The organism is Micrococcus sp. KT16 (assembly GCF_003315015.1).
GTDB classification, from domain to species: domain Bacteria; phylum Actinomycetota; class Actinomycetes; order Actinomycetales; family Micrococcaceae; genus Micrococcus; species Micrococcus luteus.
In genome coordinates, this window is the sequence record NZ_QNRG01000011.1 from 1 (window position 1) to 56710 (window position 56710).

The window sequence follows — 56710 nt, forward strand, 5'->3', positions numbered from 1 at the left end:
CCGGGCAGTTCCCGTGGCCATCACTGGGCAGTCCTCATGGCCGTCAGCGGGTCATTCCCTGGCCACCTATGGGCAGCTTTTCATGGCCGCTTACAGGTCAGCTCGTGCAGGCCCTCGCCGGCCTCGACCTCACATGGACCCGGCCGAGGAACGACGCGATCACGCGGCCCTGGTCGGCACGGTGGCGGCCGCGAGGTACTGGCAGAGGAGCCCGACGGAGAGGACGTGCTGGCAGCGCACCCGAGCATCCGAGCGGTCCTGGAGACGGAGGCGGAGTACGTGCTGGGCTCAGGGCCGGCCCGCCAGGGGGCTCGTCCGCGGGCAGACTCCCGGTGGGTGATCGACGGCTGGGAGCGAGAAGGCCGGAGTTCGCTGCCCGGGGACTCCCGAGGCGTCCTCGAGGCCGGGGCGCGGGTGGAGCGGCGGGAGGAAGCCCGCGCAGCGGCAGGAATCCCGCAGACCCCACGGCGAACCGGTACGGGATCTGGTGGTCGATCCCGGTGGCCATCGTCGCAAGCGTCTCGCAGGTGCCTGCGGGGTTGGATCTCATCGGAGACGACTCCGGGGCGGGGACGGCCGCCGTGACCCCGTGGAACGATGTCGGACGTACGTACAAGGTGACCAGCCCGGGTGACCGGGCCCGGCTGTGGCGTAGCGTCCCTCTGGACGTGAGCGCCTCCAGGCGGCACGACTGGCACCGGGTGACCGGGGACCGAGTGGCAGGGGACCGGGAGGGCGGGTCGATGGTTGCACCCGGATCGGAAACGTGGAGCCCAGGAGTGGGATGCGCTCCACCTGACGGCACTCGGCTGCCTCGCCTCCGCCGCGCGCTGCCTGCCCGTCGCCTCGGGCGTCGCGACCGTGCTCGCCGGGTGGAACCCGGGCACGACGCTGTGGCTGACCGACGTCGTCCGACCCGCGCATGCACCCGTGCAGGGGTGGCGCCGGGACCCCGACGACGGCGCGTGGGTCTGGCGTCCAGATGCGCCGGACGACGCTTCCAGGGGAGGAGAACGGCCGGTTCGGCGTGGCCCGGTCGCAGGCTGAGAACCCGCAGCCTCCCGTATCCCGAACGAAAGCACCGCCGGAGGCTCCCGTTTCCCGGACGAAAGTGTCCAGACGACAGAGGACGCGAAGGGGCGGGAGTCCGGACAGCGGAAGGCCCCGCACACCGAGCGGTGTGCGGGGCCTTCTGCGTCCGAGAGGATCCGCGGTCAGCCGTCGATCTTCGGGTTGTGCGCGCTCGGGTCGGCGCCCAGCTCGTGGTGGCCGCCGTCCTCGTGGCCGTGCTGGCCGTGGGTGCGGGCCTCCACCAGCTCCTCGCGGGAGACCGGGGCGACGCGATCCTGGTAGAACATGCGGTTCAGGCCGGCACGGGCCTTCTCCAGCGCGCCCACCTTGCCGTTGCGGCCGGGGATGGCCGGCACCGGGCGACGGTCCTCGAAGGACACCAGGCGGTACAGCTCGTAGTCGGTGAGCTGGCGGTGACGCTCGTGGAAGCCGCCCTCGGGGGACATCTCGATGACGCCGGCCTCGTGGCCGTGGAGCACCAGCTCACGGTCCTTGCGCTGCAGGGACAGGCAGATGCGGCGGGTCACGATGAAGGCGATCACCGGGCCGAGGAAGAACAGCGCGCGCAGCACGTACAGCACGTCGTTCAGGGAGAGGTGGAAGTGGGTGGCGATGAGGTCCGAGGACGCGGCCGCCCACATGACGCAGTACCAGACGACGGCGGCCACGCCGATGCCCGTGCGGGCCGGGGCGTTGCGCGGACGGTCGAGCAGGTGGTGCTCAGTGTTGTCCTTGGTGATCCACCGCTCGATCCAGGGCCAGGTGCACATGCCGACGAGCAGGGCGCCGACCGGGATCAGCGGCACGAGCACGCCCATGGGCAGGGACACCGAGGAGCCCCACGGCATCGGGATGTTCCAGAGGAAGGAGTAGTCGCCGATCATGCCCGGCATGAGGCGCAGGGCGCCGTCGAACACGCCGATGTACCAGTCGGGCTGGGTGCCGGCCTGCACCGGGGACGGATCGTACGGGCCGTAGTTCCAGTTGGCGTTGATCGTCACCGTGGAGGCGATGAGCGCGAGCACACCGAACACGATGAAGAAGAAGCCGCCGGCCTTGGCCGCGTACACGGGGCCGACCGGGTAGCCGACCACGTTGTCCTCGGTGCGGCCCGGGCCCGGGTACTGGGTGTGCTTGTGCACGACGACCATGAACAGGTGGATGCCGATGAGCAGCAGGATGGCGGCCGGCACGATCATGATGTGCAGGGCGTACAGGCGGCCGATGACCGAGTGGCCGGGGAACTCGCCGCCGAAGAAGAAGGCGGAGAGGTACGTGCCGACCAGCGGCAGGGACTTCAGGATGCCGTCGATGATGCGCAGGCCGTTGCCGGAGAGCACCTCATCGGGCAGGGAGTAGCCGGTGAAGCCGGCGGCCCAGCCGGCCATCAGCAGGAAGCAGCCGACCAGCCAGTTCAGCTCACGGGGGCGACGGAACGCGCCGGTGAAGAACACGCGCAGCATGTGGACCGACATGGCCGCCACGAACAGCAGCGCCGCCCAGTGGTGCAGCTGCCGCATGAACAGACCGCCGCGCACGTCGAACGAGATGTCGAGGGTCGAAGCGTAGGCCGCGGACATCTCGATGCCGCGCAGCGGGGCATAGGCCCCGTTGTAGACGACCTCCGACATGGAGGGGTCGAAGAAGAACGTGAGGAACGCGCCGGACAGCAGCAGGATGACGAAGCTGTACAGGGCGACCTCGCCGAACATGAACGTCCAGTGGTCCGGGAAGATCTTGCGGGCGAAGAACTTCACGATCGGCGACATCCCCGTGCGGGTGTCGACGAAGTTCGCGATGCGGCCGGTCGAGGTCGCCGGCTGGAACTCATTCACGGTGGTGCTCATAGGTGTCAGCCACGCTCCCAGTAGACAGGCCCGACGGGCTCATGGAAATCGCTCTGGGCCACGAGGAAGCCCTCGTCGTCCACGGTGATCGGCAGCTGCGGCAGCGCGTGGCTGGCCGGGCCGAAGATGACCTTGCACTCCTGCGTCAGGTCGAAGGTCGACTGGTGGCAGGGGCAGAGCAGGTGGTGGGTGTGCTGCTCGTACAGGGCGATCGGGCAGCCCACGTGCGTGCAGACCTTGGAGTAGGCGAAGATGCCGTCCACGTTCCAGTCCTCGCGACCCGGGGTGATCTTCACCTTGGCGGGGTCCAGGCGCATGAGCAGGACGACGGCCTTGGCCTTCTGGTTGAGCTTGTCGGGGCCCAGATCGTTCAGGCCGTCGGGGATGACGTGCACGGCCGAGCCGAGCGTGACGTCCGAGGCCTTGATGGGGGAGCCGGTGGGGTCACGCACGAGGCGCACGCCCTCGGCCCACATGGTGTGGCGCAGACGCTCCGGTCCGAAGTTGTGGGTCTCCTCGTCCGAGAAGTTGTCCGAGTCGTCCAGGTCGCGGAACACGGCGATGAACGGCAGGGGGGCCAGCAGGGCGGCACCGATCAGGGTGTTGCGCAGCAGGGGGCGACGCTTGATCTGCGACTCGTCCAGGATCTCGGAGATCATCCCGGTGGCGGCCACGCGGTCGGCCTCCGAGCGGATCTCGTGACGGTCCTCGACGGTCTCGTGGTCCGGCATCAGGGTCTTGGCCCAGTGCACCACGCCGATGCCGATGCCGAACATGGCGAGGGCGGTGCCCAGGCCGAGCAGCAGGTTCTGCAGGTAGATCTTGCTGAACGCCTCACCGTTGCCGATCTGCCCCACGCCGAAGTAGCCGATGAAGAAGAGCACCGTGCCCACGATGGAGATGAGGAACATGACCGAGACCTGACGCTCGGCGCGCTTCGCGGCCTTCGGATCCTCATCGGCCAGACGCGGACGGTGCGGAGGCAGGCCCGGGTTGTCGATCGCGTAGCGGGGCGCGTCCTCGCCGGCGTGCTCGAGGGAACCCGAGCGGTGCTCGGTCCCTTCAAAGCCTTTCTCGCCCATATGTCCTGTTTCCTTTACTCGAGTGATGAATGTCGATGACGGGTGGTCGGCGCGCCTGCGCCGACGGGATCAGGAGGACCGGCTGGTGAGCCAGACCATGAAGCCGATGATCAGCGCCAGGCCCGCGGTCCAGATGAACAGGCCCTCGGAGACGGGGCCGAGCGAGCCGAGGGCGAGGCCGCCGGGGGAGCCCTGGTTCTCGATGGTCTTGAGGTACGCGATGATGTCGCGCTTGTCCTCGGGCTTGATGTTCGAGTCGGAGAACACCGGCATGTTTTGCGGGCCGGTCTCCATGGCCTCGTAGATGTGCTTCTCCTCCACGCCCTGCAGAGAGGGGGCGTACTTGCCGCGGGTGAGCGCACCGCCGGCCGCAGCCGCGTTGTGGCACATGGCGCAGTTGATGCGGAACAGGTCGCCGCCGCGGGTGATGTCTACGTCCTCGTGGTTCACGTCCAGGTACTCGTCCTCGGGGACGGCCGGGCCGGCGCCGAGCGAGGCGACGTAGGCGGCGAGCTGCGCCGTCTGCTCGTCGTTGAACTGGTTCGGTTTGACCTGGGCCTGCGGGCCGTTCATCTGCATCGGCATGCGGCCGGTGCCCACCTGGAAGTCGACGGAGGCGGCGCCGACACCGATCAGGGACGGGCCGGAGGGACCCCCCGCAGCTCCCGTGCCGTGGCACGAGGCGCAGTTCGCGTTGAAGAGCTTCTCGCCCTCGGAGATGTCATCAGCCGAGGCGGCCGCGGTGACCTGCGTGGCCGCCTGCGCCTGGTTCACGGTGCTCGCGACGGAGTACAGTCCGCCGGTCACCAGGAGTCCCAGCAGGAGGAGCGCCAGCCCCATCAGGGGATGGCGTCGGTTCTGCGAAAGTGCCTTCACGGGGGTTTCCTATCGTTCTCTTCCGGGTCGGGCCGCTCATGCTGCCGGCCCGGGCCTGAAGTCGGTGCGGTGAGTGAGGGGTCGTCTTACTTCAGGAAGTAGACGATGAAGAACAGGGCGATCCAGACGACGTCCACGAAGTGCCAGTAGTAGGACACGACGATCGCGGACGTGGCCTCGTGGTGGCCGAAGCGGCGGGCCATGTAGGCGCGGCCGATGATGAAGAGGAACGCGATCAGGCCGCCGGTCACGTGGATGGCGTGGAAGCCGGTGGTGATGTAGAACGCCGAGCCGTACGCGTTCGCCGCGACGGTCACACCCTCGGAGACGAGGACCGCGTACTCGTAGGACTGCACCGCCACGAAGATCGAGCCCATGATGAAGGTCAGGATGAACCACTCGACCATGCCCCACTTCCCGAACTGCAGGAAGCCGCCGGTGCGGCGGGGCTGAAGGCGCTCGGCGGCGAGGACGCCGAACTGGGCGGTGACGGAGGAGAGCACCAGGATCGTCGTGTTCACCGCGGCGAGCGGGACGTTGAGGATCGCGGTGTGCTCGGCCCAGAGCTCCGGAGACGTGGAGCGAAGGGTGAAGTACATGGCAAAGAGCCCACCGAAGAACATGAGCTCGCTGGCGAGCCACACCATGGTCCCGACCTGCACCATGTTCGGCCGGCTCGGGAGCCCCGTGGTGGGCTGATGGAGAGTGGGGTTAGCTGTGGTCACCCAGCCATTATGGCCCCAAACACCGCCCGGGCGGTAAATCGAACCTACCGTGTCGCAGGACAGGTCGTCAGCACCGTCGGGGGGTTACAGTGTCAGTTGGGGGCTGGCGTCCAGGTGATATCCAGATTCGCGGTGCGCGGCGCATGACATGGCGCCGTCCCGGGTGCGGCCGGGCCGCTAGGCTCAGTGCGTGAGCACCCCCGAGAACACCGCAGCAGTCCTGGGGACCTCCTGGCCGGAGGTCTTCCGCGCCCTCACCCTCGGTGAGGACCTCAGCGACGACGTCGCCGCGTGGGCCATGGGGGAGATGATGGCCGGCGATGCCACCGAGGGGCAGGTGGGCGGATTCCTCCTCGCCCTGGCCGCCAAGGGGGTGACGGTGCCGGAGCTGCGCGGCCTGACCGAGGCGATGGTGCAGGCGGCGAACCCGGTGCACGTGCCGGGGGAGACCCTCGACGTCGTGGGCACGGGCGGCGACCGCCTGGGCACCGTGAACCTCTCCACGATGTCCTCGCTCGTGGCCGCCGGTGCGGGCGCGCGGATCGTCAAGCACGGGAACCGCGGCGCCTCGTCCACCGCCGGCGCGGCCGACGTGATCGAGGCCCTCGGCGTGGACCTGTCCATGCCGGCCCGGAAGGCCGAGGAGTGCGCCGAGGCCGTGGGCATCACGTTCCTCTTCGCCCAGAACTACCACCCGTCCATGAAGTACGTGGCCCCGGTGCGCAAGCAGCTCGGCGTGCCCACCGTGTTCAACTTCCTCGGCCCCCTGAGCAATCCGGCCCAGGTCACCGCCCAGGCCCTGGGCTGCTCGAGCGAGGCCATGGTCCCGCTGCTCGCGCAGGTGCTCGCAGACCGGGGGGTGCGCGGCTTCGTCTTCCGCGGGGCGGACGGCCGGGACAAGATCACGACGTCGGGGCCGTCGACCGTCATGGAGGTCCGGGACGGTGTGCGCACCCACGAGCTCGATCCCCGGGAGCTGGGCATCGACCTGGCCCCCGTCCAGGCCCTGGCCGGGCGGGACGGCGCCTACAATGCGGCCCTCGTCCGCGCTCTGCTGGCGGGGGAGAAGGGCCCGATCCGCGACGCCGTCCTCCTCAACGCGGCCGCGGGCCTGACGGCCTGGGACCGCGACGCGGACGCGCCGCTGATGGAGCGGCTGGCGGCCAACATGGCGCGGGCCGCCGAGTCGATCGACTCCGGCGCCGCGCGTGACGTCCTGGACCGCTGGGTCGCCTTCTCCAGATCCTGATGGTGCGACGACGGGCCTTCCCCGGCGAGATGGGGCCCGTCGTGGAGAGGACGCTCAGGAGTCGAAGCCGAGCGCCCATCCCTCGCCGAGGTCCTCAGACGAGTAGGTCCGGAAGGCCAGCATGGTCTCGGTGTCCTGGATCCCGTCGACCTTGGAGAGGTGGTCGGCGATCACGTCGGCGAGGTCCTCATAGCGGCGCACCTTGACCATCGCCACCAGGTCCCACGCGCCGGTCACGGAGTAGACCGACCCGACCCCCTCGAGCGCAGCGAGGGCCTCGGCGGTCTCCGGGATGCTGGATTTGTCGGTCTTGATCAAGACGATGGCGGTGACCACGGGCGGTCCTCATTTCCTCGATGCTGCGGGTCCGGTGTCCGCGATGATCCTAGCTGCGCGCCGGGCCCTCACCTCCGGGTGCGGCGCACCAGCCAGGCGGTCACTGCCCGGCGGCCCAGGAGCAGGACGCCCAGCACCCCGAGCGCCACGAGCACGAAGGACACGGGTGCGCCACCGAGGCCGAAGGCCACGCGCAGGACCATCCCGACGGCGACGGTCCCCAGCCACACGATCACACCGTGGGGCCACACGCGGGCCCAGGTCCGGTGTCCGGAGGTCAGCCCGGTCATGAGCAGGAGACCCGCGAGGAACGGCGCCGCCGTGACCAGCAGGCCCACCGGCCCGCGCTCCGTGGAGTGCTGCCCCTGGCCCAGAGCCACGAAGAGGACGGTGAGCAGGAGGTCGACGGCAAGCGCAGGCAGGGCGCCGCGCGGGGCACGGTGCTCGGCGGGTACGACACGACGGGCGGTGGGGGAGGACGTCATGCATCCAGTCTGGCCCACCGCGAAGTCGAGGCGGATCGTACGGCCGGGGGCGGCTCGGCGAACGTGCCGTGCGACAAGACATTGCCTTTGTCAGAGATAGACTCTGGGCATGGTGTCCGTACATCTGGTGCTCATCCGACCGACCACCGCCACGGCTGAGGACGCGCGGCGTCTGGCAACCGCGCTGCGCGACGATCCCCGCCCGGACGCGGCTGTGACCGCGGCGATGTGGCTCGGCGACGAATCCGACCCGGTGGACGACGATGCGGCGCCGCACGACGGCGAGCTGGCCGTCGTCCTCGACGACGCGGCGGCTGCGGTGGGCCTGGCGTTGTGGGCCGTGCGGACCGGGTCCTGGGCGGTGATGCTGGATCCAGAGGGTGGCTCCGACAAGGACTCAGCGTTGTCGTATCTGACGCCAGCCGAGCGGCGGCGCGCCCGGCGGGCACCGGGCCGACTCGTGCTGCCGGCCGGAGGTCGCCCGGGCCGCGCCTCGGAGTCCGGCCGAGAGGCTGATCTGCGCTGTGCGGAGGCCACCCTGCAGCTGGTCGCCGCAGTGGAACGGCGCCGGTCCGCTGACCAGCACGCGGCGGGACGGCTGGTCGAAGCCGGCGCCAGTCAGCGAGAGGCGGCGGCGGAGCTCGGGATCAGTCAGCAGGCCGTCCATTCCCGGTTGCGGCACGGGCTCTGGCATGTGAGCCGGACGGCGGTGGCGGCTGTCCTGCCGTTGCTGGAGCGGCTCTCCACAGACCCGGGGGAGTGAACCCCGGCACGCGTTGTCGGTGCCGCCCGGCGCGGCCGCCTGGGCCAGCTCACGACGCAGCGCGTGCCACGCAGGGTGACCTTCCGCAGTTGACATGAGACACGTAACTAGGGGTCATCTCAGAATGACTGTGCAAGTCGGATTGCTTCTCTCGCACTCTAGATGAGACTTCCGTAGCGCATCGAACCCCCACGTGACGGGCCGCTACCGCTAGTCCAGCACCCACAGTACGCCGAGCACCAGCCCGACCGACTACGAACTCCTGTCGAATGTCGGTCCACCTGGCTACATTCCAGGCGCATGAGAGCGACCAATCAGCAGGCCCTGATCACCGCAGTCTTCGAGGCAGCCGAGCGCGCCACGGACAGCATCACCCACCTCGTGCCCGACCTCGACCGTGACCGCGCTGAGTACGCCCTCGTGAGCGTGCTCTTGGAAGAGGCGTGGGTCGCGCAGAGGTAGCGGCTCAAGAGCAGGCGCTCAGGCGCGAGGAGCCGCTCCACCGCTGGCGAAGCCGTCGAACGTCCGGATGTCCCGCTTCGGCTCGGGGAGACCCTCACGGCGGCGCTGAGCCTCGGCACGGCGGTCTTCTCGGTCCTCGGCCTCGAAGACCTCAGCAAGCGCCTCCCAGTCGGCCTGGAGGGGGTCCTTGGGGTGCTGTTGCGTCATGACGGTCCCTCCTGAGGTGTGCTTGCGCTTCGGGCTGCTATCGAGCGTAGACACACACGTGTTCGAGTAGGTTCTCACCGGCCCGTGAAGCGGTCATAAAGCCGACGCAGCGCGGACCGCTCCGCAGGCAAAGGGCCCGGCACTGTTGAACGAGGCTTTGTCCTGGGCCCGCGCTGGTCGAGGATGTCACGAACCTCGGAAGCAGGTTGGATGTAGGTCCCGGACCTATTCATCTTGGCGACTTCCTTCTTGATGTCACGAAGCGCGGAAGCGACATGGTGGATGTTGTACACGTCGGGCTGCATGGCCCCCGCCATCGCGTTGAGGTCCACTACTCCTGAGTCCCGGTGATCACGCTTGCCCTTCTTCGCGGCGACGGTGCCTTCGTCGTACTCAACCGAGTAATCGTGACTGGTCGGCAGGTCCGACCTCCCTGAGTTCAGGCGTTCCTCCATGGCGTCGTAGAACGTGCGCAACTCCTGACCTGGAGCAAGCATCGGAATGGGTTCTCTTAACCACTGCACTTCGCTGATGGGGGCTCCGGGCGTTTCGTTGGCCCGGACAGGCTCTGGGGTCAAACTGACCTTGACGTTGTACGCAGGGCGTTGCCCGATGTTTCGGATTACCAGGTCCATGACCCGCCAGCCGATTGGCGACGGTTCCGCAGTCACGATGATGTACGGGCGAGTTGCTTCTCGCTGGGCGGCCCGGGCGATCTGCACCTGGTTCCGGGCGTATAAGGCAGCGGCGATGGCGACCAGAAGGAGTCCGGCGGTCAGCAGGGTGTAGTAGGCAGTCCAGCCCGTGGCCGACATGCCCCAGAAAGTGTCATCCATCGTGTGACCCTCTCACAGGTCGGCGCCCGAAGGGGAGGCGAAGAACGAGCTAGTTGACATAATGTACATTATCGGCGCACGGTAGAAGGGCGGACAGGGGCGCCCCGCGCGGCGGGTCTCGCGCGTAGCCTGGACCCATGACGATCATGACCGACCAGCGCGACCGCCCCCTGCACGCGACGATCGCCGTCGTCCTGGCCATCGCCACGGCGGGCTACCTGGCTCCGTGGGCCATTGCCGCCGTCCGCGGCCGTTCCAACGTGTGGGCGGTGTTCTGGGTGAACCTGCTCACGGGGTGGACCGTCCTCGGCTGGTGCATCGCGCTCTACATGTCACTCACCAGCCATCGCCGGCTGCGGCCCTGGGGTCCGCGCGGCCTCTGACCGCGCGGACCGCCCCTCAGGACAGGCGCGCGACGACGGCCCGCACACCGTCTCCCTCGGCGACCAGGCATCGCGGGCCGTCGACGTCCGCCTCGTCCGTCTCGGACAGCTCGACCGGCACCTCGAGCTCCCCCGTCGCATCGGCGCCGATCACGCGGAGGGTGAGATCCGGGGCGCGCGTCTCGAGGTAGGTCCCGGACTCGTCGTGCATCTCGAGCCGGGCCTGCGGGATCTCGCCGCGCACGGCGGCTGCGAGGATACGGCGCGCGTCCGGGTCGGTGGCGGCGTCCACGACCCAGCGGTGTCCCAGGACGGAGTGCTCCACCTCGGCCACGACGTCTCCCTCGGCGGGTGCGTCGCCTCGGTAGGCGAACGCAGTCTGGTAGAGCCGGTCCCCCACGCGCACGAGCATCGACTCGACGCCGATCTCGCCGGTGGGATCGTCGAACCGGTACGAGCCGACCTTCTCGGCGGTCACGTCCTCGGGCAGTCCGTGCGCCACGAGGCGGCGGCGGATCCATTCGGGCTTGTCCGGGTCCAGGCGTGCGGTGTAGATGAGAGCCATGCCCCGACCGTAGCCCCGACGTCGTCCGCCCGGGAGGGCCCGCCGGCCGGCGGCGCGGCTCAGCCCTGCACGGCCCGCACGGCGTGGTCCATGGCCCGGTAGGCGTCGAGCTCGCGGGCTTCGGCCGCGCCACCGATCAGGCGCACCGCCTCCGGCGCGTAGCCCGCAGCCACCAGGTCCTCGACGAGATCCGTCTCGGACTCCTGCCCGGCGCACACGACGACGTCCGTCACGTCCAGGGTCAGCGCCACGCGGGCCTCGGGGTCCTCCGGGGACGGCGCGGTCACGCGCAGGCCGTCGGGGCCGAGGCCCTCGTAGGTCACACCGGAGTGCAGGTGGACCCCGTGCCGCCGCAGCTCGGCGCGGTGCACCCAGCCGGTGGTGGGGCGCAGTCGCACGCCGATCGGTCCGGGGCTGCGCTGGAGCAGGTGGACCTCGCGTCCGGGGTCGGCCGCGGCCGGCTTCGCCAGCTGGCCCGGCGTCTGAGAGGTCAGTGCCACGCCCCAGCGGGCCCGCCAGTGCTCCTGCGTCTCGGGTGTCCCGTCCGGCCGTTCCGTGCCGGCCGCCAGGGCCTCGGCGACATCCACGCCCACGCCGCCGGCGCCGATCACCGCGACGCGCGGGCCGACGTCGACGTGCCCCAGGACCACGTCGTCATAGGCATGGACGGCGGGCGCGCCCGGCTCCCCCGTCCCGGGCAGATCGACGGGCCGGGGCCGCACGCCGGTGGTGAGGAGCACCTCGTCGTAACCCGGCCGCCCGTCGTCGGTCAGGAGTGTCTGTGCGGATACCTCCTCCCCGGTCACGAGCGTCACCCCGGACACCGCCGCGCGGGCCGCCAGGTGCTCCAGCGCGGGACCGAACTCCTCCTTGCCGGGGATGCGCCGGGCGAGCCGGAACTGGCCGCCGGGCTCGGCGTGCCGGTCGAACAGGGTGACCTCGTGCCCGAACCGGGCCGCACGCTCCGCCGCCGTGAGGCCCGCCGGCCCGGCACCGACCACGGCGATCCGGCGCCGGCGGCCGAGGGCCACCGGGACGGGCGCGGCGTACTCCGGCTCCGTCTCCCGCCCGGCGCGGGGGTTCATCAGGCACGAGACCTTGGCCCCGGTGAACACGTGGTCGAGGCAGGCCTGGTTGCAGGCGATGCACGGGGTCAGGGTCCGAGCGCGCGGGTCGCTGATCGCGGCCATCCACTCGGGGTCCGCCAGCAGGGGCCGGGCCAGCCCGACGAGCGCGGCGGCCCCGGACGTCAGCGCCTCCTCCGCCTCGGCGGGGGTGGTGAGCCGGTTGGAGGCGATCACGGGGATGTCGACGGCGGCGGTCAGGTCAGCCGAGGCGGCGAGGAACGCGGCGCGCGGCACGGAGGTCACGATGGTCGGCACGCGGGACTCGTGCCACCCGATGCCGGTCATCAGGACGTCCGCTCCGGCGGCCTCGAAGGCCCGGGCGGTGTCCGCGATCTCCGCGCGCGTCTGCCCGTCGGGGACGAGGTCCGCCGCCGAGGTGCGCACCGAGAGCACGCCGCGCTCCCCCAGCGCCTCGCGCACGGCCGCGACCACCGCCGCCGGGAACCGGCGTCGGCGCTCGGCGTCGCCCCCGTACTCGTCCGCGCGTCGGTTCGTCGCCGGGGCGAGGAACTGGTTGAGGAGGTAGCCCTCCGAGGCCATGATCTCCACGCCGTCGTATCCGGCCTCCAGGGCCAACGTGGCCGCGCGTGCGAACGCGTTCACGGTCCGCTCGATGTCCGCGGCCGTCATCTCCCGGGGCGTGTGCCGCGAGATCGGGGCTCGCACCGCGGAGGCCGAGACCAGGTCGGCGCTGGGGGCGTAGCGCCCGGCGTGCAGCAGCTGGGCGAGGATCCTGCCCCCGGCGGCGTGGACGGCGTCCGTGACGACGCGATGGGCGCGCGCGTCCTCCTCGCTGGCGAGCATCCCCCCGCCCAGCGTCACCGTGCCCTCCGGGACGACGCCCAGGCCGCCGGTGACGATGAGTCCGACGCCGCCGCGTGCCCGCTCCGCGTAGAACGCCGCCAGCTGCGGCAGGTCGTCGTGCCGATCCTCCAGTCCCATGTGCATCGAGGCCATGACCACCCGGTTGGGCAGCGTGAGGGGGCCCAGAGTGATCGGCTGGAGCAGGGGCGAGACCGCGACGGGTGAAGATGTCATGCAGCTCACATTACCGGTCGGTAGCCCCCTCCTTCCAGGACCGCCTGGGGACACGCTGTGTCCGACGCCACTGCATAGGGCAGGATGGGGATCACACGTCGACGCGCGGCAGACCCGTCCGCGCACCCGACACGGAGGGGAGCGCACGCATGGAGTGGATCGAGGCGAACGCGGGCTGGCTGTGGCTGGTGCTGGCCGCCGGCCTGGCCGGCGTCGAGCTGCTGACCCTCGACCTCGTCTTCCTGATGATCGCCGCCGGGGCCGGCGCGGCGGGAGTGGTCGCGCTCGTGGGCGGCCCGCTGGCGCTCCAGCTCGCGGCGTTCGCCGCCGTCGCCCTGCTGATGCTCGCCGCCGTGCGCCCCGTCGCGCTGCGCCACCTGCGCAAGGACACCGGCGCCGGCGCCTCCTACCTGGACACGCTTCCGGGGCGCCGCGTCGCGGCCCAGGGCGCGATCACCGGCGACGCCGGCACGCTCGCCGTCGACGGCGACACCTGGTCCGCCCGCGTCGAGCCCGGGGCGCCCGAGGTCGCCCCCGGCGACGAGGTGACCGTCCTGCGCATCGACGGGGCCACCCTGGTGGTCCGCCCGCTCCCCCGCATCGACTGGGAGGCGGACGGCGCCTGAGCCGCCCCACGTCCTCGTTCCGACCGCACCGACCGCACCGACCGCACCGACCCCAGAAGAAGGGACCCCGATGGAAACCCTCATCGTCCTCGTCGTCCTCGCCGTCCTCGCGGCGGTGATCGTGGCCTCCTCGGTCAAGATCATCCCGCAGGCGCGGACGGCCAACATCGAACGCCTCGGCAAGTACAACCGCACGGCCGGCGCCGGGCTGACCCTGATCATCCCGTTCGTGGACCGCATGCTCCCGATGGTGGACATGCGCGAGCAGGTCGTCTCCTTCCCGCCCCAGCCGGTGATCACCGAGGACAACCTCGTCGTCTCCATCGACACGGTCGTCTACTTCCAGGTCACGGACGCCAAGGCCGCGACCTATGAGATCGCCAACTACATCCACGCGGTGGAGCAGCTCACCACCACCACCCTGCGCAACGTCGTGGGCGGCATGAACCTCGAGGAGGCCCTGACCTCTCGCGACTCCATCAACTCCCAGCTGCGCGGCGTGCTGGACGACGCCACCACGCGCTGGGGCCTGCGGGTCTCGCGGGTGGAGCTCAAGGCCATCGACCCGCCCATGTCCATCCAGGACTCGATGGAGAAGCAGATGCGCGCCGAGCGCGACCGCCGCGCCGCCATCCTCACCGCCGAGGGCACGAAGCAGGCCGCCATCCTCACGGCCGAGGGCGAGCGCCAGTCCCAGATCCTCTCCGCCGAGGGCGAGGCTCAGGCCCGCGTGCTGCGCGCCAACGCCGAGGCGGAGGCGATCGAGGTGGTCTTCGACGCCATCCACTCCGGCGGCGCCGACTCCGAGGTCCTGGCCTACCAGTACCTGCAGTCCCTGCCCAAGATCGCCGACGGCCAGGCCAACACCATGTTCGTGGTCCCCGCCGAGCTCACCCGCGCCCTGCAGGGCCTCGGTGAGGCGTTCGCCCCCGGCGACGGCGACCGCCCCACCCCGGAGCACGCACCCCGGCGTCGGGACTCCGGGGACCGCGCGGGCGAGCCGGGAGCCGAGCACTCCGGCGTCACCCCGGAGCGCGCGCGTCGGCCGCGTGGGTCCCGTCCCACCACCGCGGACGCCCTGCGCGCCAGCGGCGTCATGGACGCGATGACCGCGGGCGCGGTGACGGCGGAGGACATGCCGCAGACCTCGCTCGACGAGGCCCTGGCCACGCCGCAGGAGATCGAGCCCGACCCGTCGGCCGGCCGCACCCCCGGCACCCGCCCGGCCGGCGAGGCCGACGGGAATGCTGTGGGACACTGAATGGTTCCATCGGTGAGAACGACCCGCCGCGCCTCGATCGGCCCGCGCCCCCGCGCGGGCCTCGGCGCGGCCTGACGAGGAGGAAACGTGAGCGATCGCAGCCTGCGGGGCATGCGCCTGGGCGCGCAGTCCCTGGAGTCCGAGGCCGGCGTCGAGCCCGCCGCCCGGCAGCGGGTGGAGTACCGCACGGAGGACGGCGAGCAGGTGTTCGTGACCTTCTCCGTGGAGGCGGACGTGCCGGCCACCTGGACTTCGAAGACCGGCAAGGAGGCGTTCCTCGTCAGCGGCGAGAAGCCGGCTGAGACCGAGGGCAAGCCCGTGCGCACCCACTGGGACATGCTGCGTGAGCGCCGCAGCCTCGAGGAGCTGGAGGAGACCTACAAGATCCAGCTCAACAAGCTGCGCGCCAGCCGCGGCGAGGAGGTCGACGCCTGACCCGCCGCTCCCCCATGCACGACGGGGCCGGATCCGCCATGGATCCGGCCCCGTCGTCGTTCGGGGACTGTGCGCCTCACAGGCCGAGGCGGGCGCGCAGGCCCTCCCAGCGCGCGGCCAGGCCCCACCGGGTCACGTTGACCACGGCCTCGCCGATGATGCCGCCGCTCATCTTGGACTCGCCGAGCTCACGCTCCACGAACGTGATCGGGACCTCGACGATCCGCTTGCCGAGGCGGGCCGTGCGGAAGGTCATGTCCACCTGGAACCCGTAGCCCTTGGACTCGATCGCGTCCAGGTCGATCGCACGGAGCGTGTCGGCCCGGTAGGCGCGGTAGCCCGCCGTGATGTCCGTCAGGTTGAGGCCGAGCATGATCCGCGGGTACAGGGAGCCGGCCCACGAGATCATCTTGCGGGAGGTCGGCCAGTTCACCATCTTGCCGCCCGGCACGCGGCGCGAGCCGATCACCAGGTCCGCAGTGCGGACGGCCTCCAGCAGGCGCGGCAGCTGCTCGGGCTGGTGCGAGCCGTCCGCGTCCATCTCGACCAGGACGTCGTAGCCGCGCTCCAGGCCCCAGCGGAACCCGGCGATGTAGGCGCCGCCCAGGCCGTCCTTGGTGGTGCGGTGCAGCACGTGCACGGAGGGGTCCTCGGCGGCGCGGGCGTCGGCCCAGTCGCCGGTGCCGTCCGGGGAGGCGTCGTCCACCACGAGAACGTCGGACTCCGGGACGGCGTCACGGAGTCGGCCGAGGGTCAGCGGCAGCGACTCGATCTCGTTGTACGTGGGGATGATGGTCAGCACGCGCATGTGCGGTTCTCGCCTTCCGGCCGGGGTCGTGGGGGCGGCCCGCCGGTCGGACGGGCCATCGCATCCGTTCGAGTATAGGAAGCGGAGGTCTCAGGCCGGCGTCGCGGCGTCGTGAGCGTCGCGGGCCACGTCCTCCGCGGCGATCCGGCCGTCCACCCAGGTGGCCCGCCAGCGGGGCAGGGCGGTCTCGGCGTCGAGGGCCGGCAGCAGCGGCGTGCCGGCCCGGGTGTCCGTGCTCCACGCCGCCACCCGGCCGTCCGGCGACTGCACAGCGACCGCGTCGGCGTCCCAGACGCCGAACACGGCCGGGGCCGACACGCTCAGGCGCGGGGCGACGGACAGGCGTGCCGCCGGAGCGTCGGGCAGCGCGCGCAGCGGGGTGCGGGTCGCGGCGGCGAAGGCGGAGCGGGCGGAGATGCGCTCGTCCGGGTCGGGGTGGGACAGCGCCGACCGGACGGCGGCCCACGGGTCCCCGGCCGGGCCGGCGCCCAGGCACACGGTGACGGCGTCGGCCAGCAGGCTCGCCACGGGGGCGTGCAGCACGCCGTCCGCGTCGGGGACGACGGTGGCGCTGACCCCGGCGGCGGCCAGGAAGGCGCGGTCCTCGGCGGTGACCGGGTGGGTGACCACGAGCCGATGGCGCACGCGGCCCAGGGCGGCGGTGCCGAGTTCCTCCGCGACCGAGCGCAGGGCGGTCAGGGCCACGTCCTGGGCGGCGGGCCCGGCGTCCGCACCGCCGTCGGGGACGAGGTAGGCCTGCTCCCCCGCCTGGGTCGAGGCCGTCAGGAGGCCGGTGAGCGTGGCGGGGTCGGTGTCGGTCCCGACGGGCAGCCACACCCCGGCCGCCTCGGCGTCCACGCGGTCGGCGTGCCGGTAGACGACGGTCTGGACGTCCTCGTCGGCGGGCGCGGCGCCCGTGTCCTCGGGCCCGGCCAGGACCGTCACGACGGCGGTGCCGCGGCTCAGCGCGTCCCGCGCGTCCGCGGGCCGGGCCAGCGGCTCGACGAACACGGGCACGACGACGGCGCCGTCGAGGTCCCGCCGTTCGTCACCCGGGTCGGCCACGCGGTCCGCGGAGTCGTCCGCGCCGAGCCAGGCGATCATCCCGTCCCGGACCAGCAGCGCCTGTGCGTACGGGTCCGTCGTCGAGTGGATGATGCCGCGGGTCAACAGGTGTGCGCTCACCCGCCCACCCTAGCCCGTGTCAGTCCTCGTCCGCGCGCGGCGCCGAGGCCGCCGGCAGCGAGGTGGCCACGACGCCGCGGGAGACGAGGTCCGCGGCCCGGCGGCAGGCACGGCTGCGACGGGTGTCCCCGGGGACGTTGGCCAGCTGGCCCAGCACGTCGATGACCTGCCGCGCCCAGCGGACGAAGTCGCCCGCGGCGAGGTCCGCGCCGTCAAGGGTGCGGCGCAGGGTGGCGCCCCGCACCCAGCGGTGCATGGGTGCCACCAGCCCGGGGTCCGTCCGGGGCGTCGGCTCGAGCCGGGCCTGGGCCTCGTCCGTGCGCAGGCGCTCCTCGATGCGCTCGGCGGCCTCCGCGACGCGCGCGAGCCGCGGGGTCGGCATCGGGACCAGTCCGGGCTCGGCCTCCCCCCTGCCCTGGTACACGAGCAGCGCGGCGACGGCGGCCCACTCCTCCGGCGTCAAGCCGTCCGTGGCCGGATCCTGCAGCACCAGCGAGGTGAACAGGTCCCGCTCGCCGTAGATCCGGCGCAGGGCCTCGCCGCGCTCCGTGAGCGCCGCGCGGGGCGAGGACGCGTCCTCCTGGACGTAGCCGTAGGCGCGCAGCAGACCGACGACGCGGTCGAACGTGCGGGCGATGGTGTTGGTGCGGCCCGCGATGCGTTCCCGCAGGACGGAGACCTCCCGCCGCATGGCCCACCAGCGGTCACCCCAGCGGGCGTGCTCCTCGCGGTCCTGGCAGCCGTGGCACGGGTGGCGGCGCAGTGCCCGGCGCAGCTCCTCGACCCGGGGCGCGGCCGGGTCCTCCCGGAGGCGGAAGCCCGCCGTGCGGCGGCCTCCGGCGGGCGGGCGGCCCGTGCGCACGGCCTCGCGCATGAGCGCGGCGACGTCCTTGCGCTGCGCGGGCGTCTTCACCTGCACCACCTGGGGCAGGGCGGCGCCCGCCACCGGCTCGACCGGCCCGGCGACGTCGTCCACCGTGATGCGGCGCAGCTGCGCCTTGTCCGTCACGACGCCGACGCGCGGGTTCTGGGGGTTGCCGGCGGGGAACACGACGACGGCCCGGCCGAGCGCGCGGCCGGCGTCGAGTTCGACGACGTCCCCGACCGCGAGGTTCGCGAGCGAGTCCTTCACGGCGGCCAGGTGGGCTCGACGTCGCCCCTGCGAGCCGGACTTCTCCGCGGCCGCGAGCTCCTTGCGCAGGGTGAGGTACTCGGCGAAGTCGCCGAGGTGACACTGCATGGCCTCCTCGTACTTCTCGAGGCTGGCCTGCTTCGAGCGGACTTCGCGGGCCAGCCCCACCACGGAGCGGTCCGCCTGGAACTGGGCGAACGAGGACTCGAGGATGCCCCGCGCCCGCTCCGCGCCGACCTGCGCCAGCAGGTTCGCGGACATGTTGTAGGTGGGCCGGAACGAGGAGCGCAGCGGATAGGTGCGGCGCGAGGCCAGGCCCGCGACGGCGGCCGGGTCCAGCCCGGGACGCCACATCACCACGGCGTGGCCCTCGACGTCGATGCCGCGGCGGCCCGCCCGGCCCGTCAGCTGGGTGTACTCCCCCGGCGTGATGTCGACGTGGTTCTCGCCGTTGAACTTGACCAGCTTCTCGATCACGACGGAGCGGGCCGGCATGTTGATGCCGAGGGCGAGGGTCTCCGTGGCGAACACGGCCTTGAGCGCGCCGGCGGCGAACAGGTCCTCGACGGCCTCCTTGAACGGGGGCAGCATGCCGGCGTGGTGGGCCGCGAAGCCCCGGGACAGGCCGTCCCGCCACGCCCAGAACCCGAGGATCTCCAGGTCCTCGACGGGCAGCAGACGCGCCGCCTCCTCGACCCGCTCGGCCACGAGCGCCTTCTCCCGCGCCGTGGTGAGGTCGAGCCCGGCCCGCAGGCACTGTTCCACCGCGGCGTCGCAGCCGGTCCGGGAGAAGATGAAGGTGATGCACGGCAGCAGCCCGTCGCGGTCGAGGGCCCGGATCATCTCCGGGCGCGACGTGGACAGCCGCGGTGCGCGCCGCTGGCCGCCGTCGTGACCGCCCGGCCGACCGGAGACCGGGCGCTCCCGGTCCAGCGCGGAGGAGCCGGTCCGGCCCCGGCCGCCGTCGCGACCCGTGCGCCGGCCGCCCCTGGCCCGCCCCTTCGGGCCGCCCCCGCGCCCGTCGCGGTGCTGCTGCCGCCCGGGCCGACCCCAATCGGCGCGCTGGAACCGGCGCTCGGCCTCCTCCCCCAGGCGTTTGAGCTCGGGGTTGAGCAGGGCCTCCCCGTCCCGGTCCGCGGTGTCCTCGAAGGCGATGTCCTCGGCGAACAGGTCGTAGAGCCGGCCCCCGGCCATGACGTGCTGCCACAGCGGCACCGGCCGGTGTTCGGAGACGATCACGGTGGTGGCGCCCCGGACCGTGTCGAGCCAAGCGCCGAACTCCTCGGCGTTGGACACCGTGGCGGACAGGGAGATCAGCTGCACGTGCTCGGGCAGGTGGATGATGACCTCCTCCCACACCGGGCCCCGGAACCGGTCGGCGAGGTAATGGACCTCGTCCATGACGACGAAGCCGAGGTCGATGAGGGTGTCCGACTGCGCGTACAGCATGTTGCGCAGCACCTCGGTGGTCATCACGACGACGGGCGCGTCCGGATTGATGGAGGTGTCCCCCGTGAGCAGGCCGACGTTCTCTGCGCCGTGCACGCGGGCGAGGTCCGCGTGCTTCTGGTTGCTGAGGGCCTTGATGGGGGTGGTGTAGAACGCCTTCGTGCCGCGGGCCAGGGCCAGGTGGACGGCGAACTCGCCGACCACCGTCTTGCCGGCGCCGGTGGGCGCCGCGACGAGGACGCCGTGGCCGTCCTCGACCTCGGCGCACGCGCGGCGTTGGAAGTCGTCGAGGGGGAAGCCCACGCGTGCGGCGAACCGGCCGAGCTCGGAGCCGGCGTGGTGCCGGGCCGCCCGGGCACGGGCGTAGCGCTCCGCCGGGCTCAGCTCGGGCTCGTCGTGCGGGGTCGCGGACGCGGGATGGTGGGACATGGCCCCACCCTACTGGCGGGTCCGGACACCGTCGTGCTCGTGCGTCCGGGCGGGAGGGCTGCGGCGGGCGCCGCTCAGATCTGATCGAGCGGCTTCGGGCCTGCGGCGAGCTCCGCCTCGACGTCCATCTCGCGCTGGCCCTGCCGACGGTCGCGACGCCGGTCGCCCCACAGGCACAGGACGATGGCCACGCCGAAGAGGACGACGAGCGGGATGGCCATGTAGAACATGGAGATGGCGTCCGCACCGGGGGCGGCGATCGCGGCGATCAGCATGATCACGAAGACGGTGATGCGCCAGTGGTGGACGATCGTGCGGCCCGGCAGGATGCCGAGCATGTTCAGTCCCACCAGCAGCACCGGCAGGACCATGGCCACGCCGAACGCGAGGTAGAGACGCGTGACGAAGCTGATGTACACCGACGCCGTCGGGAGGTTCGCGCCGCCCTCGGGAGTGAAGCCCACGAAGAACTGGACGGCCTGCGGCATCACGAGCCACCCCAGCGCGATGCCGAAGATGAACAGGGGCACGGCCGCGGCGATGAAGCCCAGGGCGTACTTCTTCTCGGCCTTCTTCAGACCCGGCACGATGAAGGCCCAGATCTGGTAGAGCCAGACCGGGCTGGACAGGATGAGCCCGATGAACATGCTGACCTTGAGCATGAGGTCGAACGGCGAGGCCACCGTGTCATAGGCGACGGCCGCCGTGTGTCCCTGGCTGGCGATCTCCTTGACCGGGCGGAACAGCTCCGCCATGACCGGCTGGTAGACGAGGAAGCCGATCACCATGCCGACGGCGACGGCGAGCGCCGACTTCAGCAGTCGGTTGCGCAGCTCCGTGAGGTGCTCGCGCAGCGGCATCTCGCCGGTGGGGTTGTCCCGCCGCTTCCGGCGGCGCCGGGTGCGGCGGGCGACCTCGTCGACCTCGGTCATCGGGTGGGGGTCCTTCCGGCTCAGCGCGGGTCGCGCGGGTCGGTCTCGTCACGCTCGACGACGCGGCCCTCGACCGGCTCGTCCGCGGCGGTGGAGCCGGCGCCGGAGCGCTCGTCCGTGGTGCCCTTGCCCTCGGTGCGCATCTGCTTCACCTCGGAGGAGAAGATGCGCATCGACTGGCCGAGGTTGCGGGCCATCGCGGGCAGCTTCGGCGCCGCGAAGAGCAGGATCGCGAGCAGGATGATGATGACGAGCTGCCAGCCCTGGAGTCCAGCCATGATGAAGGGTCCTTTCGATGGGGTTCCGGGGTCCAGGCTACCGCGCCGGCAGGGCCGCGAGGGCATCGCCCAGCGCGTCCGCCACGGACGTCCGGAGGTCGGCGGGGGCCAGCACCTCGACGGCGCCGCCGTGGCGTCCGACCAGCGCGGCCGCCACGGCGGCGTCGGTCAGATGCACCCGGGTGAGCCGGTCGCCGTCGGGCAGGTCGGCCTGGGCGTCCGGGCGGTAGCCGGCGGCCGCGTCGCGGACGGGATGGGCCCAGCGCAGCAGCACCGGCACCCCCGCGGCGTCGTCGGGATGGACCCGCCAGCGCGCGGGCCGAGCCCGGGGCGCGAACGTCTCCCCCGTGGGTGCGGGCGCGCTGATCCGGTCCACCCGGAACACCCGGTGGTCCTCGGCGCGACGGCACCACGCCTGCAGGTAGAGGCGCGCCCCGTCCTGCACCAGGGCCAGCGGCTCCACGTCCCGCTCGGTGAGGGCATCGGCATGCACGGAGCGGTAGGTCAGGTGCACGACGGCCCGCTCCGCCACGGCGGCCAGCAGGGTGCGCACCGTCGCGGGGTCCACGGCCACGTCCCAGTGGGCGGCGACGGCGACCGGGGGCTCGCCGGCGGTGTGCGCCTCGGCCTCCCGGAGGGCGGCGTCGTCCGCGTCGTCCGCATCCGGGGCCCCCGCGTCCAGGACCGCGGCGCGGATCCGGCGCTGGGCGGAGCGGGCGGCCTCGCGGTCGGCCTCGTCCAGCACCGGCAGGTCCGCGACCGTCTGCAGGGCGGCCACGAGGCTGTGCGCCTCGGGGCGCGTCAGCCGCACGGGACCGGCCAGGTCGGCGGCGCGCTCCACGTGGACGCGGCCGGCCACCTCCGCCACCTCGAACTGGAAGCCGGGGAAGTCCCGCTCGGGCATGCCGCAGTAGCGCAGCGTCTCGAGGTCGGCGTCGAGGCGCTCGTCGGTGACCCCGAGACGCGCGCGCAGCTCCGCCCGGTCCACCCCACCGGCCCGGTTGGCCAGCCCCACGATGTCCAGCAGGCGGCCCACGAGGTCCTCGCTCGAGTCGCGGGCGCGGCGCCGGACGGGCGCGGCGAGCGCCACCTCGAGCAGGGCCGGGTCGGCGGGACCGGCGTGGGTCTCCGCCGCGGCGGCCAGGCCCGCGCGGACGCGGTCGGTCAGGTCCGGGTGCGCGGCCGAGGGCACGGCCCGGCCCAGCAGGCCGCCGATCTCCGCGGCGAGGCCGTCCTCGCGCGGTCCGGCGGGGGCCTCCCAGAGCTCCCAGTCGGGCCCCGGTGCGGCGCCGTCCTCGACCCGGGGCTCGGCCGGCTCACCGACCGCGCGGACGCCCTGACCCCGGCCGGGCGCGAGCCACACCCGGACCCGCTCGGCGTCGGCCTGCCCGGCCAGGCGCGCCACGAGGCCGGCGTGGTCGTGGTCCTCGGGACGGCCGGGGGCGTCCGTCGCCCGCTCGACGCGGCGCGGCTCCCCCTCCATCCGGGTGAGCCGGAAGCTGCGCTCGGCGCCGCGGTCGAGGTCCCAGCCGGTGAGGTACCAGCGGCCGCGCACGAGGGTGAGGAACCAGGCCCGCACGGTGCGCCGGGTGGCCCGCCCCCGCGCGTCGCGGTAGGGGAAGCGCAGCACGGCCTCGTCGGCCACGGCCTGGGTGAGGGCCTCGAGCCGGGGGTCGGCCCGGGGCATGAGGGTGTGGTACCCGGCCAGCTCGTCATCGCCCGTGAGGTCGGTGGCCGGCTGGAACAGCAGGCCCACGGCGCGGACGACGTCGGCGCGCAGCGGCGAGTCACCCCACAGGCGACGCGCCCGCACGAGGGCGCGGCGCTCGTCCACGGTGAGGTCGAGGTCGCGCAGCAGCAGCGCATCGCGGACGACGCGGTGCCGCACCCCCGCCTCGCCCTCGTCGAAGCCCGCGGGTTCGACGGTCTCCAGCGGGACCCCCACGGCGCGCAGCACGCGGCGGTCCCGCTGGAAGAGCTTCTCGAAGGCGGCGTCCGTGAGCCCCTCATAGCCGACGACCTGCCGTCGGATCCGGTCACGCTTGAGGCCGTGCGGCGCCGAGAGCAGCAGCCACAGCAGCGAGATGATGCGCTCGGCGGCCTCGTCGCCGGCGCGCCGCGGGGCGGGTGGGGTCACGGGGCCCGGGGTCAGTCGACCGAGACGAGGTCGCAGACGAAGATGAGCGTCTCGTTCGGCCCGATCGCGGAGCCGGCGCCGCGGGCGCCGTAGCCCAGGTGCGGCGGGATCTCGAGGCGGCGGCGGCCGCCGACGTTCATGCCGAGCAGGCCCTGGTCCCAGCCGGCGATGACCTGGCCGACGCCGACGGTCAGGGGCAGCGGGGTGCCGCGGTTCCACGAGGCGTCGAACTCCTCGCCGGTGGACCAGGCCACGCCCACGTAGTGGACCTGCACGCGGGAGCCGGCCTCGACGGCCGGGCCGGAGCCCTCGATCAGGTCCTCCACCACGAGCTCGGTGGGCGGGGTCTCGCCCGGGAAGTCGATCTCGGGCTTGGTGCGGTCGTAGTCGCGCTGTCCGAAGGACACGGTGCTCTCCTCTGGGTTCTCGTGGACGGGGTCAGTTCGCCGACGGGGTGGCGGACGCCTGGGCGTCCAGGATGTCCACGACGAACAGCAGGGGCTCGTTCTCGCCGATGTCCGGCGGGCTGCCCTGCTCACCGTAGGCCTTCTCGGCCGGGATCGACAGGAGGACGCGCGAGCCCACCTTCTGGCCGGCCAGACCCTCCTTCCAGCCCTCGATGACCTGATTGAGGGAGAACGTGATCGCCTGGCCCGTCTCCCAGGACGAGTCGAAGACCTCGCCGTCGGACCACGTCACCCCCTCATACTGCACGGTCACGGTGTCGTCCGCCCCGACTTCGCGGCCCTCGCCCTCGATCAGGGGCTGGACCACCAGCTCCTGGGGCGCCTCGCCGTCGGGCTTCGCGATGCTCGGCCGGCCGCTCTGCTCGTCCACGGTGACGTCGGGCAGGCGCTCGTCCCGCTCGGTCACCTCCTCGCCCTCGGCCTGCTTCGGCAGGATGGCGTCGATCTTGTAGACGAACAGCTGGGCGGGCTGCGTCTGGGTGGAGGGGGAGGCGCTCGGCGACGCGCTCTCGGTCTGCGGGACGGAGACGTCGTACTCAGGGCTGTACGCGGCGACGATCGTGCCGGCGCCGTTGCCCACCAGCATCTCGTGGATCTCCGGGTTCATGGACTTGAGCTGGTCGTCCACGGGCACGGCCTCCGGTTCGCCGCTGAAGTTCTCGGCGACCACCTCGCCGCTGGCCGGATCGACGACGGCGATCGACATCTGCAGGACGTCGCCCTCCTGCACCTGCTCCCCCTCGCCGGCGGTCAGCACGCGCGTGGTGGGCTGGTCGGTGTCGATCTCCCCGTCGATCTCGACCGTCGGCGCCCCGCCGTCGCCCTCCGTGAAGGTGACACCCGTCAGGGCGTCCGGCTCCCCCTGGCCCTCGCCGACGGCCGCCCGCTCGGGGGCGGCCGACGTGGAGGCCGACGCGGCGTCGCTGTGGGGCTGGTCCGCGCCGTCGTCGCCGGTGGCGCAGGCGGTGGCCAGCATCAGGCCCGCGGCGCCGAGGGACAGCAGCGGCAGCAGGCGGCGACGGCGGCGGGCCGTCGGGGGCTGGGGGGTCTGGAACGAACTCATGCGGGTCACCCTAACGGCGCGTCCTGGACGCGCGCTGTCAGGCGATCCGCTCGAACAGCCGGTCGACGGCGGCCGACGACGTGTCGAACGGGTCCTTCGTCACGATCGCGTGCAGCGGATGGTCGGTGAGCTTCAGGGTCGTCCAGTCGACGGCGTAGTCCAGGCCGTGCTCCCGGGCACGGGCCACGAAGTCCGCGCGCACACGGGCCCGGGTGGTGGGCGGGGCGGTCTCCACGGCGGACCGGGCGGCGTCCTCGGGCAGCAGGCGCGCGACGGCGCCGCGCCGCAGCAGCAGGCGGAACAGCCCCCGGTCGGGGTCGATGTCGTGGAAGGCCAGGTCCAGCTGGGCGAGACGGGGTGAGCCCCAGTCCAGGTCGTGGCGGGCCCGGTAGTCCTCCAGCAGGCGCAGCTTGATCGCCCAGTCGATGCGGTCCTCGATGCGGGACCGGTCACCGGTGCGGACGGCGTCGAGCACCTCGCCCCACAGGGTGAGGATCTCCCCCACCCGGTCGTGGTGGGCACCCTCCGCGGCGACGAAGGCGCGGGCCCGCTCGAGGTAGTGCTCCTGCAGCTCGAGCGCGGAGGCCTCCCCCTCGCGGAGCGCGATGCGGGCCGTGCCGGTGAGGTCGTGGGAGATCTGCCGCACCGCGCGGGTGGGGTGGGCGACGACGCGGTCCCCGAGCGGGAAGCCCGCCTCGATCATCCGCAGCAGCAGGTCGGTGGCGCCGAAGCGCAGCAGGTGGGTGTGCTCGGAGAGGTTCGTGTCCCCCACGATCACGTGGAGGCGTCGGTACTCGGAGGCGTCCGCGTGCGGCTCGTCCCGCGTGTTGATGATCGGCCGGGACCGCGTGGTGGAGGAGGACACGCCGTCCTGCACGAAGTCGGCGCGCTGGGAGAACGCGAAGTGGGCCGGGCCCTCGCCCTCGGGCCACGTGCCGGCGGGCACGACGCGGCCCGCGCCCACGAGGATCTGCCGGGAGACGAGGAACGGGACGAGCGCCTCGGTGAGCCGCCGGTACTCGGTGCGCCGGCGCAGCAGGTAGTTCTCGTGGGAGCCGTAGGAACTGCCCGAGGAGTCGGCGTTGTTGCGGTAGAGGTGGATCCGGCCGCCGACCCCGTCCGCGGCCATGCGCTCCTCGGCCTGGACCACGAGGTCGTGCAGCAGCAGGTCCCCCGCCCCGTCCGAGGCGATGAGCTCGTCGAGCGTCGAGCACTCGGCGGTCGCGTACTCGGGGTGGGACCCGACGTCGAGATAGAGCCGGGAGCCGTTGGCCACGAACACGTTCGAGGACCTCCCCCACTCGACGACGGGCCGGAAGAGATAGCGGACGACCTCTTCGGGGCTCAGCGGGCGCCCCTGCGGGTTCCAGTGCTGGACGCCGTACTCCGTCTCCAGCCCGAAGATCCGGCGGGCGCGGTCCGCGTCGGTCACTGGCCGCCCTTCTGGACGAAGCCCTTGACGAACTCCTCGGCGTTGGACTCCAGCACCGAGTCGATCTCGTCCAGCAGGCTGTCCAGGCCCTGGTCCTGGGCCGCGGGCTTCACGTGCGCCTGGCCCGCCGCGGCGCCGGTCTCGTCGTCGCCGCCGGACGGGCGTGGGCGGATCTGCTCCTGGGACATGGTGGCCTCCTCGTGCGTCGACGCGGGTCGGTGTGCTCCGTCCGCGTCCACCCATCCTGCCCCACGCGCGGGCCACGTTTCAGCCCCACGTCCCCGGGTTGCCCCACGCTGGCAGGATGGGGGCATGCGCCTGTGGACCCTTCATCCCCGCCACCTCGACCGCCAGGGCCTGACGGGCGCCTGGCGCGAGGCCCTGCTCGCGCAGGCCGTCCTGGCCGGCCGCACGCGCGGATATCGGGACCACCCGCAGCTGCTGAGGTTCCGGGAGCACCCGGACCCGTCCGGCGCCGTCGGTGCGTTCCTCTCCGGCCTCGAGGCCGAGGCCACGGCGCGCGGCTATCGCTTCGATCACTCCCGGATCGACCGGCCGTGCCCCGCCCCCGACGGCGCCGTGCGCATCCCGCCCGCCGGTCTCGCACCGATCCCGGCCACCACGGGCCAGCGCGACCTGGAGTGGCGTCACCTGTGCGCCAAGCTGGCCGCGCGCAGCCCCGCCTGGCTCGAACAGTGGTCGGACACGCCCGTCCCCGACGTGCACCCGCTGTTCACGATCGTCCCGGGGCCGGTCGCGTCCTGGGAGCGCGCCTGAGGGCGGGCCGCCGTCGGGCCCGGTCTGGCACCGTGGGGGCATGATCCGCGACGAGAGCATCGAGAGCTATCTGGGCCGCCTCGCCTCCGGCGAGCCCACCCCCGGTGGCGGCGCGACGGGCGCGCTGGCGGTCGCCGAGGGCGCCGGACTGCTGGCCATGGCGGCCCGGTTCAGCGCAGCCGAGGAGGACGCCCGGGCATCGGAGGGCCTGATCGCGGCGTGCCTCGGCCTCGCCGACGGCGACGAGCGGGGCTTCGGCGCCGTGGCCGAGGCGTTCGGGCTGCCCCGCGACACCCCGGAGGACCGGGCCCGGCGCTCGGCCGCGATCCAGGCCGCCCTGGCCGAGGCCGTCCGGCCACCCCGCGGGATCGTCGATGCCGCCGCGCGTGCACTGGACCTGGCCGAGCGTGTGCTGGACGCGGCGAACCCGAACGTGCTCTCCGACGTCGGTGCGGCGCTCGGCTGCGTCCGGGGCGGCCTCACCGCCGCCGCGGTGACCCTCGAGACCAACCTGGGCCCCCTCCGCGACGAGGGCCTGGAGGGCATCGTGCGCACCGACGTCGACCGGGCGGACCGTCTCGTCGCGCGGGCGGACGCCCTGCTGGGCCGCGTGCGCGCGGCCGTCACGGGCTGAGCGCCCGCCCCCGCCTCAGGCCCGTGCGCCGAACAGCGGCGCCAGCGTGGCCACGAGCGCCTCGTCGTCGGGCCGGGGCGCGGCGGCGTCCTCCCACCAGCCGGGCAGGTCCACGGCGGCGCCGACCAGCGGCTCGGCCAGGTGCAGCCGGTGCACCCGCTCCCCCGCCCCGCGCAGCAGCAGCGTCTCCCACGCGGCGCCGGCCACGCGGTCACCGTGGCGGCCCACGAGGTTGCCGCGGGTCCACGCGCGGGTGGCCCGCGGCGGCGTGGCGACGGCGGCACGGATCTCCGCCTCATCGGCGAGCGTCCGGAGGGCGCCGGCGGCCACGAGGCGGCGGTGCAGGGAGCGGGCCGGGCGCAGGTCGGCGTACTGCAGGTCCACCATCGCGAGGCGGGGGTCGGTCCAGTCCGCGCCCGTGCGGGCCCGCAGGCCCTCGAGGACGCGCAGCTTGGCCGCCCAGTCGGCGCGGTCGCTCAGGGACAGCGGATCCGCGGTGGCGTCGTCGAGGTCGATGGCCCAGGCCTCCAGCACCTCGCGCGTCTGCGGATCCGTCACCCCGAAGGCGGCGCAGTGGGCGCGGGCCGCGTCCAGGTAGGACCGCAGGATCTGCAGCCCGGTCCAGTGCCGGCGCACGGGGCCGTCCGCGGTGCGTTCGAGCAGCGGCACCGTGGCCCGCAGACCCGGGTCGTGGCTGATCGTCTGCAACGCGGCCACCGGGTCGTCCAGGGTGAGCCGGGGCGCCGTCCCGGCCTCGGCCATCGCGAGGACGAGCGCGGTCATGCCCATCCGCAGCCACGTGGCGTGCTGGCTCAGCGTCGCGTCGCCGATGATCACGTGGAGCCGGCGGTAGGCCTCGGGACGGGCGTGCGGCTCGTCCCGCGTGTTGACGATCGGCCGGTGGATCGTGGTCTCCAGCCCCACGGGCTCCTCGAAGTAGTCGGCCCGCTGCGACAGCTGGAAGCCCGGCCGCTCCCCCGCCGGGCCGAGCCCCACGCGGCCCGCGCCCACGAGCACCTGCCGCGCCGCGAAGAACGGCAGCAGGACGGCGGTGAGCTCCTCGAAGTCGAGGGACCGGGCCACGAGGTAGTTCTCGTGCGCGCCGTAGGACTGGCCCTTGCCGTCCACGTTGTTCTTGTAGACCAGCACCTCCGGGGCGCCCTCGGCCTGGCCGATGTGCTCGGCCGCCGCCTGCGCGACCAGGTCACCGGCGGCGTCCCACACCATGGCGTCCCGCGGGGTGGTCGTCTCCGGCGACGAGTACTCCGGGTGGGCGTGGTCCACGTACCAGCGCGCACCGTTGGCCAGCACGGTGGACAGGAGCAGGTGCACGGGCTCCCCGTCCGGGCCCACGAGCGCCTCGTCGGTCAGCTGCGAGGGGTGCGCCGCCGAACGCGGCAGCCGCCAGCCGCGGGCGTCCACGAGCGGCGACTCCCCCGTGTAGTCCCACTCCGTGCCGGCCACCGCCGAGCCGGACCGGGTGACCAGGTCCGCGTACGCGTTCACGAGCTCGACCGAGAGCACGCTGTGGTGCGCCCCCGGGTTGGCCGGCGCGTGGATGCCGAACTCGGTCTCCGTGCCCATCACCCGGTGCACGCCCCAGCCGGCGGCGTCCCTCCCGTTCGGGGGCACCGCCGCGCCGTGGAACAGCCGGCGCTGGCCCTCGAAGGCGGGGGTCGGGCCGACGTCGACGGCGGCGGCCCGGGCGAAGCCGTCCGCGGCCCCGCGGCCGAACGCGCTCATGCCTCGACCCCCCGGACCATGCGCAGCGAGCGCAGCCGAGGACCGCGCCAGCCGGAGGTGCGCGCCCACTCGGCGGGCGCGACCGTGGCCAGGAGGTCCGTCTGGTCCTCCAGCACCGCGGCCACGGCCTCGCGCAGGTGGCCCTCGCGGACGCCGAGCGCGGCCGGGGCCTGGCCGGCGGCCAGGTAGTCGCGCACCGCGTGCCGCTTGGCGCGGTCCACGACGTCGGCCACCACGGCGCCCGAGACGAGGTCGGCCAGGTGCAGGGCGTGGGTCGTGCCGGACACGTCCGTCAGCTCCGCCAGCGCGGTGTCCGCGCCGCGGTCGTAGAGGGCGGCGACCGTCCGGGCGATGAGCGTCGCGCGGGCCGCGTCCGCGGAGCCGGCCGCGACGACGTCGTCGGCGTGCAGGGGCACGTCTACGGTGAGGTGCTTGGCCATGATCTCCGCGGCGCCGTCGGCGTCGGGACGGTCCACGCGGATCTTCACGTCCAGTCGGCCGGGGCGGAGCACGGCCGGGTCGATCATGTCCTCGCGGTTGGAGGCGCCGATGACGATCACGTTCTCGAGGGCCTCGACGCCGTCGATCTCGGTGAGCAGCTGCGGGACGATCGTGGTCTCCACGTCCGAGGAGACGCCGGAGCCGCGCGTGCGGAACAGCGACTCCATCTCGTCGAAGAAGATGACCACGGGGAAGCCGGCGTCGGCCTTCTCGCGGGCCCGGTCGAAGATGACGCGGATCTGCCGCTCGGTCTCGCCCACGTACTTGTTCAGCAGCTCGGGTCCCTTGACGTTGAGGAAGAACGAGCGCTCGCCGTCCGCGCTGCGGGCCGAGAGGGCGTTGGCCACGGCCTTGGCGAGCATGGTCTTGCCGGTGCCGGGCGGGCCGTACAGCATGATCCCCTTGGGGGCGCGCAGGCCGTGCTCGCGGTAGACCTCGGGGTGCAGGAACGGGATCTCGACGGCCTCGCGGATCCGGTCGATCTGCGGGCCGAGGCCGCCGATGTCCTCGAATGTGACGTCCGGGACCTCTTCCAGCAGCACCTCGTCCACCTCGGACAGCTCGACCCGCCGCAGCGCCCATTCGACGCGGGCGTCCACGGTGACGGCGTCCCCGTGGCGCAGGTCGACGCCCTCCAGCGCGGGCGCGCGCCGCACCACGCGCTCCTCGTCCGCCGTGCCGGCCAGGACGAGGCCGCCGTCGGGCAGCGCCTCCTTGACGCGCAGCAGCTGACCCGACCCCGTGCCCGGGGCGACGCCGACGATCGAGCTGGACTCGTCCAGCAGCACCTGGGCGCCGGGGGTGAGGCGGGCGGCGTCGAGCAGCGGGGAGACCGTCACGCGCAGCCGCCGGCCGTTCTGCACGACGTCCGCTCCCCCGCGCACCACGGCGCCGGTCTCCACGCCCTCCTCGGGCTCGCGCGGGGCGTGGACGGCCTCGAGGGTGGCGAAGGTGAACGGCGGATGCGTGACGGCGTCCAGGTTCTCCTTGAGCGTGGCGATCTCGGCGCGCGTGGCCTCGAGCAGCTCGACCATGCGCCGGTTGTTGCGGGCGGCCGTCTGCGTCTGGGCCTCGGCGGCCCGACGGCGTTCGCTCAGGCCGGCGGCGTGCCGCTGGGCGGACTGCAGCTGGTGCCGCAGCCGTTCGGCCTCGGCCTGGGACTGCCGCAGCAGCTCCCGCGCCTCGGCGAGGCGCTGCTCGGCGTGCTCCGTGCCTGATTGCGCGTGGTGGTCCACCGGTGCTCCGTCCACTCAGTCCTGCACCCCGGTCGGGGTCCTCCCACCGTACGCGTCCACGCCCTGCTCGGCGGCGCGTGACCGCGCGGCCATGAGGCGGGCCTCCTTCGCCGCCTTGCGCGCCTTCTTGTCTGTGATCGGCCGTTCGCCGAGGGCCTCGGGCGTCCACCGGGCCTCGTCGGCCGGCTGCCAGGCCTCGACGTCCTCGGCTCTGAACTCGGAGACCTTGGAGCGCTTCTTCAGGCGCAGCGCCTCCTCGCCCGAGGCCAGGCGGCGGGCCGTGAGGAGGAAGCCGGTGTGCGCGACCATGCGGTGGTCGGGGCGCACGGCGAGCCCGTCCAGGTGCCAGCCGCGCACGAGGGTCTCGTTGGCCTCGACCTGCGTGAAGCGGCCCGAGTCCCGGATGGCCTCGGCCACGCGGGAGAGCTGGGTGGCGGTGGCCACGTAGTTCAGCCACACACCGCCGGGGGCCAGGACCTCGGCGACGGCGTCGAGGCATTCCCAGGGGGCCAGCATGTCCAGGACCACCCGGTCCACGGAGCCCGGCTCGTGGACCTTGGGCATCTCCTCCTGCGCGTCGCCGAGGTGCACCGACCAGGCGGGGTGCTCGGCGCCGAAGAAGGCCTCCACATTGGCCCGGGCGACGTCCGCGAACTCCGGGCGGCGCTCGTAGGAGTGCAGGCGCCCGTGGTCGCCCACGGCGCGCAGCAGGGACATGGACAGGGCGCCGGAGCCCACGCCGGCCTCGACCACGACGGCGCCCGGGAAGATGTCCGCCTGCTGCACGATCTGCGCCGCGTCCTTCGGGTAGACCACCGTGGCGCCGCGGGGCATGGACAGGACGAAGTCGTTCAGCAGGGGGCGCAGCACCTGGTACGGCTGGCCGGCCGAGTTCTCGACCACGACGCCCTCGAAGCCGCCGATCAGGTCGTCGTGCCGCAGCACGCCCTGGTAGCTGTGGAACTCCCCGCCGGGCAGCAGGGTGATCGTGTTGAGGCGGCCCTTCGCGTCCTTGATCTGCACGCGCTGGCCGGCCCGCAGGGGGCCGCGGCGCGCGCTCACGCCGGTGGGTTCGGTCATGGGGGGCTCCTTCGGTTCAGGGACGCCGCGTCGCGTCGACGGCGGCGAGGATCGTCTCGCGGGGCACCACGGAGCGCACGAGGCCGTGCGCGTCGGTCAGCACCCACACGGGGGTCTGGGGGTCGGCCAGGCGGGCGGCCAGGTCGGGACCGGCGGCGGGGACGTCGTCGCGGACGAGGACGGCCTCCGGAGCCAGGGCGACGGCGACCGCGGCCAGGGCGGTGGTCGTGCGGCGCGCCGGGGTCAGGCCCGCCGCGGCCGTGAGGTCCAGCACGCCGCGGGGCCGACCGGCCCCGTCCACGGCCACGACGGCGCGGCGGCCGCCGTCCGCCTGGGCCAGGGCCTCGGCGACGCTGAGGTGCTCGGGCAGGGCGATGGCGGGCGCCTCGACCTGCTCGAGCCGCAGGGTCTCCAGCCGGCGGCTCCAGCGCCCGTGGCGCACGGCGTCGTCCGCGCCCCGCCACAGCGTGAGGGCGACCCAGGCCGCCAGGACGACGACGAACAGGTCCGGCGCGCGGCCTGCGAGGGTCGGGGGGCCGAGCACCGCCGCGAGGACGCCCACCGCGACGACGCGCCCGGCCCAGCCGGCCGCCTCGACGCCACGGGCCCGGGAGCCGGTGGCGGCCCAGACGGCGGACTCGACCATGCGGCCGCCGTCGAGCGGGGTGCCCGGCAGCGCGTTGAACGCGGCCAGGAGGAGGTTGGCCCACACCGTGACCTCGAGCAGCAGGGCGGGAACGGACGGGCCGGGCACGGCGCGGGCCGCCAGATGGGCGAGGCCCGCGAGCACGAGGTTCGCGGCGGGGCCGGCCATCGCGGTGAGGACCGTGTCCAGCGGTCGAGCGGACGGGCTGCGGAACTGGGTGTGCCCGCCCCACAGGGTGAGCGCGATCTCCTCGGTGCGCTGGCCGAAGGCGCGGCCGGTGAGGGCGTGGGCGGCCTCGTGGACCAGGACGGAGAGGGCCAGGAGCACGGCGTACCCCAGGGCGACCGCGTAGGCGCCGCCGCCGATCGCGGGCAGCGCGCGCTGGATCTGCGGGCCGAACGCGAGGGTGATGACCGCGGCGATCAGGAGCCAGGACCAGGACAGGCGCACCGGCGCGCCGGCGATCGTGCCCAGCCGGACGGAGGCGGGCCCGCTCATCCGGCCCCGTCCGCCCCGGGCCCGCGCGCGGCGGCGATCCGGCGGACCGCGGCGAGGTCGGCCGGCGTGCGGCCGGCGAGCGTCGTCCACTCGACGGTCGCGAGCCCCGCCGGCAGCGGCAGCACGCTGGGCACGCCGACCGTCGGCAGGCCCGCGGCCACGGCCGCGCCGACGCCCACCGGGGAGTCCTCGACCGCCACACAGTCGGCGGCCGTCAGCCCCGGTGTCCGCTCGGCCAGCAGCTGCAGGCCCAGCTGGTACGCCTCCGGGTCGGGCTTGCCCCGGGAGACCATGTCCCCCGAGACGACGACGTCCAGCGTGCCCGCCGGCGCCCGCTCGGCCAGTGCGCGGGCCAGTGGGGCATGGGACATCGTCACGAGGGCGCCCGGCACGCCGGCCTCGGCGAGCGCGACGAGCAGCTCCCGGGCACCCGGCCGCCATGGCACCCCACGGACGACCCCCTGGACGACCTCGTCCATCGTCAGGTCGATGATCCGCTGCACGGGCAGGTCCAGCCCGGCCTCCTGCAGGCGGCGCGCTCCCTCGTCGAGGGGGCGTCCCACGAGGGAGGCGGCCAGGTCATCCGACCAGGTGCCGCCGTGCTCGACCACCAGGCGGCGCTGGACGGCGTTCCACAGGGGCTCCGTGTCCACGAGGGTGCCGTCCATGTCCCACAGGACGGCGCGTGGCAGGCGGCGGGCACGGTCGTCCGGGGCGGGCGCGGGGTGGCGGGGCATGGAGTGCATCCTATCGAGCGCCGCCGCCGGGGTGTGCGGGGCGGGTCGCGGGCCGTGGCCCCGTCGTCGGGCCGTGTCTAGGCTGGCCGCCATGACCGACGCTACCTCCGAGGACCAGCCGGACGACGTCCTGGGCCCGCTGCGGACCCACCTGACGGCGACCGTGGACGAGCTCGAGGCCGGGCGGCGGGCCCCCACGGTCCTGTTGCTGGCCTTCGAGGGGTGGAACGACGCCGGGGAGGCCGCGACCGGGGCCCTGGGCGCGCTGCGGGAGCAGTGGGACGCGGCGGACGCGGGACGGGTGTGCGACGGCGAGTTCTACGACTACCAGGTCACTCGACCCCTGGTCCGGCGCGACGCCGACGGGCTGGGGACGCTGGACTGGCCGGCGGTCACCCTGCACGAGGCGCTCCTGGACCGTGAGGGTCGGCCCGTCGCGGGCGAGGCTGCCCCGCCGGACGGGGTGCGTGTGCTCCTCGCCGTCGGCGTGGAGCCGAACGTGCGGTGGCGCGCGTTCCTCGAGGAGCTGTTCACGGCGGCCGACGCGCGTGACGTGGACGCCGTCGTGACGCTGGGCGCGCTGCTGGCGGACGTGCCCCACACCCGGCCCCTGCGCGCCCGCCCGACCTCGCCGCTCGTGGACGTGCGGGTGGCCGTCGGCGCGGACCGTCCGGTCTACGAGGGGCCCACCGGGATCATCGGCGTCATCGCGGACGAGGCCGCGCGCCGCGGCCTGCCGAGCCTCTCGCTGTGGGGGACGGTGCCCCACTACGTGGCCCAGGCGCCCTCCCCCAAGACGCTGCTCGGGCTGGTCGAGGCGGTCGAGGACCTGCTGCACGTGAGCGTGTCCACGCGCGGGCTCGAGGACGACGCGAGGGCCTGGCAGCGCGGCGTGGACGAGCTGGCCGCCGAGGACCCCGACGTCGCCGCCTACGTCCGGCAGCTCGAGGAGGCCCAGGACACCCAGCAGCTGCCGGAGGCCTCGGGCGAGTCGATCGCGCGGGAGTTCGAGCGCTATCTGCGCGGGCGCGGCGGACGCTGACGCCCGGCCGCGCCCGGCGGGGTCAGCGCAGGCGCAGACCCAGCAGCGCCGCCACGACGTCGACCACCGGCAGCGGGTCGGCGGCGGCCTCGGCCAGGCCCGGCAGGGTGCCGGCCGCCCATGCGTCGAGGGCCTCCAGCGCGCGGGGGGCGTCGAGGTCGTCCGAGAGCGCCGCGTGCACCGCGTCCAGCACGGCGACGCCGGCGGCGGCATGCGGTCCGTCCAGGGCGGCGCGCCAACGGGCCACCCGCGCCTGGGCGTCGGCCAGCACCTGCTCGGACCACTCCCAGTCCGACCGGTAGTGGTGCGCGAGGATCGCCGCGCGGACGGCCACCGGCTCGACGCCCCGCGCCCGCAGGCGGGAGACGAGTTCGAGGTTGCCGAGGGACTTGGACATCTTCTCGCCGTCCAGGGCCACCATGCCGGTGTGCGCGTAGGTGTGCGCGAGCGGCAGGCCGTCGACGGCGGTGGCGTGCGCGGCGGAGAACTCGTGGTGCGGGAACCGCAGGTCGGAGCCGCCGCCTTGCACCGTGAACGGCGCCGGCAGGTGGGCCCGGGAGATCACGGAGCACTCGATGTGCCAGCCGGGCCGGCCGGAGCCGAGCGACCGCCCGTCCCAGGCAGGCTCGCCCTCGCGGTGCACGCGCCACAGCAGCGGGTCCAGCGGGTCGCGCTTGCCGGGGCGGTCGGGATCGCCTCCCCGCTCCGGGAACACCGCGGCCATCTCGTCCAGGCCCATCGCGGAGACCTGTCCGAGGCGCCAGTCGGTCGCGGACTGGGCCGCGCGGACGTCGAAGTAGACGTCCCCGTCGGGCTCGCCGTCGCCGCCCGGCACGCGGTAGGCCCGGCCCGCCGCCAGCATCGTCTCGACGGCGTCCACCACCAGGCCCACCGCCTCGGTCGCGCCGACGTAGTGGTCCGGGGCGAGCACCTCGAGGGCGGCCATGTCCGCACGGAACAGGTCGGTCTGCTCCTCGGCGAGCGCGCGCCAGTCGACGCCGGTCGCCTCGGCCCGCTCGAGCAGGGGGTCGTCCACGTCGGTCACGTTCTGGACGTAGGCGACCTCGAGACCGGCCGCGCGCCAGTAGCGGTGCAGCAGGTCGAAGGCCACATAGGTGCTCGCGTGGCCGAGATGCGTCGCGTCGTACGGGGTGATCCCGCAGACGTACAGCGAGGCGCGCTGCGCGTCGTTGCCCGGATGCCGAGTCCGTCCCGTGGCGGTGTCGTGCAGCCGCAGCCGGTCGGGGCGGCTCGGCACGGCGGGCGGGGCGGGGGTGCTCCAGGACTTCACGGGACTCCTCAGATCGGGGTGGTTCGGCGGTGCCGGGCCGCCATGCCCGGCGGCGGGAGCGGGCTCAGGCGCTGATGACGCCCGCGCCCAGCAGGGCGAACAGGACGCCGCCCAGGAGGATGCGGTACCAGACGAACGGCAGGTACGAGTTGGTGCTGATGAAGCGCATGAGCCAGGCGATGACCGCGTAGGCCACCACGAAGGCGATCGCGGTCGCGACCAGCGTCTCCCCCATGCCGTACGGGCCCTGCGTGCCGGGATCGGTGAGCGAGGTGTACAGCTTGTACAGGCCGGAGGCGAACACGGCGGGCACCGCCAGCAGGAACGCGTAGCGGGTGGCGGCGGGCCGGGTGTAGCCCATGGCCAGGCCGGCCGCGATGGTGCCGCCGGAGCGCGAGACGCCCGGGATCAGCGCGAGGGCCTGGGCCAGGCCGTAGAGGACGCCGTCCCGCACGGTGAGCTTCTCGAGCGGCTTGGTCTGACGGCCGAGCCGGTCCGCCAGGGCGAGCAGGACGCCGAACACGATGAGCATGGTCGCCGTGATCCACAGCGACCGGAACTCCGTGTCGATCCAGTCCTCCAGCAGCAGGCCCAGGACCGCGATCGGGATCGAGCCCACGATGATCAGCCAGCCCATGCGCGCATCGGGGTCCGAGTGCGGGATCCGCCCCGTGACCGCGGCGCACCACCGGCCGATGATGCGGGTGATGTCGCGCCAGAAGTAGATGAGGACCGCCAGCTCCGTGCCGAGCTGCGTGATGGCCGTGAAGGCCGCCCCCGGGTCGGTCGCGGAGGGCAGGAACTCGCCCACGATGCGGATGTGGGCGGAGGAGGAAATGGGCAGGAACTCCGTGAGGCCCTGCACCAGGCCCAGGATGATGGCTTCGATCCACGTCACGGAGGGTCACTGTACGCCACGGCCCCGGGTGGGAACCCGGGGCCGTGCGATCCGTCACGAGCAGGACGGTCAGTCGTCGTCGTCCTCGTCGTCGAAGAGGTCGAGCGGGGTGACCTCCTCGGTGTCCGCGTACAGGGCGTCCTCGTAGGCCTCGAAGGCGTCGGCCACGGCGAAGAAGGCGGCTTCGACGGCGGGGTCGTCCTCGCCCCGCTTGTTCTGCGCGGCCACGAGGTGTTCGTTCAGGGCGGTGGTGAGGGCCTCGAGGGCCATGCGGGCGTCAGAGCTCATGGGTGAACGGTAACCCGGTGGCCGGTGACGCGGCCAGGGGTGGGCCGTGCGGGACCGGCCGCCGGACCCGACGCCGTCTGCCAGGATGGGCGGGTGCGTGAACAGCTGATGTCCTCGACCCTCGACGCGATCTCCCGCGGACAGAAGTGGGAGTACCTGGTGATGACGGTCGCCGCCCACGAGTCCCTCGCCGACGCCCGGCGGCGCCTCGTGGAGCACGCGGAGTACGGCCAATGGGAGCTGCAGCGCTCCGTGCACTACCGTGACGGGGCGCGCCGCTACTGGATGCGCCGCCGCGTGATGCGCGTGGCCTCGACCCTGCAGACCCTCTGAGGCGCGGGCGCGACGACGCCGCCCCGGCCGTCGTCGCCGCCCGCGGCCCGGATCAGCGCGGCTCCAGCATCCGCTCGAGCACCCGGCAGCCGAACTCGAGCGCGTCCACGGGCACCCGCTCGTCGATGCCGTGGAACAGGGACGTGAAGGCCAGGTCGGCGGGCAGGCGCATGGGCGCGAAGCCGTAGCCGGTGATGCCCAGCCGGGAGAGGGACTTGTTGTCCGTGCCCCCGCCGAGCATGAACGGCAGCACCTGGGCCTCGGGGTCCTCCGCCTGCAGCGAGGCGATCATCAGCTCCACCAGGTCCCCGGAGAAGGGGGTCTCCAGGGTGACGTCCCGGTGCTCGGGTGCGATGGTCACGTCGGGACCGGCGAGCTCGGCGATCGTGGCGAGGGCGGACTCCTCCTCCCCGGGGATCAGGCGCACGTCCACGGTGCCGGTGGCCGAGGACGGGATGACGTTGTGCTTGTAGCCGGCGGTCAGCCCCGTCGGGTTGGACGAGGTGCGCAGGGTGCCGGCCACCCAGGAACGGGCCTGCCCGAGCGCGTCGAGCTGCGGCGTCGGGTCCGTCTCGTCGAAGTCCACGCCCATGATCTCGGCCACCTGTTCGAGCAGCGCGCGCGTGGTCTTGGTGTACACGAGCGGCCACTCGTGCCCGCCGATGCGGGTCATGGCGCCGGCCAGCCGGGTGACCGCGTTGTCCGGGTGCGGGGCCGAGCCGTGCCCGGGGGCGCCCTCCGCGGTGAGGTTGAGCCAGGCGAGCCCCTTCTCCGCGGTCTGCACGAGGTAGGCGCGCGAGCCGTGCACCTCGGTGGAGAAGCCCCCCACCTCGGAGATCGCCTCGGTGCACCCGTCGAACACCTCGGGGTGATGGTCCACGACCCAGCGTGCGCCGTAGACGCCGCCGGCCTCCTCGTCGGCGAAGAACGCAACCGTCAGGGGTCGCCGCGGCCGGCGGCCCGTGCGGGCCAGGTGCAGCAGCACCGCGAGCACCATGGCGTCCATGCCCTTCATGTCCACGGCGCCGCGCCCCCAGATCATGCCGTCCTTGAGCTCGGCGCCGAACGGGTCCACGCTCCACTCGTCCGCCTCGGCGGGGACCACGTCCGTGTGCCCGTGGATGACGAGCCCCGGCGCCTCCGGATCCCAGCCCGGCAGGTGCCCGACGACGGAGACCCGGCCCGGCGCCGACTCGAAGAAGCGGGGGGTCATCCCCGCCTCGGTCATGAGCCGGGCGCAGTACTCCGCGGCCTCAGGCTCACCGACGGAGACGTTGCCCCCGCGGTTGGTGGTGTCGATCCGGATGAGGTCGCGGCAGATCTCCACGACGCGGTCCTCGGGGCGCGAGCGGGCGGGGTTCTCGATGTTCTCGACCATGGTTTTGAGCCTAGCCCGAACCCGTGCTATCTTTCTCGAGTTGCCCGGAGCGGGACGGACCGGACAGGACCGGAACGCGGTGGGCGACGGAGCCTCTCCCAGGGCTCCACCGATGAGCGCGAGTGGCGGAATTGGTAGACGCGCAGCGTTGAGGTCGCTGTGTCCGCAAGGACGTGGGGGTTCAAGTCCCCCCTCGCGCACCGCTCGTCGAGCAGCAGGGCCCCGGTCGTCACGACCGGGGCCCTGCGTGTTCCCCGGACCGGCGTCCCCTCTAGAGTGGTGTCTGTGCGACGGCAGGCGCCGTCGGTGGAACCGCACGACGGCATGGAGGACCTGATGGCCCTGGAAGCCCCCGCACTGCTGCACCGGCTCGCGCGAGCCCACGGGGTGCAGCCCGAGTACGTCGGGCAGGACGGCTCGGCCCAGACCGTGCCGGACGAGGCCCTCGTGAAGGTGCTCGCCGCCCTCGGGGTGTCGGTCCGTCCGGACGGGGTCGCCGCTCTGGCCGAGGCGCTGGAGGAGGCGGAGACGGCCCCCTGGCGGGACGTGCTCCCGCCCACCGTGGCCGCCCGGTCCGGCCACCGCCTGTCCGTGCCGTGCCACGTGGCCGCGGGCGAGCCGGTCGTGGCCCGCGTGCGCACGGAGGACGGGCGGACCCTCGAGGTGAGCGTGAGCGAGCCGGTGTCCGAGGTCCGCCTCGTGGACGGCGTCGAACGCGAGCGCGTCCACGTTCAGATCCCCGCCGACCTCGCCCCGGGCTGGCACCGGCTGGAGGTGACCAGCGGCTCCGGCTCCACCGCCTCCGCGGTCCTGGTCTGCGCCCCGACCCGGCTGAGCACGGCGCGTCCCTTCCTCGAGCGCCGCGGCTGGGGCGCGGCCGCGCAGGGCTACTCGGTGACCTCGGCGGACTCGTGGGGCATCGGCGACGCGGCGGACATGGCGTCCCTGGCCGAGATCGTCGCCCGGCACGGTGCCGACTTCCTGCTGCTGCACCCCCTGCACGCGATCGAGCCCGGCCCCCATCCGGCGGACTCCCCCTACTCCCCCGTCTCCCGTCGGTTCCTCTCGGCGCTGGTCGTGCACGTGCCCTCGATCCCCGAGTTCGCCGACCTGCCCGCCGCGGAGCAGGCGGAGCTGCGGTCGGCCGGCGCCCGCGTCCAGGCGGAGCTGGAGCGCACCGGCCGGATCGATCGGGCCGCCGTCGCCGCCGTCCTGTGGCCCGCGCTGCGCCGCGTGCACGAGGTGCCCCGCTCCCCCGAGCGCGAGGCCGCCTACGCACGGTTCCGCGCCGAGGCCGGCCCGGGCCTGGACGACTTCGCCCTCTGGTCCGTCCTGCGGCTGGACGGCGACGGCACCGGACCCGATCTCGCCGACCCGGCCTGGGCGCCGGGCGGGGTCGAGGCGGAGCGGGTCCGCGTCGAACGCGCGACCGACGTCGACCTGCACCGCTGGGTGCAGTGGATCGCCGCCGAGCAGCTCGCCGGCGTGCAGGAGCGGGCCCGGGCGGCCGGCATGCGCATGGGCGTCATGGTGGACCTGGCAGTCGGGGCGACCCGCGAGACCGCGGACGCGTGGATGCTCGGGGACGTGCTGGTGCCGACCATGTCCGTCGGCGCGCCGCCCGAGCTGTTCAACCAGCTGGGCCAGGACTGGTCGCAGCACCCCTGGCATCCGCGCCGCCTGGCCGAGACCGGCTACGCCGCGTTCCGGGACATGCTGCGCACCGTGCTGCGCGGCGCGGGCGGCATCCGGATGGACCACGTCCTGGGGCTGTTCCGCCTGTGGTGGATCCCGGAGGGCGCCGGTGCCACCCAGGGCGCGTACGTCGAATACGACCACGAGGCGATGCTCGCCGTGCTCACGCTCGAGGCCGAGCGGGCCGGCGTCGTCGTGGTGGGCGAGGACCTCGGCACGTTCGAGCCGTGGGTGCAGCGCCGCCTGGCCGAGGCCGGCGTGCTCGGCACGTCGATCCTGTGGTTCGAACAGGAGGACGGCGAGCCCACCCCGCCGGAGCGCTACCGGCGGCTGGCCATGGCGGCGGTGAACACGCACGACCTGCCGCCCACGGCCGGTTACCTCGAGGGCGTCCAGGTGGACCTGCGCGAACGGCTGGGCCTCTACACCGTGGACGTCGCCCAGGAACGCCGCCGGTCGGCGGAGGAGGTGCGCGCGTTCCTCGCCGCCGCGGCCCGGCGCGGGCTGCTCGCCGAGGCGGACGTGGACGTCCCCGACGCCGGCCCCGAGGTGCGCGAACGCCAGATCGTGGCCCTGCACCGCCTGCTCGCGCAGGCGCCCTCGGCCCTGCACAGCGTGGCGCTCGTGGACGCCGTGGGCGAGCGGCGCATCCAGAACCAGCCCGGCACCCTCCAGGACCAGTACCCGAACTGGACTGTGCCGCTCGGCGACGGCGCCGGACGGATGGTCTCCGTCGAGGACCTGGCGGACTCGGCGTCGGCGGCCCGGCTGTTCGACGCCGTGGACGCCGAACTGCGGGCGTCCGTGCCGGTGGGGATCGGGGTCAGCCTGCACACCTCCCCCCTGGCCCAGCCCGGCCGCGGCGACGCCGGCGGCATGAACGTCTACGTGCGGCAGGCCGCCGTGGCCCTGGCCCGCCGGGGCGTGCGGATGATCCTGCTGACCCGGGCGGAGGAGCCGGTGGGAGCGGATGGCGCACGGGTCCGGATGCTGGACGCCGGCGGGCAGGCCCCGCCGGTCACGGTCGTGGACCTCGCCGCCGGGCCGTCCGCTCCCGTGCCCAAGGAGGAGCTGGCGGGACTGGGCGCCGAGTTCACCCGCGCGGCCCTGGACTGGCTCGCCTCGGACGCCGTGCCGGGCGGTCCCGTCCTCGGTGGCGCGGACGCCCCGCCCGTCGCGTTCGTGCACGGCCACTACTGGCTCTCCGGGTCCACCGCCGCGGCGCTGGCGCGGGCGGCGCACGCCCCGTACCTGCAGACCATGCACACCACGGCGGCGGCGAAGATGCTCGAGGACCCCGAGCTGCGCGAGCCGGCCGCGCGGATCGAGGCCGAGCGCGAGGTCGCCGAGCGGGCCGACCTGCTCGTGGTCAACTCCGCCGCCGAGGTCGCCGACCTGCGCGAGCTGCTGGACGTGCCCCGCGCCCGCACCCGGGTGCTGCCCCCCGGGGCCGACCTCGAGACGTTCACGCCGGAGGGCGCCGCGCAGTGGCCGGGCGCCCCGGACGACAACGGAGCCCTGCGGGTTCTGTTCGCCGGCCGCGTGCAGCGGCACAAGGGCCCGCACCTGCTCGTGGCCGCCCTCGGTGTGCTGCGCGAGCGGGCCGGTGGCACGGGCGCCGACCCGGGTGTGCGCCTGCACGTGAACGGGGCCGCCTCGGGGGGCGACGAGCTGGACCTGGCGAGCCTGGCCGCGGAGGAGGGGGTCGCCGACCTGGTGACGTTCTCCGGGCCGGTGCCCGCGCCCGCCCTGGCCGCCCAGTTCCGGGCGGCGGACGTGGTGGCGATGCCGAGCGCGTCGGAGACCTACGGCCTGGTCGCCCTCGAGGCACAGGCCTGCGGCACGCCCGTGCTGGCGCACCGGGTCGGCGGACTGGTCTACGCGGTCCTCGACGGCGTGTCCGGCCGCCACGTGACGGCGGGCACCCCTGAGGCGTGGGCCGATGCCCTGGCCGAGATCCTGGCGGATCGTGACGCCTGGGCCGCGTTGGGGCCCGGCGCCGTGCGTCACGCCGCCGGTCACTCGTGGGAGGCCTACGCGGACGGGCTGCTCGAGGCCGTCGCCGCCGTGCCGCGGCGGTCGCCCGGGCCGGACGCCTGAGCCGCCGCGCTCACCGGCCCGCCGGGACGGGTGGTCCCGGCGGGCCGACGCGTCGGCCCGGCCGTCAGGGCTCGAGCGGAGTGATCTCCCCGGAGAAGTGCGGGCGCCGGCGCCGCGCATCCCAGCCCCACACGCGCGTGCCGCCGTCGGGCCCGGGCTCGTAGCGGACGGCCACGGTGGTCGGCAGCACGACGGGCGCCTCGAAGTCGATGTGCCAGCGGAACCCGGCGCCGGCCGGCTCACGGCCCTCGAGCATCCGGGCGGCCAGGAACATCCCGTGGGCGATCGCGCCCTTCATGCCGAACAGTCGAGCCGAGACGCCCGTCAGGTGGATCGGGTTCCAGTCCCCGGAGACGCCCGCGTACCGGCGTCCGGCCCCCGTCCCGAAGCGCCACTGGGCGGTCGGCGTCGGGGGCACGAAGTCCGGGCGGGCGGGCCGCTCGGGACGCAGGCCGGAGAGGTGGACGCCCTTGGCGAGGTACCGGGAGACGCCCTCCCACAGCAGTGCCTCCTCGCCGTCGTCGCCGGGCCCCTCGACGGTCACGACGACGTCCACGGCGGTGCCCGCGTGGTGCGGGACGAGACCCACCGCACGTGCGGTGACGCGCAGGGCGGTCTCCGCCGCGACGGGCCGGTGGTGCAGGACGGTGTTGCTCAGGTGCACCAGCCCGGGCAGGGGCAGCGGGAACTCGGGGTCGGCCATCAGCTCCATGGCCGCGCCGAACACCTGGGTGTGCACCAGGACCGAGGGCAGGTCCGCCGGATTGGCGGACCCGACGGCCCCGCGCCACGCGGTCACGGCCTCGGCCGGGATGCGGTGGCCGGTCACGACCACCTGACGGTCCGGGAGCTCGCGGGGACGGCGCCGACGGACGACGGCGTCCGTGGCGGCCCGCCCGGCGGCCCGGACGTAGAGCCGGCCGAGGGAGGGCGGGGCGGACAGCTGCGTGGTCTGCATCCTCACGCCCCCAGCTTCGACTGGCCGCAGACCCGCAGCGTGGCCCCGTTGGTGCCGCCGGCGGCGTCCGAGGCGAGCCAGGCCACCGTCTCGGCCACGTCCTGCGGCAGGCCGCCCTGCTGCAGCGCGTTGAGCCGCCGGCCCACCTCGCGCGTGGCGAGCGGGATCTTCGCGGTCATCTCGGTCTCGATGAAGCCCGGGGCCACCGCGTTGATCGTGCCCCCGCGGGCCGCGAGGACCGGGGCGGACGCCGCGGTCAGGCCGATGACCCCGGCCTTCGAGGCCGCGTAGTTCGTCTGGCCGCGGTTGCCCGCGATGCCGGAGATGGAGGCCAGGCCCACGATGCGCAGCCCCTGACCCGCCACGTCCCGGGCGTCCTCGGCGAGGAACGCCTCGTTCATGGCCAGCTGGGCCGTGGTGTTCACGGCGAGGACGGAGTCCCAGCGTGCGGCGTCCATGTTGGCCAGCATCCGGTCCCGGGTGATCCCGGCGTTGTGCACCACCGCGTCCATCCGGCCGTGCCGGGTGCGGCAGTGCTCGAGGATGCGCGCGCCGGCGTCCGGCGCCGTGATGTCCAGGGCCAGCGCGGTGCCGCCCACCTCGTTCACAACCTCGGCCAGCGCCTCGCCCGCCGCCGGGACGTCCACACCGACGACGACGGCCCCGTCGCGGGCGAGCGTCCGAACGATAGCGGCGCCGATGCCGCGGGCGGCACCCGTGACCACGGCCACCTTGCCGGCCAGCGGGCGCGCCGCGTCGGCGGGGACCGCGCCGTCGGCGGTGGCGACGGGCACGAACTGGCCGGAGACGTACGCCGCACGGCCGGAGAGCAGGAACGCCAGCGCGCCGGCCGCACCGGGGGCGGTGAGCGGCACACCCTCGCCCAGGACCAGGCCGTTGGCCGTGCCGCCGCGACGCATCTCGTGCGCGATGGAGCGGGTCAGGCCCGTCACGCCCTGGCGGGCGGCGCGCAGGGTCGGGTCCGTGGCGGCCTCGGGGTCCTCGAACACGGTCACCACGCGCGAGGAGGAGCCCAGCGAGCGCAGCGCGCCGCCGATCTCCAGCGCCACCGCGCCGAGGTCCGCGGGCGTGGCGACCCCGTCGAAGCACGCGACGATCGCCGCGTGGCGGGCGCCCTCCCGGGGGGCGTCGGCGACCTCGAGGCCCCACGAGGCCAAGAGGGTGCGGGCGTCCGCGGCTGCGGGGGTCGCGCCCAGGACGAGAACGGAGCCGGGCAGCACGGGGTCGCCGGGGGTGTGCCGGCGCAGCTCGACGGGCTGAGGCAGGCCCAGGGCGCCGGTGAGGCGGCGGCCCAGGGGCGAGGCGACGAAGGTGCCGTAACGGTCGGTCATGGTCGGTCCTCTCGGGTCGGGTCGGTCGGGGCTCAGCGGCCGCGGAGCAGGGCGACGATGCCCTGGCCGCCGGCGGCACAGACGGAGATGAGGCCGAGGGAGCCCTCCCCCTTCTCGTGCAGCATCTTGGCCAGCAGGGCGACGATGCGGCCGCCGGTCGCGGCGAAGGGGTGACCCGCCGCCAACGAGGAGCCGTGCACGTTGAGCCGGGCGCGGTCCACCGAGCCCAGCGCACCCGGCAGCCCGAGGCGCTCGCGGCAGTACTCCTCGTCCTCCCAGGCGGCGAGGGTGGACAGGACGGTGCCGGCGAACGCCTCGTGGATCTCCACGAAGTCGAGGTCGTCGAGGGTGAGCCCGTGCCGGGCCAGCAGGCGCGGGACGGCGTAGGCCGGGGCCATGAGCAGGCCCTCGTGCCCGTCGACGAAGTCCACGGCGGCGTTCTCCATGTCCACGAACTCGGCGAGCACGGGAAGCCCGCGCTCGGCGGCCCACTCCTCGGAGGAGAGCAGCACCGCGGAGGCGCCGTCGGTGAGCGGGGTGGAGTTGGCGGCCGTCATGGTCGCCTCGTCCCCCAGCTGGCGACCGAACGCGGGCTTCAGGCCGGCCAGCTTCTCCGGCGTGGAGTCGGGGCGGAGGTTGTTGTCGCGGGCCAGGCCGTGGAACGGGGTCACCAGATCGTCCATGTACCCGGCGGCGTACGCGGCGCCGAGGTTCCGGTGGGAGGCCGCGGCGAGCTCGTCCTGGGCCTGACGGGTGATGCCCCACTTGTGGGTGGTCAGGGCCTGGTGCTCGCCCATGGACATGCCGGTGCGCGGCTCGCCCGCACCGGCCGGCTCGGGCACGAGCTGCCCGGGGCGCAGCTGGGCGAGGGCGCGCAGGCGGTCCTTCATGGTCTTGGCGGTGTTCAGCTGCAGCAGCACGCGGCGCGCACCGTCGGAGAGCGAGACGGGTGCGTCCGAGATCGAGTCCACGCCGCCGCCGATGGCGGAGTCGAGCTGACCGAGCCGGATCTTGTTGGCCAGGGTGCCCAGGGCCTCCATGCCGGTGGCGCAGGCCACCTGGACGTCGGCGGCCGGGGTCGCGGCGGAGAGCGCGGAGCCCAGGACGGCCTCGCGGGTGAGGTTGAAGTTGCGCGGGTGCTTGAGGACGGCGCCGGCGGTGACCTGACCGAGGCGCTCGCCCTGGAGCCCGAACCGCGCGACGAGGCCGTCGAGCGTGGCCGTGAGCATCTCCTGGTTCCCGACCTCGGCATAGGCGGTGTTGGCACGGGCGAAGGGGATGCGGTTGCCGCCCAGGATGACGGCGGGGCGCAGCGCTCCACCGGCGACGGCGGGGCGGGAGGCGGTCTCGGACGCGGGGGTCTCGTGGTGGGTCATGACGGTCCTCTCGACGGCGGGCCCACCGCCGACGCGGCGGGGGCGTTGTCACCCCGGACGATACGGACGATACGGACGTCGGCGGGGTGGGTGACTGTGATCCACAGTACCTGATACGCTCGGTTTCGTGAATCCCGTCACGTCCACCGCCCGGGACGGTCGCAGCGTCCGCTGGGACCGGCACCGCGCCGAGCGCCGTCTGGAACTGGTCCGGGCCGCCCGGTCGGCCGTGCACGCCCTGGGCGCACACGCCTCGATGGAGGAGATCGCGTCCCACGCGGGCACCTCCAAGACCGTCTACTACCGCTATTTCGGCGACCGCGAGGGCCTGCGCCTGGCGGTGTCCGAGCGGGTCACCGCCCACATGGAGCGCCGCCTGCTCGAGGTCGCGGACGAACCGGTCTCCGAACCCGAGGCGCTGCGTCGCATGGTCGAGGTGTACCTCACGGTCGCGGCGACGTCGCCCGAGGTGTACGCGTTCGCCGTCGCCCCGTCCCCCGCCGCGGCCGAGGCCCCTGTGCTGGGCCCGTTCCTCGAGCGCGTCTACGCCATGCTCGAGTCGGGCCTGGCGCGCGGGATGGCCGCGCGGGGCCACGCCCCGGCGCCGGCGGACCCGCTCGCCCTGTGGCCGCGCGCCGCCGTCGGCCTCGTCCGGGCCGCCGCCGAGACCTGGCTGCGGACCCCGGCCGCCGGTCGCATCCCGGTCGAGGCGATGGCCCGCGCCATCGCCGACTGGCTGCTCACCGGCCTCATCGGCGCCGCGCCCGGCGCCGCCCTCGAACCCGCGGCGGCGGACGCCGTCCGCGCCCGCCCCCACTCACGAACAGGAGCATCGTCATGACCGTCCACGAGAAGCTCGCCCCCCAGTCCTCGACGCCCAGCACCGAGGTTCCCTCCGACGTCGCCGAGATCGCGCCCGAGCGGCCGACGCCCGGCTCCCTCGACGCCGCGGCCCTCGAGGAGGCCCTCCTCGGCCGCTGGGCCGCGGAGCGCCGCGAATCCCGCGAACTGGTCAAGGATCCCGCCCTGTGGCGCGACCCGCTGCTCGGCATGGACGAGCACCGCGCCCGCGTCCTGCGGCAGCTGGGCGTCCTCGTGGAGCGCAACGCGGTCCACCGCGCCTTCCCGCGCGAGTTCGGCGGCGAGGACAACCACGGCGGCAACCTCGCCGCCTTCGGTGACCTCGTGCTCGCCGACCCCTCCCTGCAGATCAAGGCCGGTGTGCAGTGGGGCCTGTTCAGCTCGGCGATCCTGCACCTGGGCACCGCGGAGCACCACCGCCGGTGGCTGCCGGGCGCGATGGACCTGAGCGTCCCGGGCGCCTTCGCCATGACCGAGATCGGGCACGGCTCGGACGTCGCCTCGATCGCGACGACCGCCACGTACGACGAGGCGACCCAGGAGTTCGTCATCCACACCCCGTTCAAGGGCGCCTGGAAGGACTACCTCGGCAACGCCGCGCTGCACGGCAGGGCGGCCACGGTCTTCGCGCAGCTGATCACCCGGGGCGTCAACCACGGCGTGCACTGCTTCTACGTCCCCATCCGGGACGAGGAGGGCGCCTTCCTGCCCGGCGTGGGCGGCGAGGACGACGGCCTCAAGGGCGGACTGAACGGCATCGACAACGGCCGTCTGCACTTCACTCAGGTCCGCATCCCGCGCACCAACCTCCTCAACCGCTACGGCGACGTGGCCGAGGACGGCACCTACTCCTCGCCCATCGCCTCCCCCGGGCGTCGCTTCTTCACGATGCTCGGCACGCTCGTCCAGGGCCGCGTCTCCCTGTCCCTCGCCGCCACCACGGCCTCCTTCCTCGGCCTGCACGGTGCGCTGGCCTACGCGGAGCAGCGCCGCCAGTTCAAGGCCTCCGACCCGCAGCGGGAGGAGGTGCTGCTGGACTACCAGAACCACCAGCGCCGCCTCATCGACCGCCTGGCCCGCGCCTACGCGGACGCCTTCGCCTCCAACGAGCTCGTCGAGAAGTTCGACGACGTCTTCTCGGGCCGCTCCGACACGGACGTGGACCGGCAGGAGCTCGAGACGCTCGCCGCGGCCGTGAAGCCGCTGACCACGTGGCACGCCCTGGACACCCTGCAGGAGGCCCGCGAGGCGTGCGGCGGCGCCGGGTTCCTCGCCGAGAACCGGGTGGCCCAGATGCGCGCCGACCTGGACGTGTACGTCACGTTCGAGGGCGACAACACGGTGCTCCTGCAGCTCGTGGGCAAGCGTCTGCTGACCGACTACTCGAAGGAGTTCGGACGTCTCAATGTGGGCGCCGTCTCCCGCTACGTGGTCCATCAGGCCTCGGACGCCCTCCACCGTGCGGGCCTGCACAAGGCCGTCCAGTCCGTGGCCGACGGCGGGTCCGAGCGCCGCTCGGCGAACTGGTTCAAGGACCCCGCCGTCCAGCATGAGCTGCTCACCGAGCGCGTCCGTGCCAAGACCGCCGACATCGCCGGCACCCTCTCGGGGGCCCGGGGCAAGGGCCAGGCGGCGCAGGCGGAGGCGTTCAACACGCGCCAGCACGAGCTCATCGAGGCCGCCCGCAACCACGGCGAGCTGCTGCAGTGGGAGGCCTTCACCCGCGCCCTGGAGGGCATCACGGATGAGACCACGAAGACCGTCCTGACGTGGCTGCGCGACCTGTTCGCGCTGCGCCTCATCGAGGACGACCTCGGCTGGTTCGTGGCCCACGGCCGCGTCTCGAGCCAGCGCGCCCGGGCCCTGCGCGGCTACGTCAACCGGCTGGCCGAGCGGCTGCGCCCCTTCGCCCTCGAGCTCGTCGAGTCGTTCGGCCTCGAGCCCGAGCACCTGCGCATGGCGGTGGCCACGGACGCCGAGACCCAGCGCCAGGAGGAGGCCCACGCCTGGTTCACGGCCCGCCGGGCCGCCGGCGAGGAGCCGGAGGATGAGAAGGCCGTGCGCGCCCGCGAGAAGGCGGCGCGGGGTCGCCGCGGCTGACCGTGGCCGTCCCCGGACGCACACGGGCCCCCGTCACCTCGCGGTGGCGGGGGCCCGTGTGCGTGGTCGGGCGGGCTCAGCGCAGCACGGCCTCGTAGACCTCGATCGTGCGCTCCGCGATGGTCTCCCACGAGAAGTGCTCGATCGCGCGGGCCCGGCCGGCCTCACCCATCGCGCGGGCGCGCTCCGGGTCCTCCACGACGCGGGTGAGCGCGGCCGCGAAGTCGGCGGCGAACCTCTCCTCGTCCACGGGCGCCCCCGTGCCGTCGTCGACCTGCTCGAAGGGGACGAGCAGGCCGGTCTCGCCGTCCTGCACGACCTCCGGGATGCCGCCCACGGCGGAGGCGACGACGGCGGTGCCGCACGCCATCGCCTCGAGGTTGACGATGCCCAGCGGCTCGTAGACCGAGGGGCAGGCGAACACGGTGGCGGCCGTGAGGATCTCCATCACCTCGTGGCGCGGGATCATCCCCTCGATCACGACGACGCCCTGGCGGGTGCGCCGCAGCTCGGAGATCAACTCGTTCACCTCGTGCGCCAGCTCCGCGGTGTCCGGGGCGCCCACGCACAGCACGAGCTGGACGTCCTCCGGCAGCCGCAGGGCCGCACGGAGCAGGTGGGGCACGCCCTTCTGGCGCGTGATGCGGCCGACGAACGCGACGGAGGGCTTGTCCGGGTCGATTCCGTACTTCTCCAGTGCGGCGGTGCCGGTCTGCGGGGTCCAGACCTGCGTGTCGATGCCGTTGTGGACCGTGTGCACCTTCGCCGGGTCCACGTCCGGGTAGCAGGCCAGGATGTCCCGGCGCATGCCGTCCGAGACCGCGATGACCGCGTCCGCCCCGAGGTACGCCGTGCGCTCGGCCCAGCTGGACAGGGCGTAGCCGCCGCCGAGCTGCTCCGCCTTCCAGGGGCGCAGCGGCTCGAGGGAGTGCGCGGAGAGGACGTGGGGGGTCTGGTGCAGGAGCTTGCCGAGGTGGCCGGCCAGGTTGGCGTACCAGGTGTGGGAGTGGATGACGTCGGCGCCCTCGAGGTCGCCGAGGATCGTGAGGTCGGTGGCCAGGGTCTGCACGGCCCCGTTGGCGGCGTCGAACCCGGGCGGGTTCGGGTACGTCAGGACGCGGGCCCCGTGGTAGTCCGGGTCGCGCGGCGCGCCGAAGGCGTGCACGCGGACGTCGGCGCGGGAGGCCAGGACACGGGTCAGCTCGGCGACGTGGACGCCGGCACCGCCGTAGATGGACGGGGGGAACTCTTTGCTCACGATGTCGATGCGCACGCCCCCAACCTAGTTCAGCCCGGCGGGGGTCGATAGTCTGGCGGCACGGATGCCCCGCACGCCCCGAGCACGCGTGCGGGTCGCGACGACCCGGCTCACGAGGAGTGACGCAGATGGTGCAGAAGAAGGTCCTCTCGGTCGTGCTGGCGGGCGGTGAGGGCAAGCGCCTGATGCCGCTGACGGCCGACCGTGCCAAGCCGGCCGTCCCGTTCGGCGGCACGTACCGCCTCATCGACTTCGCGCTGTCCAACCTGGTCAACAGCCGGTACCGCGAGATCGTCGTGCTGACGCAGTACAAGTCGCACTCGCTGGACCGCCACATCTCCGAGACGTGGCGGATGTCCACGCTGCTGAACAACTACGTGGCCTCCGTGCCGGCACAGCAGCGCCGGGGCAAGGACTGGTTCACGGGCAGCGCGAACGCCATCTACCAGTCCATGAACCTGATCCACGACGCACGGCCGGACATCGTCGTCGTCATCGGCGCGGACCACGTCTACCACATGGACTTCCAGCAGATGGTGGACCAGCACATCGCCTCGGGGGCCAAGGCGACCGTGGCCGCGGTGCGCCAGCCGCTCGAGCTGGCCTCCTCGTTCGGGGTGATCGAGACGGACCCGCAGGACAGGACGCGGATCTCGGCGTTCGTGGAGAAGCCGGAGACGACCCCCGGCCTGCCGGACGACCCCACGCAGTTCCTGGCCTCGATGGGCAACTACGTGTTCGACACGGACGCCCTCGTGGCGGCGCTGAACCAGGACGAGGAGAACCCCGAGTCGAACAACGACATGGGCGGGGACATCATCCCGCTGTTCGTGGAGCGCGGCGAGGCCGGGGTGTACGACTTCACCTCCAACGAGGTGCCCGGCGGCACGGCCGGCAAGCACTACTGGCGGGACGTCGGCACCCTGGACTCCTACTACGACGCGCACATGGACCTGGTGCAGCCGTGGCCGGAGTTCAACCTCTACAACCGCGAGTGGCCGCTCTACACCCGCCAGTCCGTCTCCCCGCCCGCCAAGCTCGTGCGCTCGTCCACCCGCCGCCCCGGCTCGGCGAACGACTCGATCCTCTCCCAGGGCGTGGTCATCTCCGGCGGCACCGTGGCCCAGTCCGTGCTCTCCACGGACGTGCGCGTGCAGAACGAGGCGTGGGTGGAGCAGTCGGTGCTGCTGGACTCCGTGGTGATCGGCGAGGGGGCCCACGTGCGCAACGCGATCCTGGACAAGAACGTGGTCGTGCCCCCGGGCGCGCGCATCGGCTTCGACCGGGCGGAGGACGAGGCGAACGGCTACACCGTGACAGAATCCGGCCTGACGGTGCTCTCCAAGGGCCAGCCCGTCCCGACGCCGCACTGACGCGGCCCCGGGCCGCCGGTCCCGGACCACCGCCGACGCGCGGGCACGCCCCGGTGTGTCCGCGCGTCGCCGTCCCCGCTGGATCCCCGACCGGAGGCTCGCCTTGACCGACACCACCCCCGACCTCGACGCCACCAACGTCACCCGCGCTGAGGCCGCGGACCGCTCCCGCCTGCTCACGGTGCAGGACTACGTCGTGGACGTGGACCTCTCCGACGCCCGGGACGCCGCGACCGACACCTATCCGGTCCGCACCGTGATCCGCTTCTCGTGCGCCGAGCCGGGCGCGGACACCCACCTGGACTGGATCCACGGCGGTGTGGAGTCGGTGACCCTCAACGGCACGGCACTGGACGTGGCCGAGGTCGTGGGCGAGGCCCGGGTGCTGCTGCCCGACCTGGCGGCGCAGAACGTGGTCGAGCTGGTCGGCCGGTCCGTGTACTCCCGGTCGGGCGAGGGCCTGCACCGCTTCACGGACCCCGCCGACGGCGAGGTCTACCTCTACACCCAGTACGAGCCCGCCGACGCGCGCCGCGTGTTCCCGGACTTCGAGCAGCCGGACCTCAAGGCCGCCTTCACCTTCTCCCTCACCGGACCCGAGGAGTGGGTGCTGGCCTCGAACCGGCCGGAGGTGTCCCGGACGCCGGCCGGGGACGGCGTCGTCCGGGCGGAGTTCGCCCCGACGCTCCCCCAGTCCACCTACATCACGACGCTGCTCGCCGGCCCCTATGCGCAGTGGGAGGACGCCTGGGACGGTCACCCGGCCAGCGGTGCGCAGGCCGTGCCGCTGCGGCTGTTCACCCGGCGCACGATGGCCGACGCGTTCGACCCCGAGGCCGTGTTCGACGTGACGAAGCGGGGGCTGACGTTCTTCCACGACCTCTTCGGCGTCACGTACCCGTGGGGCAAGTACGACCAGGCGTTCGTGCCCGAGTACAACCTCGGCGCCATGGAGAACCCGGGCCTCGTGACCTTCACCGAGGACTTCGTGTTCACCTCGCGGGCCACCGCGGTCCAGTACGAGGGCCGGGCCAACGTGATCCTGCACGAGATGGCGCACATGTGGTTCGGCGACCTCGTGACGATGCACTGGTGGGACGACCTGTGGCTCAAGGAGTCGTTCGCGGACTACATGGGCGCCCTCGGCGTGGACGAGGCCACCGACTTCCGGACCGCGTGGGTGACCTTCGCGTCCCGCCGCAAGGCCTGGGCGTATGTGCAGGACCAGATGCCGACGACGCACCCCATCGTCGCGGACATCGTCGACCTCGAGGCCGCCCGTCAGAACTTCGACGGCATCACCTATGCCAAGGGCGCCTCCGTGCTCAAGCAGCTGGCCGCCTACGTGGGCCGGGACGCGTTCTTCGACGCCGCGCACCGCTACTTCGCCGCCCATGCGTGGGGCAACGCCTCCCTCGCCGACTTCATGGCCGCGCTCGAGGCCGCCTCGGGGCGGGACATGCGCGCGTGGGCGGACGCGTGGCTGCACACCTCCGGCGTGCCCCGGCTACGGGTCGACGTCGACGGCGACGCCCCGGCGCTGCGCCAGGAGGGCACGGACCCGGTCACGGGCGAGTCGATCCTCCGCCCACACGTGCTGAAGGTCGGCGTCTTCACGCCCGGGCAGGACGGCGTCCTGCGCCGCACCGCCCAGGTCACCGCCGACGTGCCGGGCGGGGCGGAGGGCGCGGCCGTGCCCCTGCCGGACCTCGAGGTCCCCGGGGGCGTCCGCCTCGTGCTGCCCAACGACGAGGACCTCACCTACGCCGCCGTCGCGCTCGATGCGGGGTCGCTGCGCGCGGCCCTGACCCACCCCATCGCGGACCCGCTCGCGGAGGCCACCGTGTGGGCCGCCCTGTGGTCGATGACCCGCGACGGCGAGCTGCCGGTCGCCCGGTTCCTCGACGCGGTGGCGACGCTGTCCGCGCGGATCGCGACCGTGGGCGTGCACGCGCAGGTGCTGGCGCAGGCCGCCGCGGCCGTGGGCCAGTACGCCCGCGCCGAGGACCGGGACGCGCTGCGCGCCCTGGTGGGCGAGGTGCTGGCCGAACAGACCCGGACGCTCGAGGCCGGCTCCGACCGCCAGCGCACCGCGGCCCGCACGTGGGTGACGCTGGCGCGGGCCGACGTCGGGATGGCCGCGGCCCTCGAGGCCGCCCTGCTCGGCGAGGACGCGGCGACGTCGGCGCCGGGCCTGGCGATCGACGCGGAGCTGCGCTGGCTCGTGCTCCAGGCCCTCGCCGCGACCGGCCGGGCCGACCAGGACCGCCTGGACGCGGAGCTCGAGGCCGGCCGCACCGCCCAGACGGTCACGTGGCATCGCCTCGCCACGGCCGCCCGCCCCGATGCCGAGGTCAAGGCCGCGGCGTGGGAGGCGGTCATGTCCGGTCGCACGGCCACTGGCACGGAGCTGTCCAACGACCTGCTCTCGGCCACGGCGGCCGGCTTCGCCGCGGGCGAGGTCGAGCTCCTCGCCCCCTACGAGTCCGGCTTCTGGCCGCGCCTGACCTCGGTGTGGGCCTCACGATCCAACGGGCTGGCCTCGCGCGCGATCGGCGGGCTGTTCCCGGGCCGCCGGGACGCGGTGGCCGGCGACGCGGACGCGCAGGAGTCGCACCCGACGCTGGCCGCGGCCCAGCGCTGGCTGGACGAGCACCCCGACGCCCCGGGGGCCCTGCGGCGCCTGGTCGTGGAGCACACGGACGCCCTGCGGCGGTCCCTGCGCGTGCAGGCGGTGCAGCCGGCGGGCTGAGCGGTAAGTCCTCCCGCGCAGAGTGGTCACGACACGCCGCGTCCCTGCGGGACAGACGGCGTGTCGTGACCATTCCAGCTCAGGGCGCGGCGACGCGGAGCACGCGTTCCCGGCCCACCCGGCGCAGGCCCACGGCGTCGGCGGCGCGCTGGGCGTCCCGGTCGCGCATCCCCACCCGCTCGACGACGACGGGCCGCGTCTCCAGCACGGCCGTCAGTTCGGCGTGGCGCGCCACGTGCGCGGCCCCGCCGTCCGGGTCGAGAGACAGCGCCTGCCGGTCGGCCGCGTGGAGCCAGGCCGCCGACACGTCCTCCACCGGGCCGCGCAGGTGCGCGCCGAGGGAGGCGTCGTCGAGCAGGTCGGAGACGTCGGCGTCCGCGAGGCGGGCCACGAGTGCGGGTGGCCCGGCGACCACCGCGGTCGTGTGGAGCAGGACCACGTGCAGCAGCTCCGGGTCGGCGTCCGCGGCGGGCGCGAGCACGACGCCCGGGTCCTCCCACGCCGTCGGCGCGACGCCGAGTCCCGCGGCCAGTCCGGTCCGCAGCGCGGCGGTCGCGTCGGCGCCCAGCACGTCGGCCGGCGCGAGCGTGCCGAGGGCCAGCGGGTGGACGCCGAGCAGCCGGTTCAGGGCGCGGGCCTCGCGGTGCGCCCGGTCCACGAGGGCGGCCAGCTCGGGCGAGGTCTCCCCCACCAGCGGCAGCTCGCGCAACGTTGCGGCCCCCACCGGCACCCCGGCCTCGGCCGCGACCGCTGCCAGCGCGTCCCAGTGTCGCGTCTCCTCCTGGGCAGGCGTGCGGCCGCCGCCCGGCTCGTCCGGCCCGGTCACCGTGGCGGCGGCCTCGTCGAGGTCGCGGACCGTGACGAGGTCCCACGTGCCGTCCGCGCTCCAGCCGCGGTCCGTGAGCAGAGGCACGCGGCGGCCGGAGGCGAGCTCCAGCTCGAGGGCGCAGTGGACGTCCACGGTCGACCGTGGGCGCCGCGGGGCGTCGGAGCGGGCGATCAGGCGGACGGGGGCGTCGTCGGGGGTCATGGTCCGATCCTGACAGAGCCGCCCCGCCACACCTCGACGCGTCGGGGGCGGTTTCGGGCGGTATTCACGTCGAATACCACCGCAAACC

At 73.8% G+C, this 56710-nt stretch carries 50 protein-coding genes and 1 tRNA gene; 17 read left to right on the forward strand and 34 right to left on the reverse strand.

Features of this window, described 5'->3' with window-relative positions:
* Nucleotides 1-1214: 1214 nt before the first annotated feature.
* The 4 genes from DE149_RS08995 to DE149_RS09010 all read right to left on the reverse strand — a co-directional run bounded on the left by DE149_RS08995 (nt 1215) and on the right by DE149_RS09010 (nt 5541).
* A complete protein-coding gene (locus DE149_RS08995) occupies nt 1215-2918 on the reverse strand; it encodes a cytochrome bc complex cytochrome b subunit (RefSeq protein WP_063190028.1) in 1704 nt (567 codons plus the stop codon).
* A 5-nt stretch (nt 2919-2923) separates the two neighbouring features.
* Nucleotides 2924-4000 (reverse strand): ubiquinol-cytochrome c reductase iron-sulfur subunit, encoded by a 1077-nt coding sequence (locus DE149_RS09000; RefSeq protein WP_063190030.1) that lies wholly within the window; start codon nt 3998-4000, stop codon nt 2924-2926.
* 69 nt (nt 4001-4069) lie between these two features.
* Nucleotides 4070-4876, reverse strand: coding sequence for a cytochrome c (locus DE149_RS09005; protein ID WP_036315101.1), 807 nt, complete (start codon nt 4874-4876; stop codon nt 4070-4072).
* Between the two features lie 86 nt (nt 4877-4962).
* The gene (locus DE149_RS09010) at nt 4963-5541 is read right to left on the reverse strand and encodes a cytochrome c oxidase subunit 3 (RefSeq protein ID WP_020625607.1); all 579 of its coding nucleotides are present in this window, start codon (nt 5539-5541) and stop codon (nt 4963-4965) included.
* A 250-nt stretch (nt 5542-5791) separates the two neighbouring features.
* On the opposite strand from DE149_RS09010, the gene trpD reads away from it, so the two are divergent.
* Nucleotides 5792-6850, forward strand: coding sequence for an anthranilate phosphoribosyltransferase (gene trpD, locus DE149_RS09015; RefSeq protein ID WP_036384758.1), 1059 nt, complete (start codon nt 5792-5794; stop codon nt 6848-6850).
* A gap of 54 nt (nt 6851-6904) precedes the next feature.
* Here the strand turns inward: trpD and DE149_RS09020 are convergent, their stop codons facing one another.
* Together DE149_RS09020 and DE149_RS09025 are read right to left on the reverse strand one after the other, a co-directional pair.
* Nucleotides 6905-7186: an Lrp/AsnC family transcriptional regulator gene (locus DE149_RS09020; protein ID WP_036384759.1), complete on the reverse strand. Its 282-nt coding sequence runs from the start codon at nt 7184-7186 to the stop codon at nt 6905-6907.
* Nucleotides 7187-7254: 68 nt separating this feature from the next.
* Nucleotides 7255-7671, reverse strand: coding sequence for a DUF3054 domain-containing protein (locus DE149_RS09025; RefSeq protein ID WP_036384761.1), 417 nt, complete (start codon nt 7669-7671; stop codon nt 7255-7257).
* 109 nt (nt 7672-7780) lie between these two features.
* Between DE149_RS09025 and DE149_RS09030 the strand changes: the two genes are divergently transcribed.
* Both DE149_RS09030 and DE149_RS11715 read left to right on the forward strand, forming a co-directional pair.
* Nucleotides 7781-8434 (forward strand): hypothetical protein, encoded by a 654-nt coding sequence (locus tag DE149_RS09030; protein ID WP_113914385.1) that lies wholly within the window; start codon nt 7781-7783, stop codon nt 8432-8434.
* Nucleotides 8435-8734: 300 nt separating this feature from the next.
* A complete protein-coding gene (locus tag DE149_RS11715) occupies nt 8735-8896 on the forward strand; it encodes a hypothetical protein (RefSeq protein ID WP_186319892.1) in 162 nt (53 codons plus the stop codon).
* An 18-nt stretch (nt 8897-8914) separates the two neighbouring features.
* On the opposite strand, the gene DE149_RS09035 is transcribed toward DE149_RS11715, so the two are convergent.
* Complete coding sequence (locus tag DE149_RS09035) at nt 8915-9103, reverse strand: hypothetical protein (RefSeq protein ID WP_063190034.1); 189 nt, start codon at nt 9101-9103, stop codon at nt 8915-8917.
* A 74-nt stretch (nt 9104-9177) separates the two neighbouring features.
* On the reverse strand, nt 9178-9939 hold the full coding sequence (locus DE149_RS09040) for a hypothetical protein (protein ID WP_063190036.1): 762 nt from the start codon (nt 9937-9939) through the stop codon (nt 9178-9180).
* A gap of 137 nt (nt 9940-10076) precedes the next feature.
* Between DE149_RS09040 and DE149_RS09045 the strand changes: the two genes are divergently transcribed.
* Nucleotides 10077-10322, forward strand: a complete 246-nt coding sequence (locus DE149_RS09045; RefSeq protein WP_020624801.1) for a superinfection immunity protein — start codon at nt 10077-10079, stop codon at nt 10320-10322.
* A gap of 16 nt (nt 10323-10338) precedes the next feature.
* Here the strand turns inward: DE149_RS09045 and DE149_RS09050 are convergent, their stop codons facing one another.
* Both DE149_RS09050 and DE149_RS09055 read right to left on the reverse strand, forming a co-directional pair.
* Nucleotides 10339-10887: a hypothetical protein gene (locus tag DE149_RS09050; RefSeq protein WP_100057212.1), complete on the reverse strand. Its 549-nt coding sequence runs from the start codon at nt 10885-10887 to the stop codon at nt 10339-10341.
* Nucleotides 10888-10946: 59 nt separating this feature from the next.
* Complete coding sequence (locus DE149_RS09055; protein WP_113914386.1) at nt 10947-13052, reverse strand: NADPH-dependent 2,4-dienoyl-CoA reductase; 2106 nt, start codon at nt 13050-13052, stop codon at nt 10947-10949.
* Nucleotides 13053-13201: 149 nt separating this feature from the next.
* On the opposite strand from DE149_RS09055, the gene DE149_RS09060 reads away from it, so the two are divergent.
* The 3 genes from DE149_RS09060 to DE149_RS09070 all read left to right on the forward strand — a co-directional run bounded on the left by DE149_RS09060 (nt 13202) and on the right by DE149_RS09070 (nt 15374).
* Nucleotides 13202-13678 (forward strand): NfeD family protein, encoded by a 477-nt coding sequence (locus DE149_RS09060; protein ID WP_020624804.1) that lies wholly within the window; start codon nt 13202-13204, stop codon nt 13676-13678.
* 70 nt (nt 13679-13748) lie between these two features.
* A complete protein-coding gene (locus DE149_RS09065; RefSeq protein WP_078025539.1) occupies nt 13749-14939 on the forward strand; it encodes an SPFH domain-containing protein in 1191 nt (396 codons plus the stop codon).
* A gap of 87 nt (nt 14940-15026) precedes the next feature.
* Complete coding sequence (locus tag DE149_RS09070; RefSeq protein ID WP_060774975.1) at nt 15027-15374, forward strand: RNA polymerase-binding protein RbpA; 348 nt, start codon at nt 15027-15029, stop codon at nt 15372-15374.
* Between the two features lie 76 nt (nt 15375-15450).
* Here the strand turns inward: DE149_RS09070 and DE149_RS09075 are convergent, their stop codons facing one another.
* The 10 genes from DE149_RS09075 to DE149_RS09120 all read right to left on the reverse strand — a co-directional run bounded on the left by DE149_RS09075 (nt 15451) and on the right by DE149_RS09120 (nt 26874).
* Nucleotides 15451-16182 carry a polyprenol monophosphomannose synthase gene (locus DE149_RS09075; protein WP_036315073.1) on the reverse strand — a complete coding sequence of 244 codons (732 nt, stop codon included), beginning with the start codon at nt 16180-16182 and terminating at the stop codon, nt 15451-15453.
* A gap of 90 nt (nt 16183-16272) precedes the next feature.
* Nucleotides 16273-17367, reverse strand: coding sequence for a hypothetical protein (locus DE149_RS09080; RefSeq protein WP_041103783.1), 1095 nt, complete (start codon nt 17365-17367; stop codon nt 16273-16275).
* 19 nt (nt 17368-17386) lie between these two features.
* Nucleotides 17387-20377, reverse strand: coding sequence for an RNA helicase (locus tag DE149_RS09085; RefSeq protein ID WP_113914387.1), 2991 nt, complete (start codon nt 20375-20377; stop codon nt 17387-17389).
* Nucleotides 20378-20451: 74 nt separating this feature from the next.
* Nucleotides 20452-21309, reverse strand: a complete 858-nt coding sequence (tatC, locus tag DE149_RS09090) for a twin-arginine translocase subunit TatC (RefSeq protein ID WP_073116894.1) — start codon at nt 21307-21309, stop codon at nt 20452-20454.
* 20 nt (nt 21310-21329) lie between these two features.
* A complete protein-coding gene (locus DE149_RS09095; RefSeq protein WP_002855080.1) occupies nt 21330-21587 on the reverse strand; it encodes a twin-arginine translocase TatA/TatE family subunit in 258 nt (85 codons plus the stop codon).
* Between the two features lie 37 nt (nt 21588-21624).
* Nucleotides 21625-23724, reverse strand: coding sequence for a YafY family protein (locus tag DE149_RS09100; RefSeq protein WP_113914388.1), 2100 nt, complete (start codon nt 23722-23724; stop codon nt 21625-21627).
* An 11-nt stretch (nt 23725-23735) separates the two neighbouring features.
* Nucleotides 23736-24131 (reverse strand): FKBP-type peptidyl-prolyl cis-trans isomerase, encoded by a 396-nt coding sequence (locus tag DE149_RS09105; RefSeq protein WP_113914389.1) that lies wholly within the window; start codon nt 24129-24131, stop codon nt 23736-23738.
* Between the two features lie 31 nt (nt 24132-24162).
* Nucleotides 24163-25254 (reverse strand): FKBP-type peptidyl-prolyl cis-trans isomerase, encoded by a 1092-nt coding sequence (locus tag DE149_RS09110; RefSeq protein ID WP_113914390.1) that lies wholly within the window; start codon nt 25252-25254, stop codon nt 24163-24165.
* Nucleotides 25255-25291: 37 nt separating this feature from the next.
* Nucleotides 25292-26686, reverse strand: coding sequence for a Pup--protein ligase (pafA, locus tag DE149_RS09115; RefSeq protein WP_113914391.1), 1395 nt, complete (start codon nt 26684-26686; stop codon nt 25292-25294).
* Nucleotides 26683-26874 (reverse strand): ubiquitin-like protein Pup, encoded by a 192-nt coding sequence (locus DE149_RS09120; protein ID WP_017488237.1) that lies wholly within the window; start codon nt 26872-26874, stop codon nt 26683-26685. The genes pafA and DE149_RS09120 overlap by 4 nt, the downstream gene beginning before the upstream one ends.
* Before the next feature lie 124 nt (nt 26875-26998).
* Between DE149_RS09120 and DE149_RS09125 the strand changes: the two genes are divergently transcribed.
* The gene (locus DE149_RS09125; RefSeq protein WP_036384792.1) at nt 26999-27463 is read left to right on the forward strand and encodes a pyrimidine dimer DNA glycosylase/endonuclease V; all 465 of its coding nucleotides are present in this window, start codon (nt 26999-27001) and stop codon (nt 27461-27463) included.
* A gap of 40 nt (nt 27464-27503) precedes the next feature.
* A complete protein-coding gene (locus DE149_RS09130; protein WP_036384793.1) occupies nt 27504-28097 on the forward strand; it encodes a cyclodeaminase/cyclohydrolase family protein in 594 nt (197 codons plus the stop codon).
* 15 nt (nt 28098-28112) lie between these two features.
* Here DE149_RS09130 and dop read toward each other — a convergent pair whose 3' ends face one another.
* The 5 genes from dop to DE149_RS09155 are packed head-to-tail and all read right to left on the reverse strand — an operon-like array spanning nt 28113 to nt 34537.
* Nucleotides 28113-29840 (reverse strand): depupylase/deamidase Dop, encoded by a 1728-nt coding sequence (dop, locus tag DE149_RS09135; RefSeq protein ID WP_036336871.1) that lies wholly within the window; start codon nt 29838-29840, stop codon nt 28113-28115.
* Complete coding sequence (gene arc / locus DE149_RS09140; protein WP_036384806.1) at nt 29837-31591, reverse strand: proteasome ATPase; 1755 nt, start codon at nt 31589-31591, stop codon at nt 29837-29839. Before arc ends, dop begins: the two co-directional genes overlap by 4 nt.
* Nucleotides 31592-32656, reverse strand: coding sequence for a tRNA (adenine-N1)-methyltransferase (locus tag DE149_RS09145; RefSeq protein ID WP_036315172.1), 1065 nt, complete (start codon nt 32654-32656; stop codon nt 31592-31594).
* Nucleotides 32657-32672: 16 nt separating this feature from the next.
* Nucleotides 32673-33800, reverse strand: coding sequence for a site-2 protease family protein (locus DE149_RS09150; protein ID WP_036315175.1), 1128 nt, complete (start codon nt 33798-33800; stop codon nt 32673-32675).
* Nucleotides 33797-34537: an HAD family phosphatase gene (locus DE149_RS09155; protein ID WP_051995261.1), complete on the reverse strand. Its 741-nt coding sequence runs from the start codon at nt 34535-34537 to the stop codon at nt 33797-33799. The genes DE149_RS09150 and DE149_RS09155 overlap by 4 nt, the downstream gene beginning before the upstream one ends.
* A gap of 91 nt (nt 34538-34628) precedes the next feature.
* Here DE149_RS09155 and DE149_RS09160 point away from each other — a divergent pair, with 91 nt between their 5' ends.
* The gene (locus tag DE149_RS09160) at nt 34629-35579 is read left to right on the forward strand and encodes a proteasome assembly chaperone family protein (RefSeq protein ID WP_036315178.1); all 951 of its coding nucleotides are present in this window, start codon (nt 34629-34631) and stop codon (nt 35577-35579) included.
* Between the two features lie 22 nt (nt 35580-35601).
* On the opposite strand, the gene mshC is transcribed toward DE149_RS09160, so the two are convergent.
* From mshC to DE149_RS09175, 3 genes are all read right to left on the reverse strand, one after another.
* A complete protein-coding gene (gene mshC, locus DE149_RS09165; protein WP_036315180.1) occupies nt 35602-36870 on the reverse strand; it encodes a cysteine--1-D-myo-inosityl 2-amino-2-deoxy-alpha-D-glucopyranoside ligase in 1269 nt (422 codons plus the stop codon).
* 64 nt (nt 36871-36934) lie between these two features.
* Nucleotides 36935-37768 (reverse strand): undecaprenyl-diphosphate phosphatase, encoded by an 834-nt coding sequence (locus tag DE149_RS09170; protein WP_036315183.1) that lies wholly within the window; start codon nt 37766-37768, stop codon nt 36935-36937.
* Nucleotides 37769-37837: 69 nt separating this feature from the next.
* A complete protein-coding gene (locus DE149_RS09175) occupies nt 37838-38056 on the reverse strand; it encodes a hypothetical protein (RefSeq protein WP_036315190.1) in 219 nt (72 codons plus the stop codon).
* 93 nt (nt 38057-38149) lie between these two features.
* On the opposite strand from DE149_RS09175, the gene DE149_RS09180 reads away from it, so the two are divergent.
* Nucleotides 38150-38389, forward strand: a complete 240-nt coding sequence (locus DE149_RS09180; protein WP_036315193.1) for a DUF5703 family protein — start codon at nt 38150-38152, stop codon at nt 38387-38389.
* A 52-nt stretch (nt 38390-38441) separates the two neighbouring features.
* Here DE149_RS09180 and DE149_RS09185 read toward each other — a convergent pair whose 3' ends face one another.
* Complete coding sequence (locus DE149_RS09185) at nt 38442-39767, reverse strand: M20/M25/M40 family metallo-hydrolase (RefSeq protein WP_036315197.1); 1326 nt, start codon at nt 39765-39767, stop codon at nt 38442-38444.
* Between the two features lie 116 nt (nt 39768-39883).
* Between DE149_RS09185 and DE149_RS09190 the strand changes: the two genes are divergently transcribed.
* Nucleotides 39884-39967: transfer RNA gene (locus DE149_RS09190), tRNA-Leu, on the forward strand.
* An 85-nt stretch (nt 39968-40052) separates the two neighbouring features.
* The gene (gene malQ / locus DE149_RS09195; protein ID WP_036315200.1) at nt 40053-43562 is read left to right on the forward strand and encodes a 4-alpha-glucanotransferase; all 3510 of its coding nucleotides are present in this window, start codon (nt 40053-40055) and stop codon (nt 43560-43562) included.
* 64 nt (nt 43563-43626) lie between these two features.
* On the opposite strand, the gene DE149_RS09200 is transcribed toward malQ, so the two are convergent.
* From DE149_RS09200 to DE149_RS09210, 3 genes are read right to left on the reverse strand one after another with little or no spacing between them, the layout of a single operon-like run.
* On the reverse strand, nt 43627-44520 hold the full coding sequence (locus DE149_RS09200) for a MaoC/PaaZ C-terminal domain-containing protein (protein WP_036315203.1): 894 nt from the start codon (nt 44518-44520) through the stop codon (nt 43627-43629).
* Nucleotides 44521-44522: 2 nt separating this feature from the next.
* The gene (locus DE149_RS09205) at nt 44523-45872 is read right to left on the reverse strand and encodes a 3-oxoacyl-ACP reductase (RefSeq protein WP_060974152.1); all 1350 of its coding nucleotides are present in this window, start codon (nt 45870-45872) and stop codon (nt 44523-44525) included.
* A 32-nt stretch (nt 45873-45904) separates the two neighbouring features.
* A complete protein-coding gene (locus DE149_RS09210; protein ID WP_036315208.1) occupies nt 45905-47248 on the reverse strand; it encodes an acetyl-CoA C-acetyltransferase in 1344 nt (447 codons plus the stop codon).
* Nucleotides 47249-47375: 127 nt separating this feature from the next.
* On the opposite strand from DE149_RS09210, the gene DE149_RS09215 reads away from it, so the two are divergent.
* Nucleotides 47376-48089, forward strand: coding sequence for a TetR/AcrR family transcriptional regulator (locus DE149_RS09215; RefSeq protein WP_036315211.1), 714 nt, complete (start codon nt 47376-47378; stop codon nt 48087-48089).
* Complete coding sequence (locus DE149_RS09220; RefSeq protein WP_044658927.1) at nt 48086-50209, forward strand: acyl-CoA dehydrogenase; 2124 nt, start codon at nt 48086-48088, stop codon at nt 50207-50209. Before DE149_RS09215 ends, DE149_RS09220 begins: the two co-directional genes overlap by 4 nt.
* Nucleotides 50210-50285: 76 nt before the next feature.
* Here DE149_RS09220 and glgA read toward each other — a convergent pair whose 3' ends face one another.
* Nucleotides 50286-51482 carry a glycogen synthase gene (gene glgA, locus DE149_RS09225; protein WP_044658928.1) on the reverse strand — a complete coding sequence of 399 codons (1197 nt, stop codon included), beginning with the start codon at nt 51480-51482 and terminating at the stop codon, nt 50286-50288.
* 113 nt (nt 51483-51595) lie between these two features.
* Here glgA and glgC point away from each other — a divergent pair, with 113 nt between their 5' ends.
* Entirely contained in the window at nt 51596-52840 is a 1245-nt protein-coding gene (gene glgC, locus DE149_RS09230; protein WP_060974149.1) for a glucose-1-phosphate adenylyltransferase, read from the forward strand.
* Between the two features lie 103 nt (nt 52841-52943).
* Nucleotides 52944-55592: an aminopeptidase N gene (pepN, locus tag DE149_RS09235; RefSeq protein WP_113914392.1), complete on the forward strand. Its 2649-nt coding sequence runs from the start codon at nt 52944-52946 to the stop codon at nt 55590-55592.
* Between the two features lie 79 nt (nt 55593-55671).
* Here pepN and DE149_RS09240 read toward each other — a convergent pair whose 3' ends face one another.
* A complete protein-coding gene (locus tag DE149_RS09240; RefSeq protein ID WP_113914393.1) occupies nt 55672-56622 on the reverse strand; it encodes a hypothetical protein in 951 nt (316 codons plus the stop codon).
* Nucleotides 56623-56710: the final 88 nt, after the last annotated feature.

Bases quoted from the DNA above. Each gene is read 5' to 3' on its own strand.
- DE149_RS09025 (WP_036384761.1), bottom strand. From the start codon at position 7,671: ATGACGTCCTCCCCCACCGCCCGTCGTGTCGTACCCGCCGAGCACCGT.
- DE149_RS09060 (WP_020624804.1), top strand. From the start codon at position 13,202: ATGGAGTGGATCGAGGCGAACGCGGGCTGGCTGTGGCTGGTGCTGGCC.
- DE149_RS09200 (WP_036315203.1), bottom strand. From the start codon at position 44,520: ATGCAGACCACGCAGCTGTCCGCCCCGCCCTCCCTCGGCCGGCTCTAC.
- tatC (WP_073116894.1), bottom strand. From the start codon at position 21,309: ATGACCGAGGTCGACGAGGTCGCCCGCCGCACCCGGCGCCGCCGGAAG.
- DE149_RS09055 (WP_113914386.1), bottom strand. From the start codon at position 13,052: ATGACATCTTCACCCGTCGCGGTCTCGCCCCTGCTCCAGCCGATCACT.
- DE149_RS09010 (WP_020625607.1), bottom strand. From the start codon at position 5,541: ATGGTGCAGGTCGGGACCATGGTGTGGCTCGCCAGCGAGCTCATGTTC.
- DE149_RS09065 (WP_078025539.1), top strand. From the start codon at position 13,749: ATGGAAACCCTCATCGTCCTCGTCGTCCTCGCCGTCCTCGCGGCGGTG.
- DE149_RS09095 (WP_002855080.1), bottom strand. From the start codon at position 21,587: ATGGCTGGACTCCAGGGCTGGCAGCTCGTCATCATCATCCTGCTCGCG.
- DE149_RS09045 (WP_020624801.1), top strand. From the start codon at position 10,077: ATGACGATCATGACCGACCAGCGCGACCGCCCCCTGCACGCGACGATC.
- DE149_RS09030 (WP_113914385.1), top strand. From the start codon at position 7,781: ATGGTGTCCGTACATCTGGTGCTCATCCGACCGACCACCGCCACGGCT.
- DE149_RS09160 (WP_036315178.1), top strand. From the start codon at position 34,629: ATGACCGACGCTACCTCCGAGGACCAGCCGGACGACGTCCTGGGCCCG.
- DE149_RS09125 (WP_036384792.1), top strand. From the start codon at position 26,999: ATGCGCCTGTGGACCCTTCATCCCCGCCACCTCGACCGCCAGGGCCTG.
- DE149_RS09145 (WP_036315172.1), bottom strand. From the start codon at position 32,656: ATGACCGAACCCACCGGCGTGAGCGCGCGCCGCGGCCCCCTGCGGGCC.
- dop (WP_036336871.1), bottom strand. From the start codon at position 29,840: ATGAGCGCGTTCGGCCGCGGGGCCGCGGACGGCTTCGCCCGGGCCGCC.
- DE149_RS09155 (WP_051995261.1), bottom strand. From the start codon at position 34,537: ATGCCCCGCCACCCCGCGCCCGCCCCGGACGACCGTGCCCGCCGCCTG.
- DE149_RS11715 (WP_186319892.1), top strand. From the start codon at position 8,735: ATGAGAGCGACCAATCAGCAGGCCCTGATCACCGCAGTCTTCGAGGCA.
- DE149_RS09035 (WP_063190034.1), bottom strand. From the start codon at position 9,103: ATGACGCAACAGCACCCCAAGGACCCCCTCCAGGCCGACTGGGAGGCG.
- DE149_RS09075 (WP_036315073.1), bottom strand. From the start codon at position 16,182: ATGCGCGTGCTGACCATCATCCCCACGTACAACGAGATCGAGTCGCTG.
- DE149_RS09175 (WP_036315190.1), bottom strand. From the start codon at position 38,056: ATGAGCTCTGACGCCCGCATGGCCCTCGAGGCCCTCACCACCGCCCTG.
- DE149_RS09205 (WP_060974152.1), bottom strand. From the start codon at position 45,872: ATGACCGACCGTTACGGCACCTTCGTCGCCTCGCCCCTGGGCCGCCGC.
- DE149_RS09210 (WP_036315208.1), bottom strand. From the start codon at position 47,248: ATGACCCACCACGAGACCCCCGCGTCCGAGACCGCCTCCCGCCCCGCC.
- DE149_RS09220 (WP_044658927.1), top strand. From the start codon at position 48,086: ATGACCGTCCACGAGAAGCTCGCCCCCCAGTCCTCGACGCCCAGCACC.
- glgC (WP_060974149.1), top strand. From the start codon at position 51,596: ATGGTGCAGAAGAAGGTCCTCTCGGTCGTGCTGGCGGGCGGTGAGGGC.
- DE149_RS09240 (WP_113914393.1), bottom strand. From the start codon at position 56,622: ATGACCCCCGACGACGCCCCCGTCCGCCTGATCGCCCGCTCCGACGCC.
- DE149_RS09085 (WP_113914387.1), bottom strand. From the start codon at position 20,377: ATGTCCCACCATCCCGCGTCCGCGACCCCGCACGACGAGCCCGAGCTG.
- DE149_RS09040 (WP_063190036.1), bottom strand. From the start codon at position 9,939: ATGGATGACACTTTCTGGGGCATGTCGGCCACGGGCTGGACTGCCTAC.
- DE149_RS09150 (WP_036315175.1), bottom strand. From the start codon at position 33,800: ATGAGCGGGCCCGCCTCCGTCCGGCTGGGCACGATCGCCGGCGCGCCG.
- DE149_RS09110 (WP_113914390.1), bottom strand. From the start codon at position 25,254: ATGAGTTCGTTCCAGACCCCCCAGCCCCCGACGGCCCGCCGCCGTCGC.
- DE149_RS08995 (WP_063190028.1), bottom strand. From the start codon at position 2,918: ATGAGCACCACCGTGAATGAGTTCCAGCCGGCGACCTCGACCGGCCGC.
- DE149_RS09000 (WP_063190030.1), bottom strand. From the start codon at position 4,000: ATGGGCGAGAAAGGCTTTGAAGGGACCGAGCACCGCTCGGGTTCCCTC.
- DE149_RS09185 (WP_036315197.1), bottom strand. From the start codon at position 39,767: ATGGTCGAGAACATCGAGAACCCCGCCCGCTCGCGCCCCGAGGACCGC.
- DE149_RS09050 (WP_100057212.1), bottom strand. From the start codon at position 10,887: ATGGCTCTCATCTACACCGCACGCCTGGACCCGGACAAGCCCGAATGG.
- DE149_RS09120 (WP_017488237.1), bottom strand. From the start codon at position 26,874: ATGTCCCAGGAGCAGATCCGCCCACGCCCGTCCGGCGGCGACGACGAG.
- DE149_RS09130 (WP_036384793.1), top strand. From the start codon at position 27,504: ATGATCCGCGACGAGAGCATCGAGAGCTATCTGGGCCGCCTCGCCTCC.